Genomic DNA, 57,671 nt, shown 5'->3' on the forward strand with positions numbered 1-57,671 from the left:
AGCTAAATTTTAGGAACTCACCCGATTTCCAATCGGTCTCAAACAGCCTAAAATTTTTAACGCTTACTGCACTGCCAATTTTACGCGCTATTTTCGATAGGCCGGGTTTAAAATGGTAAGTCTAATTTTTCATTTTTAATTAAAAACCCGAATAGTTTCAGAAATAGCGAGTGACAAGCGGAAGTGCGTTTCGCGATAGCGAAAAAGAGCATGCAGCGATCATGCTTTAAGCTGAACACTTTCAGCTTAAAGCAATTTCCTCAACTATTCTTGATTTTTTGGCTCGTTTTTGATCAAGCAAAAATGAACAGAAAGAATTTGTAGTATTTGGTTTGAAGTTGGATTTTGATTTTGATTGGGAGTGAAGGGTGTAGTTTCATTCACTTCTCGATACAACCCAGCGAGTCCAACTACGGCATTAAAAATGCCTGTTGGCTAGGCTGGCCCACTCGAAGTGATCCCGAATACTCGGGACTCCCTAAAGGTCGCAGTATGTTCGTAGTAGTTTAAAACCTACCTAGTCATGTGGAGTTTCGGGTTTTTGGGCGATAGAACAAAAATGCGAAGTATCGAGACACAGTCGAAAAGTAACGAATTTATTTTTTGGTTCGTTTTTGATCAAGCAAAAATGAACAGAAAGAATTTGTAGTATTTGGATTGAAGTTGGATTATCGAATAGACTTTGGATGTAGAGGGAGAGGTTATACGCTATTAATGATTTGATAATGATGTGTGATTTTGATGTTGCAAAAAGACTGATTTATTAAAAAACAATGAATATATAAAAATTAACCTTGCACTTAATCGACAAATTATGTCGATTCAACAAATATTTGAAAGATTCATTTTGGGTAACATGCTTATCGTCTAGTTTTGCCGGCTGAAACAGCTAAACACCTTTAAAACCAATTTTGTAATGCGTAAAACTAAACTACAAATTACCTTCTTATTTTTATTCTTCGCTAGCTCGTTAACCTATGCCCAAATGCCTGGTTTTGAAGGCGATGTAGATGATGAAACGCCCGCGGCGCCCATCGATTCGCTTTTGGCTTTTGGTTTATTGGCGGGTACGGCTTACGGCATCCGTAAAATTAAAAAATAAGGTTTAATCTAGCTTATTCATTCCACTTACTTATTAAATTATTACTTATGAAAAGAAGTTTACTTTTTCTCGTACTTTTTTCCTGTGCCCTAATGTCAAATACATTACAGGCACAAAATTGTGTTCCTACAGGGGCTAATCACCCTAGCGAAGGTACTTATACACAAGATGTATGGACGGCCTATGTGTATGATAGATTGTCTGGTGCTAAAAATTATGAAGGCTATTATCAACATACGGCTACCACAGGAACTTTAGGTTTAGATTTTAACACCGAGGATTATTGGGATAAAGCTAAAAATCCTACTTATCAAAATAAAGCTTATGTAGGATGCTCGATGAATAATAGTTATTTTAATGTTGATTACCGCAGAAAAGGATTCCCTAGAGGTTATTATGAAATTACCATTACCCACGATGATTGGAACGCAAGTGTAAGTTTAAATGGTACAGAGATTTATAGTTCATTTGGTTCAGCCAATCAAAGATTGATAGCCAATACCCATTATTTAGATCAGGATACTGAACTTCAAGTTGAATGGGCTGAATCATTTGGTAACTCTAATGTTTCCATCCAATTTAACAGAATAAGTCTTGGTTTTGGTCAAGACGAGTGGTTAACGGCTGTTTTTTCTGATGATTCATTTACCAATTACGCAGGGCAATTCAGCCAAAGCGGTCTAGATTTTACGAGTCCGTGGTCTTCCACTCAGACGCCGTCAGATGCTCCTGGTTATACCGGTACCAGCATATCAAACAATACTTCTTATATTTACCGTCGTCGCGGATTTGATTGCGGATTCTATAGCATAGATGTTACCGAATATGACGATGATACCGAGATTATTATCGATGGACAAAGCGTTTGGTCAAAAACCGGTTATAACCTAAATGGTGAAACAGGGGTGTGGACCGGCGTTTTGGGTGCCGATACCGAGATGGAGGTAAAAGTACGTAACAATGGTAGCGGGCCAACCAGTATTGGATTGCAATTCAATCGACTGGATCAGGCTCCAGCTGGAACCGTGGTTTGGACAGGGAAGCAGAACAATCGCGCCAATAATGCCGCCAACTGGTGTCCGGCTTTACCTGGACCTAACGACCAGGTGTATATCCCGAAACAAAGCCTTACCCCCAACAACCTAAAATTAAATGTAGATGCCGAAATCGGCTCGCTTTATATTGCCGAATCTGCAGTGGTAGATTTGCAAGATCACAAACTAACGCTAAACGGAGATTTTGAATTGCAAGGAGCTTTGGTCAATAACCAAATCGGATTTTTAGGCTTTGCGGGCAATCAAGCCAGCATCAAAGGAAAAGCTTTTGAAGTAGATCAACTGCAAATTTCGGGGCAAAACGTCAATATTGCTACCTACCAAAATATAAGCGTAAGGCAGTGGGTTCGCTTAACTGCGGGTAGTTTAAATACCAATGATAAGCTGACGCTAACTTGTGCTTTTGTAAACGGAGGAACCGAACTGGGGCAAATCGATGAGATCCCTGCCGGTAGTACGATTAATGGTGAGGTCTTAGTAGAACAATGCATGCCTGCACGTCGTGGTTTTAGGTTGGTGACTTCGCAAGTGACCACCAGTACCTCTATTCACGATAACTGGCAAGAAGGAGCTTTGCAGTGGAATCACGATCCGCATCCGAGCAACGGCAACCGACCTGGATATGGAACCCATATCACGGGTACCACGAGCGATCAAACCAATGGTTTTGATTTAACCCCAAGCGGAAACCCGTCTATGTTTCAATTCAATAACGCGAGTCAGACCTGGAGTCCGATTGCCAATACCGATGCTACAAACTTAACAGCAGGGCAGCCTTGGCGATTGATGGTTCGTGGCGATCGATCTACCGATATTACTTCAAATGCAGCTGCGCCTAGCAACACCATTTTACGCGCTCAAGGAGACTTAGTTCAGGGTGATATCGATATGGCAGCCAACTTTAATGCTACGAAAGGAGCTTTTAACCTAGTAGGAAACCCTTATGCTGCCGCTGTAGATTTAAGGAAATTAATGCTTAATAGTAAGCATATCAGCAAACTACAGGTATATATGTGGGATGTGACTAAAGGAGGAAAACCAATTGTGGGTCAGCCTGGCGGTCGAGGAGCTTTTGTAACGATTGATTTAGAAAACCCTATAGGAAGTATTGTAGGTTCTTTGTTAAGAAAACAATACATACAACCCGGGCAGGCGGTATTTATGGTTGCCCGAGGTTCAGGTACTCCCGAACTTATTTTTAAAGAGTCCTATAAAGAGGTAGAAGCGCCAATTGCTGATGTTTTTCGTGCCCCAACAGCTGCCTTTATGGATATACAATTATTTGATCAGAACAGTTTGTTGAATGGCGGATCGACTTTAGATGCCTTACGATTGAAATGGAAGGATACCTATTCCAGTTTGGCAGGAGAAGAAGATGCGGCTAAAATGGGTAACTTGGATGAGAACTTAGCCGTAGTGAATAATCAAAACTATTTGAGTATTGACCGTAGGGCTTTCCCGCAGCAAGAAGAAATACTGCCCTTGTTCATTAACCAATACCGGCATAACGACTATGTGTTGCGTTTTAATAATAAAAATAGTTTTGAACACGAGGTATATTTAATCGATTATTACTTGAATACCGAAACCCCTATTCAAGGAGATGCATTTACGCATGTCTTTCAAGTAGACCCTGATGTAGAGGCCAGTACCGACCCTATGCGCTTTGCTTTAAAATTTAAACCACAAGGTAAATTGAATAGCGATACCCTGCAAGACGAAACATGGAGTATGTATCCGAATCCGTTGCGCGGTAATCAACTGCAAATTCAATTACCTCAACAAGCTACGGGTACCCAAGTACAAATACAAATTAGCGATATGTTAGGAAAAGTAGTATGGAGCGAAACTCAAACGCTCCAGCAAAAAAGTTTATCGCTTGAATCCCTTGCTTTAAAAGCTGGCATGTATATGGTAAGCCTGCAAACCACTGAAGGGCAATATCATACTCAGAAGTTGATGGTAGAATAAAGCCATTTTCATTTCATCTAAAACCCGGCAAGTTTTGTCGGGTTTTTTGTTTTATAAATGTTAACAAATTTTAACTTAGAATTTATATTAAGATTAAAGTTTGTTTTGTAAGGATTAAAATTATTAATTTTATCATCTGAATTGAAATTATCTTTTAGAAATTTGCAATCTTTTTTTGATGAAGAAGAACGGCTATAAATGACTTTTAAAAGTGCATTCTGTTAAGCCAATGAGGATAGAAGATTACAAAAATGCGTCGCCCCCTATGCATGAATTTAAAGTTAATCAAGAAATACTAGATGATTTACCCGATTTAATCTGGGTGGTCGATACCGAAATGCGCTTGGTTTATGCCAACCATGCTTATCATCGGGCAATCCGCCAAGCTATTGGTAGGTCTTTTGACTACGGCGAGTCTGTTCTGGCACATGAATATGATGAAGAATCACTTCAAGTTTGGCGAGCTCATTATAAAAAAGCTTTAGAGGGGGCTGCTTTTGAAGTAGAGGATGAGTTTTTTGACCCTAAGCAACATCAAATTGTTTACAATCATATTACACTTAAATCTATTCAACAGGAAGGGCAAACTTTTGTGTTTTGTTCTGGCAAAGATATAACCCAACTAACCAATCAATGCTTTCGCGTTAACGGTTTATTGAATGCCTCTTTAGATGTTTTCTGTACTATAGATCGTGATGGTATAATTCAATTCATCAGTTCGGCGGCCAGTCTTCAGTGGGGGTATTCGCCAAAAAGTCTACGTAGTAGCGAACTGTTGAGTTTAGTGCGTTCTGCCGATCGTGAGGCTTCGCATCAGATGGCAAAGAGTATCATCCGTAAAGGAACCGAGGTACGGCATTTTCTGAATTATATTTTACACAAAGATGGCCGAGAGATACCTTTCTACTGGTCGGCTCGTTGGGATGAAACCCAAGAATTAATGTATTGCGTGGCACGGGATGCTAGCGATTATTTGCTTCAGGAACGTAAATTGCAACAACGCGAACAGCATTTTAAAGCACTTGTACAAGAAGGGGTAGATTTGATGTTGGTGTTGACTGCTGATGCTCGTTTTTCCTATATAAATCAGAACAATTGGTTTCCCGAGTCACATGTGCAAGATACGCTTCAGGGTAAGAATGCTTTAGCATTAACTCATCCGCAAGATCGTGAGGTTTTAGCAAAAGCAATGAGCTCGTTAAAACCGGGGGAACGAAAACAATTACAACCTTTTAGGATTCGCTATAATAAGGAGGAATGGCGTTGGTTGTCTGGCGTACTTACCAATATGCTAGAGAATCCGGCTGTTCAAGGGTTAGTGCTCAATGCTCAAGATATAACCCAACGCATTGAAGAAAAAGAGCATTTAGAGCTGTTATATACGGCGATTAATAGTATTAGCGATGCGGTATTTATCACAAGAGCTGCGCCTCTTGATGCACCTGGACCAGAAATTATTTATGTTAATCAGGCTTTTACCAACCTAATGGGGTATCAACCTGAAGAGATTATAGGAAAGCAGCCTTGTATCCTTCAAGGTAGTAACACCGATACTGCCAGTTTACAGTTGATTAGACAGCATCTCGAACGCCAGGAACCCATTACTGTAGAATTGCTTAATTATACCCAGGAGGGCAAAGAAATTTGGGTGGATTTGCAATTTAGCCCTATACGTAATAACCGACAAGAGGTCACTCATTTCATCGCTATTCAACGGGATATTACCCACGAGAAAAAAGCCCGTTTAGAAAAAGAACTACTAGCCGATATTAAGCAAGGCTTTAGTGCAGCCGAGAATTTATTGGCGGGCTGCCAATCGCTATGTGAAAATATATATGACTACGGTTATTTTGAATTTGTAGAGCTATGGATGCCTACACAAAGCAAGGACCATATTCAGTTATTTGCTTATCATGCTCAGATGACAGAATTATACGAGCGTTATGGCCGATTGACTACTTTTGAGATAGATGAAGGTTTGCCAGGGAAAATATGGCGTGATCAGACGACCTTAATTTGGGACGAGGTTGAAATTCAAAACCATTTCATAAGGAGAGAAGCCTTATCAGCCGAACAAATAAAATATGTAATGGCTGTCCCAATATTCTATCAAGCTGAGTTTTTAGGTTGTTTGGTGTTGGCTAGCAAGCGTAATCGTAATTATATAGAACGCTACCGGGAAGTTGCCGAGCGCTTGCAACAGCCAGTGGCTGCCGAATTGCAACGTAAAATACTAGAAGATACCTATAAGAATCTATATAATACCATACCAGAGTTTGTCTGTATGCTCGATACGAGTGGTAGCGTTTTGAATGTTAACCCAGCCGGTTTGGAGTTGATGGGTTATACTGCCTCCGAAATACAAGGCAAAGATTTTTCCCAATTTATTTATCCACCTGATTTGGAAAAAACGGCAGCTTTGATTCAATCGGTTTTTGAGGGGCAAATCGCCCATGATTTTCAAAATCGCTATTACAAAAAGAACGGTGAATTGATCTGGTTCAGCTGGAGTTGTCGAAGAGCTTTAAGCGGCGAAGTGATTTTTGCGGCTGGAAAAGACATAACTCAAGAAAAGCTGTTACAAGAAAGCAATCAGCGTGCCTGTGAAATGGCTCAATTGGCTTTTTGGGAGTTAGATTGTGAAGAAAAGCAAATGCATTGGTCTAAGGATGCCATACGACTTTTAGACTCCCCCACAACAAATCAATATGAATCTATAGCCGAGGTACTGGGGCATTTTGAGCGTGATTTTGGCCGTCAAATCACAGAAAAAATTATGTTGGCTTGCAAAAAGCAAGCAACATTTGAACTGGAGGTACAGCTTAGCCAATTGGGAGGCGAAGAGCGCTGGATGCGCTTGCAAGGAGGTCCGAAACCCTATTCCACAACCTCCAAGAAAATCAGCGGAAGCATACAAGATATAAGTGAATCAAAGCGTTTGCAATTGCAAATCGAAGAAGTATTAGGCAGTATTTCTGATGCGTTTTACGCCTTCAATAGCCAATGGGAATTCACCTATTTTAACCGTATGGCCGAAGAGTTGTTAGACCGGAAAACCGAAGAAGTGCTGGGTAAATCCCTTTTTGAGGTTTTTCCTTTAATTGAAGACAGTTGGCTCTTTGAACAATTTCTAAATGCAGCGCAAAATCAGGAAAGCGCTAGTTTTGAGTACCATTATCCCGAAGACCAGCGCTGGTACGAAATCAATGTATATCCTTCGGCATCTGGACTTTCGGTTTACTTTAAAAATATAGATGAACGTATTCAGGCCGCTCGCGCATTAGAGCAGGCTTTTGCCGAAAAGAGTCAGATACTCGAGAGTATCGGCGATGCCTTTTTTACTTTAGATGCCGATTGGAATATTACTTACTGGAACCAGCAAGCCTCTGTCGTAACCAGTGTGGCAAAAGAAATAGTCTTAGGTAATTCGATTTGGGAAGTATTTCCAGAAGCCTATCAAAGTATCTTTCATAAAAAATATAAACAAGCTTTGGCGACTCAAAAGGTTTTGCGTTTTGAAGCCTATTATGAACCTGTAGAGGCCTGGTTTCAGGTAGCTGCATACCCCGCCAATCAGGGTCTTTCGGTTTATTTTAGCGATATTACCGAGAAAAAACAAGCCGAAGAAGCTCTTAAACAAGCTAATGAACGCTTTGAAAAAATAGCCCAAGCCACCCAAGATGCTATTTGGGATTGGAACTTAGCAACCAATGAGATTTATTTGGGTGAAGGCTTTAATAAATTGTTTGGGCATGATACCAGTTATGTGCATCCTGATCTTTCGGCTTGGACGGAACGTATACATCCCGATGATCTGGAGGAGGTGAACGCAAGTCTCGAAGAAGTCATTGCCAGCGATGAGGATCTATGGGTAAAAGAATACCGCTATAGATTGGCTGATGGGAATTATGCCGAAATTATAGATCGCGGATTGCTGATGCGTACTGGTCAAGGTAAAGCCTATCGTATGGTAGGGGTGATGGAAGATATAACAAAACAAAAGCAATACCAACAGCATCTCAAGCAATTGAATGCCGATCTTAATAAGCGAGCAGAAGAGTTGCAGCGTTCAAATGAAGAATTAGAGCAATTTGCTTTTATCATCTCGCACGATTTGCAAGAACCACTTCGTATGGTGAATGCTTTTATGAATCAATTGCAAAGACGTTATGGCGAACAATTAGATGAACGCGCCAATCAATATATTCATTTTGCAGCCGATGGTGCCCAACGCATGAAACAAATTATTTTAGACTTGTTGACTTATTCTAGAGTAGGGCGCCCTACCGAGAAGCTTGAGCTAGTAGATTTAAATGAGGTGATGGCCGATTTTAAACACCTTAGGCGAAAATTGATACAAGAAAATAAGGCGCAATTGCAGTTTCCTGATTTACCTAGCATACCTACCTATAAAGCGGTAATCACTCAAATTTTTCATGGTTTATTAGATAATGCGCTTAAATACAAGCAACCCGGGAAGCCAGCCAAAATAAAATTGACTTGCGAAGAGGAGGCTCAACAATTTGTATTTGGCGTACACGATCAAGGGATAGGTATAGAACCCCAATTTTTTGATAAAATTTTTGTAATTTTCCAACGTCTGCACAACCGAGAAGAATATCCAGGAACAGGGATTGGCTTAGCCATGGTGAAAAAAGGGGTGCAGTTTTTAGGCGGAAACATTTGGTTAGCGTCCACTCCAGGTCAAGGCACTAGTTTTTATTTTACCTTAAAAAAGAATATTCAAGCATGAGAAAAGTAAATGTATTGTTGGTAGAAGACAACGAAGGCGATATTCTATTAACACAAGAGGCTTTTGAAGAAAGCAAGGTGCAGGCCGATTTAAGTGTAGTGCGCAACGGCCAAGAGGCTTTAGATTTCTTGTTCAAAAGAAAAGACTATGAGGACGCACAAAGACCCGATATTATCTTGCTGGATATCAATATACCGATTTATAACGGACACGAAGTCTTGCAACAGATTAAAACCGACGAGCAGTTAAAAACCATTCCGGTTATCATGCTTACCACTTCCAACAACCAAGAAGATGTGAAGAAGTGTTATGAACAACACTGCAATACCTATATTGTGAAACCGCTGGATATGGAAGAATTTTTAGAAGTGATTTTAAAAATAGACCAATTCTGGTTGCAACTCTCAGTAATTCCCGACTAAGCCTATGCTTTCAAACAGAGCCAAACCCTTGAATGTATTGGTTATAGAAGATAACTTGGGCGATTATATACTCCTTGAAGATTACTTGTTGGAAAAAAATAAAGGGATTCAAATCGAGCATGCCCAGAATTTGAGTCAAGCTCAAGATATTCTAAACTTTAAACTTGAGATCAATTTAATTTTTTTGGACTTGATTTTGCCTGACGCTAGTGGGATAGAATTGGTGCAGGCCTGTTTGAAAATGGCCGATAAAACACCTATAATTATTTTAACCGGATACAGCGATTTGCATTGGGCAAAACGCAGTTTGCAATTAGGGGTTTATGATTTTTTGGTGAAAGATGAACTCAACCCCAATTTATTGGGAAAGAGTATGGCTTTTACACTCAACCGTCACTTTTTTATTCAACAGGTGGAGAGGGAGCGACAAAACTTTGCCCGGCTATTTAATTTAAGTCCGCAACCCATGTGGTTACTCGAACCTCAAAAATTAGCGATTACCCATGCTAATCAAGCGGCTTGTGAATTATATCCTGATAAAAGCAAAGTATTCAATAACTTAAGCTTTTTAGAGCTATTTGGTGAAGAAGATCGTATTTCGATTCAGGAGTTGATCCAGATGAAAAACACTAGCCGCGGCCAGCATTACTTTGAGCAGCCCAATACGCTAGAGGGAAATATACAAGTGGAGTTGCATTTTACCCGTGTACCCGATATGGACGCTGGAGAAGCAATACTCATACAAGCTAATAATGTAACCCGCACTTTAGATTACATACAAACTATTGAACGTCAGAATGCAAAACTTCGAAAAATAGCCTGGGACCAGTCGCACCGATTGCGGGCACCCTTAGCGCGAATTATGAGTATTGTAAATTTAATACAAGCGCACCCTGAAAGTGTAGAAGATTTAGTATCTTGGTTAAATGAACTCAAATATTCGTCGGAAGAGATGGATGCGGTTTTGAAACAATTAGTAAATGAAACAAAGGAAGGCTGAAAAGCATGGAGAGCAGCAAAAAGCACATTGTGATTATTGATGATGATCCTATTTACCAACGAATTATTAAATTCTTGGCGCAACGCATGGTGCCCGACTATGAACAGCATGCACTTTTAAACGCAGCAGGCGCTTCCCAAATATTAAAAAAACTATTAAAGCGTGGAGAGCAGGTTTATGTGCTCCTCGACCTGAATATGCCTGAATACGATGGCTGGCGCTTTTTAGATCTAACAGAAAAAGCAAGTTGGGCAGCTTGTTCACAATTAAAACTGTTTGTGGTTTCCTCAACTACAGATACCCGCGAAATTGAAAGGGCAAAAGAATATGCCCTGGTGAAGGATGTCATTACAAAACCTTTCACGAAAGAAAACTTAAACTACATTCTTGGATACGCTTCTTAAAAAGAGGGGCAGCAAATTAGGTTTCCTCGTGTTTAATCGATAATTCTCTCTACCCGCTAATACTAAATACTTATACCTATCAATTTGCTTAAAAAATAAGAGCTGTTCTTTAGGTTATTAAAGACTAAAAATGAGCTACTTAAAAAAATATTAAAAATTCTCCTAATTTTTAGTTAAATTTAGATTAAAAGTATAAATTTGTCTTTAAAAGGTGTTTAAAGCCTTTAAAACGAATGACTTGTCGGTTATTTTTTTCTATTGAACGAAAATTTTGTTAGACGTATTGGTATTTTTCAATGAAGGGCTAAAGCTTTTCTAGTCTACGCCTCTAGCTGTTATTCCGACAAATTTATTGGTATGTACAATAATAACTTAAATCCAATTTATATGAGAAAACTTTTCTTTTTGATTTTATGTCTGTTTGTAACGGCTTTAACAGCCGATTCCTGGGCGCAGTGTACCAATCTGCCTAGTTCGCCTACTGTGCTTAGCGCAGTAGAAGGGGAGTGGCGCGCTTATGCTTATGATGGAGCCAATACCAGCCCCAACAGTAATGCCTATTACGGTTATTATACCGATGCGCATGCGTATGGACCGGGAAAATTAAGTTTCGATTCCAGTTTATCCTATGCCGTAACAGGAAATCCCAGTGATGCGCCAGGATTTGATGGTTGTACTACGCTAGGCAATAACAATCACTCTTTGGTGTATACGACTATTATTCCTAAAACTGGGAACTATAAAATGAGAATACGACACAATAATACGGCTCAAGTATTTCAAAATACTACTCGAATTTATAACGGTACCAGCACGCGGGCGAGTTTTCAGAACATTCCAGTTCGCCAGTTTACCGCAGGCCAAAAAATTGAAGTGCGATTGCAAGAAACCACAGGCGATTCTTTTGTGCAATTTGAAATGATACCAGAATTCGATTTCGCAGGAGTAGGAGATGGTTTTTGGGAGTGTTCGGTGTATTCACTAGGGAACTTCACTGATTATCAGGGAGGCTTTGTCACCACAGAGACCGGTTTAGGATTTGATTCAAATGACTATAATTTTGGTGATAGTGCAAGTAATCCAGCATCTACGGCTGATGGTTATGTAGGAGACGGAGTTTCGGCGAATCATTCCTATAAATTTATGCGTCAAAATTTTGATTGCGGTTATTACCAATTTGATATCATCCGTCACGATGATGATGCCGACTTAATTATTGATGGTAGTACAATTTTATCAAGACCAGGTTGGACTAATACACGCGAGAATAATGTAGCTCGTGTATATTTAGGGCCAAACTCGGTAGTGGAATTTAGGGTGACAAATTCGGGTGGTGGACCAACTTCAGCAGGATTAGCCTTAACCCGCTTAGACGCTGGCTCAAATGAAACCATCTGGACCGGTGAAGTAAGTACGAATACGAATAATCCGGCCAACTGGTGCCCAGGGTTACCTGATGCTACGACCAACGTATATATTCCAGATCCTGCTTTTACCACTAATAGTCCGGTGATGAATGCAGATTTAAGTGTTGCTAACTTGCGTTTTCACGCAAATGCTAGCTTAGATGCTCAATCGGCCTTTAGATTAAGTGTAAACGGTACCCTAACCACCACTGCCTCTCAACTGGTTGGAGGTAAAGTAAACGAATTGTATTTAGGCTCAACAAATGCACGCCTTGAAGGTGAAGGTTTTGAGGTTACTACTTTAATTGTGGATGGCACTGCTACTTTAGCCTTAAATGCCAATCAAGAAATCGGTATAACCGATTTGGTACAAGTAAACAGTGGTAGCTTGGACACCAATGGGCAACTGCGTTTAAAATGCCAATTCGCAGATTTAACTCAGCGTGTAGCCCAGATCGATGATTTGACCAATGGCAGCATCACGGGAGATGTTATTACCGAGCAGTGCATACCCGGCCGTCGTGGCTTCCGCTTGGTAACGCCACCGGTTACCACCAGCACTACGATTCACAATAATTGGCAGCAAGGAGCCACTGCCGTAGGTGATAACCCTAAGTCTGGTTATGGTACGCATATTACCGGCTCTAAAATAGATCAAACCAATGGTTTTGATGCAACCCCTAGTGGTAATCCCTCATTATTCCTTTTTGATAATAGCAACCAACAATGGTCGTCTATTGCTAATACCAATGTCAACACCTTAACGGCAGGTCAAGGCTATCGCTTAATGGTACGTGGAGATCGCAGTCTTGATATTAGATATAATACTGCTTTATCTAATAATACCATTTTAGAAGCTACTGGTAGTGTTCGTCAAGGAAATGTTGACCTGGCTAACGAACTTAATTTTAGCAGTATGGCAGATGATTTTAACTTTTTTGGTAATCCGTATCCAGCCGCTATTGATATGCAGGCGGTATTGCAAAACGCCACTAATTTGGCTAGCGATTACTACATCTGGGACCCCAATTTAGGTGGAACAAACGATAACAATCAGAATTCATCTAATTTAGGAGGACGAGGAGCTTTTGTCACGGTAGATACCGAACAAAACACAAACACCGTTGCAACAGGAACTTCAGGTTTTACCACTTCGGCTGCCAATCGCTATTTACAACCGGGGCAGGCTGCCTTTGTAAAAAGTACAGGAGGAGTACCCGATATGAGTATTCAAGAAAGTTACAAACGCGTGAGTGAGCCCCAAACCGATGTTTTTAGACCAGGGGCACAAACGAGAACTTATGTAGATTTGATCCTTTATGAAGCGAATCAGTTGCAAAATGGCGAAACTTATCGCGATGCTTTGCGCCTGAAATGGAACAGTAGTTATACTACATTGGCTGGAGTGGAAGATGCTTCTAAAATGGGAAATTTAGATGAAAACATCGCTGTGGTTAACAATGGTAAGTATTTGGCGATAGATCGTCGTAATTATCCAAGTCAAGAAGAAATAATTCCTCTTTTCGTCAATCAATACCGTCATCAGATTTACACTGTGGTGGTAAAACGCACCGAATGGGAGAATATGGACTTGTATTGGGTAGATAACTATCTGAATACCGAAACTTTAATCGATAATGATATACAGTTTATTCACTTTAGTGTAGACGCTAACTTGCCTGCAAGTATTGCTGCTCAACGCTTTGCATTGAAAGTTAAACCTAGTAGTTTAGGTATTAGCGATATGCCAGCTGAAGGATTTAGTATGTACCCAAATCCGCTTAATCAAGACTATTTAAGTTTTGCTTTGCCGGCTAATTTAGATGGTTTGTGGACAGTTAAGGTTTTTGATATGCTAGGTAAGAAAGTTATGGAAGAGGATGCAACAGCAGATAATCAACAATTTGAACTACAAGCAAATCAGCTAAAGACTGGGGTATATTTGGTTCAGCTTCAGCATACTTCTAGTCAAAAGCAATTCACCCAAAAATTAGTAGTACACTAGCGTAATAATGTTAGTATAAACATAAAAAGAATCCACCAAGCGGTGGATTCTTTTTTTTATAGGTGTTTATTATTTGATAAACTATAGGTTAAGGCGGTTTTTTTTATGCCGTTGGTGTTTGTTCCCGCATAAAGGCTACAATGCGATTGGCCGCTTTACCATCCCCGTAAGGGTTATGCAGCTTACTCATGTTAGCATAGCTTTCGGGATCGGTTAATAGTTTTTTTGCTTCGCTTACAATTTTGTCTTCCTCCGTGCCCACTAAAATAACGGTGCCAGCTTCTACGGCTTCTGGACGCTCGGTGGTATCACGCATTACCAATACTGGTTTGCCCAAACTAGGCGCCTCTTCTTGAACGCCACCGCTATCGGTAATAATTAAATGAGACCGATTCATCAACCAAACAAAGGCCGGGTAGTCTAGCGGCTCAATCAATAGTATATTAGGTATTTGTCCTAAAAGTCGGTGTACGGGTTCCTTTACCTTAGGGTTGAGGTGTACCGGATAAACCAATTGGACGCTATCTGAAAATTCTTCTGCTAAAGATTTTAAGGCTTTACAGATGTTCTCAAAGCCTTGGCCGTGATTTTCTCGGCGATGGCCGGTGATTAAAATACACTTTTTATTTGGGTCTAGCCAAGCGGCAAGTTGTTGAATATGCGCATCACTATAGCTTTTCACCTGCTCGGTACTCATCAGTAGTGCATCGATTACCGTATTACCTGTCACACAAATTTGACTTTCGGCAATATTCTCTTGCAATAAATTAGCTTTAGAAGTTGGGGTAGGGGCAAAGTGAAAATCGGTTAAGCGGCCAGTCAATTGTCGGTTCATTTCCTCAGGGAAAGGCGACCATTTGTTATGTGTGCGCAGCCCAGCTTCGATATGGCAAACCTCAATGCCCGCATAGAAAGCAGCAAGTGCAGCGGCCATGCTGGTAGTGGTGTCACCATGCACGTATACATAATCGGGTTTAAAATCTTCAAATACAGCTTGCATTTGGGTGATGATATCGGCGGTTAAACCGGAAAGGTTCTGATTGGGTTTCATGATATCCAAATCGTAATCGGCTTGAATCTCAAAGAACTGCAATACTTGATCGAGCATTTCTCGATGTTGTGCGGTTACACATACCTTGGTGATGAATTGCTTTTCTCCTTGTAGGGCTTTTACTACAGGGGCCATTTTAATGGCTTCGGGGCGGGTACCAAATACCACCAAATGTTTGGGTGAAGCAGAAGGCATAGTTTTTAATTTAAATTATAATAAAGTAGCGAATATAAAAAAACAGCTCCTAAATTGGAGCTGTTTTTTTATTTATAAACTAAAGCGCTTAGGCTTAGTGTAATTTAAAGGTAACGCGACGTACCAATTGTCTTGCTTCTGAAGAAGACTTATCAACTGAATCGTCAATTCCCTCACCGTCGTGGCTTAAGCGATCTTCGCTTATTCCAGAAGCTACTAAAATATCATAAACTTTCTTGGCTCTTCGCTTAGATAAATCTAAGTTGTATTGTGGATTACCAATTTCATCAGCATATCCTGTTAAGCTTGCTTTTGCAGAAGGATTCTGGCGCATATAGGTAATCAAATAGTTGATAGCCTCATACGAGTATACTTCTGGGTTGGTGCTGTTGAATTCGAAATATACGTTTACATAACCATCGTTGATCAAAGACTTGATAGTTCCTGAACCAGCGTTCATCGCCTCAGCTTTCTCCTTGGTCATGTAACGCTTTTCTAAAGAAGCTTCTAATTCATCTGGAATACCATTGTTGTTGGTGTCTACCGCTCTACCGTTAGAATCTACGGCTACACCATTAGTAGTGTTAGGCTCACGATCTAAGTAGTTAGGTACACCATCCATATCTGAATCTAGCATATCGTCTTCGATTTTACTTAAACGATTCTGGATGCTGTCTAATTCTTGAGTTAATTCTTTTTGGTTGATGATGTCTACCCAATCAGCATGTTTACTGTGTTTTCCTAGGTACACCTGAATACCAATAGCCGCGGTTAAAGCTTCCGATTCAAAAGAACGAATAGTGTTCATTTGTTGGTTACCTTCCCAAGTATAAGATTGTCCTAGGTGCCCAGCATAAGTTACATCGGCATAAAGCGCTACACGATCGCTTAAACGAATCTGAGGCGTAATTCCCGCCATAAATACAGGAGAAGAGTCGTTTTCATCGGCGTAGATGGCATCGTCACCAAATTGGTAAAAAGCAACCCCACCCCCAGCGTGGAAAAGTAAGTTGAAACCGTTTGTCCACTCTCTAAAGCCTAAAACAGAACCTAAATTGGCAACAGCCTCTAAGGTGGCACGTGAGTAAGTGGTTTCAAAAGCCAAAGACTCATCGTCTTCACTAATCTTACTGTAGTGACCTCCTAATTTAAGACCAAACTTATCGTTGATCATATAACGTACTGCTAGTTCACCGCCTAAAGAGTTGGTGAAAGAGGAGTTATAGTCTGCCCCAGCGTTGTCATTTTCAAAACCTCTACCAGGTTCGGTCATTCCGAAACCTGCTTCAATCGACCAATGGTTATAATCTTGGTCCTTTGTTTCTTGTGCTTGTGCTTGTGTGCCCAATAAGGCCAAAGCGAATAATAAAGTAATTTTCTTCATAGTGTTTAGGTTACTTGTAAGATAAAGCAAAGATAATATAGTTTTTATAGTGTTAAAACAATTTGCCCTTTTATTAAAGGAAACTTACATCTTATCGAACAAATCTAGATAAATCTGTTTTATTTAATTTAAAATTTTCGTTAAATATCTTATTTTAATTTTTTATAAACTGCTCACGGTATAGGTTTTGGCCATTATTGTCAATCAATACCAGTACATAATTTCCTGTCTGTAGTTTGCTTAAATCTAGGCTATACGTGGACTGGTTTTTATCAATATTCTGTTGAATTAATTTTTGTCCTAGCATATTATACACCTGTACTTGACGGGCTTGGCTTTTACCTAGATCTAGCTGCAAGTTCAATAGGTTATGTGCCGGTACTGGGTATATTTTATATACGCTTGCAGTTTCTTCATCAATACTTAGCTGGCTGCCCCATTTAAAATAGAACCTATCTTGAGCAATGCTGCCGGGTAAACTACTGTCTACACTAAAATTATAAACCTGGTCGTTTTTGCTCACCAGAATCTCCTTGTTTTTATACTGGTCTACTAAATACAGGTTTAACCCTGGTAAACTTTCGAAAGTAAATTGAAGACTGTACTGGTTTTCTCGGTATTGATTCACAAATAGTGGAATGGTCTCTCCCGTTTGTGGCATGCTTCTACGATCGATACTCGTGTATGCCTGTCCATTTACAACCGCTATATTTTCATCTAAATTACCAAACTTAGGTAAGTCTTCTCCTGCATACGCGTTGCTGTATTGCGAATCCCATTTGATGCGTATGGCATCACGGGGTTTTTCTTGATTCAAGAATTGATTTTGTGTATAGAGTTGTAGTGTTAAACTCGGTATATCATTTCCTGTGCTAAACACGGCAGTTTGTGCCTGATTTATATTTTTATAAGCCTCTTTAAACATCATTGTAGGAGTAACTCCTGTTGTTTGAGTGACCACAAAAGCTGCTTGACCTGGCTGTAAGAATTGATTGGCAGCAGAACCGGTAGCCCCATCAATTGCTGAACCATCATCCATATCTATAGATACAAATGCTCCGCGTACCCCCATCTGTGCATCCCAAACAATATAATCTTGCTTTAGGTTAGTGGTTGCAGCATCATTCAAAACCATTCCCATATCTACGGCTGCGGGGTATGGGTTACCAAAGAAATTAAAGGCATCGGCATTTTGGTTAAATTGAGTGTTGTATAATACATCTCCGCTTAGTATGCTTCCAGTTGCTCGTAAGATGGTATTGCTAGGTGCAGCAGCATTGTTCGTTATGTCAGTAGAACGGTCACCACGCACCATTAAACGTAAGGGTTCTCCTGCACTAAGTGTATTGATGTCGGTATTGTCTATAGCCGACCATTGCTGACTGCTATTGTTGAACAAGAACAAGGAAGGATTCCCACTTGGTGTAAGGTCAAAACCATTGGTCTGATCTGAATTGGTTCCTGTGATATGCGTTCCGTAACCGGGATTAGGGTCATTGTTCCAAGCATTGGCTCCTTCCTGCCAGTTATCATGAATGCTCGTGGTAGTGCTTACTGGAGAACTTACTAATCTAAAGGCACGACGTGCAGGAATACATTGTTCGGTAATCACATTACCAGTGACACTGCTACCGCTTACCAATTCTCCTATTTGAGCTACACGATTGGCGGCATCATTAAAGCGACAAGCCAAGACTAAATTATCATTAGTAGTTAGGTTCGCCGTATTGGTGAAAGTTAAATTATTTAACAAACGAATAGGAGTAGAAGTGCTAAGATTAAGATCTCCCGCTAAGTTAATTGAGCCTATTTCAAAACCTGCACCATTTATATTTTGAGCAGCAGCATTCCCTGCATCGTCAAAATTTAATTGTCCACTTTCAGAATTGATGATACCTCCTTCATTATTCAGGTTCCCCGATAGGGTCAAGGTATTAGTAATGCTCATGTTTGCCTCAGAATAGATATTAACATCTTTAGCATTAAAACTCACATTGAAATTAGGAAAATTGGGCACATTGGCTGGTATATGTAATTCTGGTTCGGTTACCAATGAAGGATCATCTACACACCAGTTTCCAGCTTTTGAGACATCGCTATCGATGGCACCTGTCCAAATTACCATATTATTACCGCTACTTGGCACCGCTATGGGCACAAAGCTTAATGCACCTCGTGAAGCTCCTGCATCCTCAACAATAGAAAAGGAAATTTTAGAACTAGCACCGAGGTAACCTTGCCAAACGTTGGGAACACCATTGCGGTTATCCCAGCTATTGCTGCTATACACCAACTCGCCGTCTACTATTAAACGCACATCATCATCGTGACGTGTAATGTCAATTTGATATATGCCGCAAGGGAAACCCTCACGCGCATAGGTATAGGAGTGGTTGTCATTGCTTACGGGATCACCTGAATAGGCCGCACCACTGGTAGCATTTGCATTAGATGGGGTATCATTATCTGACCAACGGTCGGCGGTGTCAAAGCTTAGATTGGTCTCTGTGTAATAACCTTCTAATACACTAAAAGCTTTGTCGCTATAAACGCTTACATGCCATTCGTCAGTGCCATAAGTTAAGCTAGGATTGCTTACTGGTTCAACCTGTAAAGCACCATACGAATTTCCTGGGCGTTCTATCCAAACGTATTCTACTTCAGAATTTGCATCTAAATTACCAGACCATACATTGGCATGGGTATCACAGCATCCATCGTGTTGAAAAACAACACTGCCATCTATTATTATCCATACATTATCATCATGGGCTTGTCCAGAAGGTTGACCTGGGGCACTTGTGATAGATAAGGTATAGGTGTCATTTGGAAAGCCTTTACGTTTGTAACTTACCATATGATTGTTTGACGTAACGTTACAACCTGTATAACCTGTTACATTACTGGGACTTTGATTAGCGGCAAAGGACTGGCGCGAGTCAAAGCTCAAATTACCCGTGCCATAACCGGCGTCTATATAATAGCCGCGGTAATCGCTATAATCTCTTTGGTTAAAAGCCGGCTCGCTACTGCCTACTGAAACAAGGTTGTAAGCATAGACAGTCCATTGATTGTTGATAAAATCTCCCGGTGTGGGGTCGGTCGTGTCGTCTGCACATTGTGCGTGCAGACCTATCGACCAAGTTGTTGTAAGTAAAAAACTGAGGAGTAAACCAAGTTTTCTCATATAGATTTATTATTCTTTAATTAATTTTTGTACCCATTGTGATTGACTAGCTTGATGTATCACGCGAACTAAGTAGATACCCGCAGGTAAGTTTTGAACCGAAACTTGTGCTTGATTTTCTTGAGTGTCCAAGTTGCGCACTAATACTGTTTTACCAAGTATATCGGTTACTTCAACTTCTAAGTTGCCAGATAAATTGTTAGGTAAAAGCAGGTTTAGGTTTTCGCCGTTCACCGGATTAGGATACATACTTAAATCAGCTTGTGTTAAGCTTATATCGCCTAGTGTACGACCAAATTGCAACTCAAAACGATTGGCATCTATACTTGCTGGTAAATTGCTATCCACGCTAAAAGCATATATTTGTCCGTTTTGCTGAATGCTGATTTGTTTGTTCTTATAATGATCAATCAAGATTAACTCACGTTGTGGTAAATTCTCAAAGTCAAACTTCAATACGTAGCTAGATTGACGGTATTGATTGATAAACAATGGAATACTTTCACCTTGTTGGGGTAAATCTCTACGGTCAATTGCCGTGTAAAACTGCCCGTTGATTACGGCTAAATTCTCATCTAAGTTTCCAAACTTAGGTAAATCTTCAGTACCATAACCACTCGAGTAGTTAACATCCCATTTGATACGGATTCCATCACTTGCGGTGCTTTGGTTGAGGTAAGCATCTTGAGCAAAGAGGCTGATGTCTAAACTAGACGCAGCATTGGTAGAACTGAATACCGTAGTTTGGGCTACGTCTACATTTTTATAAGCCTCCTTGAACTGTAAACTAGGGGTTGTATTTTGATTACTGGTTACCACAAAAGCAGCTTGGCCCGGTTGTAAAAACTGGTTGGCTTGTGAGCCAGCTGGTACTGGGCTTCCGGTATCCGTATCGATGGTTACAAAGGCTCCACGTCCATTGGTACCATTCAATTGCGGATCCCAAATATAATACCCATTTTTAAGGTTGGTTGTATTTATGTCATCGAATACAAGCATCATATTTACAGCGGCAGGATATGGATTACCAAAGAAATTGAAAGCATCTAATGTATTGTTGAAATCGCTTCCGTGCGTATAATCTCCAGCATTTATCGTTCCTTTTGCACGCAATATTGTATTTCTAGGTACGGCTGCATTTATGGTAATGTCTGTGCTTCGGTCACCGCGTACCATCAAGCGTAAAGGCGCACCCGCAGTAAGTGTATTGGTATTGGTGTTGCCTATTGCTGCCCATTGTTGACTTGCGTTATTGAACAGGAACAACGACGGATTTCCACTTGGTGTAACGTCAAAACCATTGTCTTGATCAACAAGAGTTCCTGTTATATGCGTACCATAGCCAGGGTTGGGGTTATTATTCCAAGCGTTAGCACCTTCTTGCCAGTTAGCATGAATGCTTGTAGTGGTAGTCACTGGTGAAGTAACCAACCTAAAAGCACGTTTTGCAGGAATACATTGCTCGGTCATTATTTCACCCGTTATATTACCGCCAGATAAATCGGCTATTTGAGCTACACGCTGAGAAAGATCTGTGAATTGGCAAGCTAGAACCAATTTTCCATTGGTTGCTAAGTTACCTTGATTGATGCGCAATACCTCTTGAATACGCACCTCTAGGTTGGGATCGTTGGCAATCTCAACTCCGGCGGTATTGTTGATGCTTAGCTCACCCGCGCTTAAGCTTTGATTACCGCTGATTATCTGTAGGTTTTCGCCATCGAAACTTAGACTGGCTTCATTAGCGTTTAAGCTCCCTTGATTGTCAATATTTCCTGTAAGTGATAAATTTATCCCATTAGCCACTGTTAGGTTTGCTCCGCTAACAATACGCATACAACCCACTTGTGCATCTTGGTTAAGGTTCGCTGTACTTCCAGCTTGCACCACAAATTTACGTCCAGCATCTTGTAGGCCTGGGGCCTGATTTAAACCTGATCCGTAAAGGTATTGTGAACCGTCCCATGTTATCGGCTCTAGACCGTTAATACGGAATGTGAAATAATCAGCATTACTAAAGTTTACACCGCTAAAACTGGCCTGCGAACAGGTTAGTGTGTTAGCGCTATTGCTTGTAGGGCTGGTAAAAGCAGCATCGCTACTGATTAACAATTCAATTGTAGTGAAGCCATTAGCCGGTAAGGCTAAGTTGCTTAGATCTAAATTTAAATCTACCGTACCTACATCACCTAGTTCGCTTACGCGCCATAAGGTGTTTAGTCTTTGGTTGTCGGCAGTATTCGAGTTACAAGCTAAATCGGATGTATTTAATTCGCTATAATCATTACTATTGGCAGCGATTAATAAAAATTCATTTGCGCTTAAAGCGGATGGGTTGTTGATTTGTACAATACCCGTACCGAATTGACTATCGGTTTTCGTTTGATTTACGTTGTATAAACCTACTAAGTCATGATCAAAATCACCGTTAGCAGGTGTATCAAATGCATAGCCATCGTTGGCGCTTAGGTTAATATCGTATTTTGCCGCTAAATAATTATGTAAGAGTAAAATAGGACTTTGGGGTAAATCGCTGGCATGGATAGCAAATTCGGCAATTTTTCCAGAGAAATAGTTGCCAGAGCCATTTGTTCCATTCATTTTAACGGTATCAGTGTGACCACCTATGCTTATATTGCCTGAATGTGCGTAGATTAATCCTACTCCATTAACACTATTGATTAATGCACCGTTCAAATACATTCTAAAAATTCCGTTGGCAGTGCCACTACCGTTATGGCCCCCGGCATAAACAAAACTCACTACATAACGTGTATTGGCAGTAATAGCAGTGCTAATTTGCTTGTCTACCCAGTTGTCCCCTGGTCCGTCGCTGTTACTATTATTAAATCCGCCTACAATTAAGTTTCCAGCATCGATAAGCATATGTAGGTTTCGGGTATTTCCCCCTTCTTCATATAAAACTTGACGACTGCTAACATCGCTTCCGGTTTCAAAAGCCATAGTAAAAGTACGCTCGTTAAAAGGACCCCCTAAATTGATGTCGTTATTGTTAGGGATGTTTAAATAAGTATTGGTATTTCCAAAATCAACGGCAGGGTAAGCGTTCATTTGGTTGGTTCTGTATTGTGGTCGGTTGCCAGCATTGGTTTGCTCGGCATCTTCATTATTGCTTCCCTCGTTGGTCCAAGAAGCAACAGGTGTATTGTTCGCTTGATCAATACTGCTGGCTCTCCACCAAAATTTGGTAGTAGCCAGATTACTCACCCCACCCGGTAAAGCCGCTCCCATAGTTGCGGAGGGTAAGACAAATTTCACATACTCACCATCATTCAAACTGATGTTGTTAAAAGAAATAATATTAGCATTAGACCCACTGGCAGCATAAGTAGTTGAACTGCTAAAAGACGCATTGGTTGACACTTCAAGTTGAACATCGTTCACCGGATCGAATCCGTAAAGGAAATCAGTCACATCAATTTTAACCGTGGTGTTATTGAAACTACCATTCTTACTAACGCGCCAAGTGGCTTGTGTTCTATATAAATCTCTGCTTTGAAGGCTGCATCCCTGGCTGCTGTTCTCTAAAGCTAAATTATCGATTTGATCGCTACTTAAGATCAAGTAATCGCCATCAGTCAAAGTATTATTTTCTAACAAAACAATTCCTGTTCCTCGGTTCGAGCTTAAAGAAGTCGCTGTAGCGTTGATGCGTGCAATACCTACCGAATGAAAGTCGAAATTTCCATTAGCAGCTAAATCGTTGTCGTTGTAGTTGTTGGCGCTTAGGTTAATGCTGTATTTCGAAGCCAAGTAATTTTCAACCAAGCGACGCTCGGCTTGGTTAAGTGCCTGATTGTAAATGATGAACTCCGCCATTAAACCGGTAAAGAAATGGGTGCTATTGGCGCTGTCTGAACCATCATGATAGTAACTATCATTAGCCTGAGCCCCCAATACAGCAGGGTTATGGTTGTATAATCTACCGATATTATTCAAAGTACCCACTAAACTTCCATTAACATAGGCCTCAAGCGTTCCTGTTTTTGAGGTATTACCTGCAAAGCGAAAACTGATTACATAATTGGTGTTGGCTGTAATGCTTGTTTTGGTAGAAACGAAACCCCAAGGTGCATCGGTACCATCATTGTTTACATTCCATCCGCCAAAATATAATTCACCGTTATCTATATAAATGTTTAAACCGCGTACCGTTCCCCCTTCTTCATAAATCACTTGACGGGCGGTTACATCACTTCCTGTGCGTACAACCAATGAAAAAGTACGACTGCTAAAGGGACCATTTTGGTTAAGCGAATTGTTATCGGCTATATCTAAATAATCATTAGTAGCAAAAGAAAGTGCAGGCAAACCGTTGATCTGGTTGATCAAATAGCTAGGACGTCTATTTGCGGTAGATTGAGCGGCCACCTCGGGATCGCCACCTAAATTCGACCAACTGGCTACAGGGTCACTATTGTTTAATCCTTCAATTGCATCGGCAGCAAACCAAAACGGGTTGCTTAAGGCATCGCCTACCCCACCAGGGCCTTCTTGAGCCTGTGCGGTCAAGCCGATAAACAAAAGCGTATGGACGAGTATAAATAAATTTTTGGGTAAATATTTCTTCATAATAATCGGTTTTAAAGGTTAGGTGATAAATTACTTGCGTAATTTTTTAAAGCCCAAATAGCCACCGGCTATAAAACCAAGAGCTACAAGACCGTCTATGGGAGCTGCAGGTGTTTCGTCGTCTACATCATCATTATTTCCGAAGCCGGGAGGAAACTGAGCTGCTGCCTTGAATGAAGTAAGTGATAAAATGGCAAAGGCCAATATTGCGGTGGTTTTTCTTAAGGTGTTTTTCATAGGTCAAATGGTGTTAGGTGTATTTTGTAAACCTAAACGATTAGCATCTCAACAGTGATAAGTTAGAATTAAAATGCTAATGGTTCTCTATTATTTGTCTTAACAAAATTAAGGGCAACTCCTTGTAAATGAAACTTAAACGCCGATAATTCGTTAAATCGGCTTTTTTACTCGTTGAAGGGTATTTGGCTTGTCGTTAAAAGGAATTACTTGCATTTTATCGTTTAAGAAAAACAAAAAAAACCGCTTACCACAAAGGGGTAAGCGGTTTTTTAAAAGCCAAATAAGTTCTTCTGAACTAGTTTTTAAGCAGTTTGATTTGCTGCTTGCTTTGCGTTTCTACATCTAGAATTTCTATCAAGTATAAACCAGAGGTAAGCTTTAAATCGGTTAGGCTTACTTTACCAGTATGTTGGTTAAGCTGTTGCTGATATATACGCTGACCAAGTAAATTATAAATAGCAATACTCACGGGGGTAGTGCTAGGTTGGTCAAAATCTATCTGCAGCATATTTCCGCTTAAAGGATTTGGATAAACACTTGCTGTTTGCCACGCATTAAGTTTTGTACCTAAGCGTTTATCGGTAACCAAAGCAAAACGTAAAGGGTCTGTACTAGCTGCAACCTGATCGTCTACTTGAAAAGCAATAGTATTCTCGCCTTTCTGCAAGATTTGTTGGGTGCCTAAATAATTGTCTTCTAAATACACGCTCTGGTCAAGCTCTCCCACATGAATTTGCAATACATAGTGTTTTGCACGGTAATTGGTAAGTGCTAATGTCAGGTTTTCTTGAGCTGTTGGTAAGGCTCTACTTTCTATAGCAATATATTGGCCTTGTTCAAAACGTGAAATGCTTTCATCTAGATTAAATAACTTTGGTGCATCATAAGCATCGATAGGGTTGTTGAAGTTGGCGCCAAATTTTATTTTCAATCCGTCTAGCGGAGTTTCTCCATTTAAGAAAGCTTGTTGACGGTATAAATTTATTTGTATGCTGCTGTGAGAAGCCGCTGGTCTAAATACGGCTGTAGCGGGCTCGTCAACTGCTTTAAAACTCTCTTGAAAATTTAATTTGGGAGCTGTGCCTTGGTTTGCAGTTACAAAAAAGGCAGCTTGCATAGGTTGTAAAAACAGATTCGCATCTGTATTTTGATTTCCTTGTACATTAGGGTCAACCGAAGCTGAGAAGTCATCGGCATCTAATGTTACAAATCCGCCACGTCCTCCTAAGGTAGAACTGTCTGGGTTGGCATCGGCATTTCCTCCTAAGTTCGGATCGTAAATATAAATAAAACGACCCGCGTTTTTAGTTTTCGGACTGTTCAGTACCTTGCGCATATCTACTGCAGCGGGGTATGGATTCCCAAAAAAGTTAAAACTGCCTGCTGTGCTATTGAATCCTGTAAGTGTAGTTTCTCCAGAAAACAACTCCCCTCGAGTACGTAATTTAGTATCGTTTGGGATTGCGGTGTTTTTGGTAACGTCTAGTCCTCTACTTCCGCGGATTAAAATCCGATAAGCGTCACCTGCGTTAAGGCTGGTGTTATTCGTGTTGGCGATAGGACTCCAAGTCTGACTGATATTGTTGAATTCAAACATCGAAGGATTTCCGCTAGGGGTGTAGTCAAAACCATTGGTTTGATCTGCCGTGGTACCGGTAATATGCGTACCATAACCAGGATTAGGGTTATTGTTATAAGCAGAAGCATTTTCTTGCCAGAAATAGTGAATACTGTTGTTGCTAGACAAAACACTGGTGCTTAATGGTGCGCTTATCAGTCTAAATGCGCGTCTGCCAGGAAAACATTGTTCAGCGATCAAATTACCGCTTATACTTCCAGAAGTGCCAATCGGTGCTACTTGAGCCATCCCTGTGCTTACTCCTGGACTGGTAAATTGGCAAGCCAGCGTTAGCTTGTCGTTGGTGGTTAAGCTTCCGCTGATTACTTTTAGTGTTTCTAAAAGGCGTAGGTCTTGATTTATCGTTAAACCAGCTGGGTTTTCTAAATGCAAGTTAGCTAATTCGCCATTTTGCAATAAATTGTCGGGTAAAGTTTGAGGGTTTTCTCCAGAAAAATGAAGAACAGAACCAGGTTGGCTACCTGCGATGCTAGCATTGTTGTCCAGATTGATTACTTCTTCAATATTAAATAGGAAACCGTTTAAATCTATGCTTGCTCCATCACCAAGTGTGAGGTTTTTCGCACCCGTGTTTTTACTTAAACTAGGGTAGTTGGTTAAACCAGTTGGGATAATAACATTATAATTAGCGTTTGGAATAATCGCCTGACTCCAATTCCCAGTATTTTCCCAATTGTTGTTTACGGCACCTGTCCACGTTAAATCGCTACATCCGGTAGCTTCTTCTATAGTAGCCGAGATCGCTGCATCTAAACTGGTATATTCAAAAATAATCTGGTGGTCGCCGCCTACCTCAAAAGCTAGATCGTTAAAAGTCGCAATACCGCTAGCGTTTGTGTTTTGAGTAAGTGTACCTAATAAATTACCACTTCCTGAGTACATACTGGCCTTTATTGCGTAACCTGCTTGTTGTACAGTAGCACCGTTAAAGTCGGCAATACGTACTTGTACTGAAGAGTCTAGGCTACCGTCGCATTTAGAACTTGTAGGTTGGCTGTCTATTACCAATTGACTGGCCACCCCAATAGCTTGTTCGTTATAAGCTAAGAAGGCGGGGTCTGAGTTACCGCTAGGAATATATTCAACCTGAGTAACTTGCTGGTAGTTACTGTTGGTGATACCAAATTGGCTTAATTCAGCAGCAAAAAAACGTATTCCTCGTTCTGTTTTATGAAAACCCGATGAGTTTTGTGTACTGTTAAATTCATAAAAATCAGCCACCCAATCGGCTACTACAGGGAAATTACTATTGCTATTTAAATTGATTTGAACAGCATTTCCTACTATATTTCCTGATGCATCTTTAAACCGAATTTGATCGGATCCACCGCCAGGAGTAGCGATAGTAGCGATTAAAATGTCGGGTGTATTGTCATTGATTTTGTTAGGATCTATGCCGTTGCTACTTAACTTGAAAAAAGTAGAAGCTCCGCTCGGGATATTGGCAATTCCTGTACCCAGGTCTAAACCTTGGATTCCATCAGTCAAGAAATACGCAGCTTGGGTTCCGTTAGTGATGGCTTCAAAAGGTTGAGTGTTACTGTTGTTGACACCATTATCTATACCATCATGCAACTGACCTAAACCTACAAACTGGCTACTACCGTTAATGCTGTTTAAAGTTGCTACGGGTAAAGCTCGATAATTTTCTGGTGTAAAGTTTACTCCTTGGATGGTTAATAAGGCATCATTCACTCCAGTAGAATAAGTTATTCCATTATGGGTGAAGCCAATCAAATTATGCGAATTGGCAGGCTTATTAGGGTTTTTATTGTTTGATGAAGAATGCCAGTAGCCTTGGTAATCGGTGTAAACGCCGGTTACTTGGGCATGAATACTTAGTAAAGTACTGCATAAAAAGCCTAGTACAAAAAGGTAATTTTTTGCCATATTAGGTGTTTTTTTTAGTTTTAGAAAGTTGCGAAATTAAGGCAATGCCAACGTTCAAGCTACACTATTATAAACTATTCGTTGAAAAGGTGCTTTTGCCGATAAGCGGTAGTTTTGTGGATAGTTATAAGGAAATTATTAACAAAAAAAACCTGTAGTTTGGCTACAGGTTTTTCTTATATGGTATAGATTTGATTAATCTCTTAACAGTCCTCTTGAAATTACAATTTTCTGGATTTCAGAAGTTCCTTCGTATATCTGGGTAATTTTAGCGTCACGCATTAAACGCTCAACGTGGTACTCTTTAACATAACCGTTTCCTCCGTGAATTTGAACCGCTTCTACCGTAGTATCCATAGCTACTTTTGAAGCATAAAGCTTAGCCATTGCTCCGCTCATATCATAGTTATTCCCCATATCTTTATCCCAAGCCGCTTGCATAACAAGGTGTCTAGCAGCAGCAATCTCCGTATACATATCGGCCAACTTAAAAGCGATAGCTTGGTGGTTGCAAATTTCGGTGCCAAATGCCTTACGGATTTTAGAGTACTCACGGGCCAATTCATAAGCTCCGCTGGCAATACCTAAAGCTTGTGCGGCAATACCAATGCGTCCTCCCGATAGGGTTTTCATCGCAAAGGTAAATCCAAAACCATCTTCTCCAATTCTATTCTCTTTAGGAACCTTTACATCGTTAAAGTTTAGGGTGTGCGTATCGCTTCCGCGGATTCCTAATTTTTGTTCTTTAGGTCCCACTTCAAAACCTTCCCAACCTTTTTCAACGATAAAGGCATTGATTCCTTTGTGCTTTTTCTCGCGATCGGTTTGTGCTATTACCAAGTAGTAATCGGCACTGTTCCCATTGGTAATCCAGTTCTTGGTCCCGTTTAATACGTAATGGTCTCCTTTATCTATAGCTGTGGTGCGTTGTGAAGTGGCATCGCTACCTGCTTCGGGTTCGCTTAAACAAAAAGCTCCAATCGATTCGCCAGTGGCTAATTTGGTTAGGTATTTCTGCTTTTGCTCTTCGGTACCGAAAGTTTCTAGTCCCCAGCAAACCAATGAGTTGTTAACCGAAACGATAACAGATGCTGAGGCGTCTATTTTTGAAAGCTCTTCCATAGCTAAAACGTAAGAAACGGTATCCATACCGCCCCCTCCGTACTCTGGAGAAACCATCATACCTAAAAAGCCTAGTTCTCCCATCTTCTTAACTTGTTCGGTTGGGAAAAGTTGTTTTTCATCGCGCTCAATTACGCCGGGTAATAATTCATTTTTAGCGAAATCCCTTGCGGCATCGCGTATCATCAGGTGCTCTTCTGTAAGCTTAAAATCCATAGCAATTTTTTTTATTGTGAAAAAAACGTTGCAAATATACTCGATATAAGTCAATTATTCAATGATTCGTTTTATTTTTACGAATATGAAAACGAAATCCCCGCTTTACTTAGGATTAATGTCTGGCACCTCATTAGATGGTGTAGATGTTGTTGCTGTGCGTTTTAATGAGCAAGGAAACGCTTATCAATACGAGTTGTTGCATGCCAAAACCTATGCTTATTCGCCTGAATGGCAAGCAAGCTTGGCAAATGCTATACAGCTCGATTCTGCGGCCTTAGAGCAGTTAAACCAGAATTACACCCAATATTTAGCCGAAATAGTTCGTCAATTTATGCGAGAATATCAAATTCCTATCAAAGAGGTAGCGGCAGTTTGTTCGCACGGGCATACGGTATTTCATCAACCCGAAAAAGCTTATACGCTGCAAATTGGTAATTTGCCTCAGCTTGCACAACTATTAGGTGTTTGTGTGGTTTGTGATTTTAGAGTACAAGATGTGCAACTGGGCGGTCAGGGTGCACCTTTAGTTCCCGTTGGAGATGCTTTGCTTTTTGGAGAATATGATGCCTGCATCAATTTAGGAGGATTTGCAAATATTTCTTACGACCACGAAAAGCGTCGTATTGCCTACGATATTTGTCCGTTAAATATCTTGTTAAACCGGTACGCAGGTCAATTAGGCTATGCTTATGATGAAGAAGGTCGGTTAGCCGCTAAAGGAACATTTGATGAAACTTTATTTGATGCACTACAAAACATAGCTTATTACCAAAGTTTACCACCCAAATCATTGGGGCTCGAATGGGTGAATGCGGTTTGCCTTCCCATACTGTCGAGCTTCGATTTACCGGCTACTAGCATACTGCGTACTCTAACCGAGCATATGACGCATCAATTGGCAGCCGTGGTTCAACCCCAGCAGCGTATTTTGCTTACCGGTGGAGGTGCGCTTAACCAATTTTTGATTGCTCGATTTAGCAATCTAACCGCTGCTCAACTTATCTTGCCAAAGGATGAACTTATCCATTTTAAGGAAGCCTTGGTGTTTGCCTTCTTGGGCATGTTACGCTTAGTCGGATTGAATAACGTATACGCTAGTGTAACGGGTGCCTCAATCGATCATTCTTCGGGAGTGGTGTTTTATCCGTAAAGAAAAATAGAACGATTTCGCTTAAAACAACGGACTTGTTTAATGCTGTTTTAAGGTAATTGATGAGAATGAAATAATAACTCGCTTTTGGTTGTTTATTTCTGCTAAAAAAAACTAGCAAAATTAAAAGCTTATTATTTATTTAACATTTATGTTTACTTATATTTGTGCGAAAATTTTATAGAACCTACTTAGAATTATGATGAAAAAACTACTACAAGAATACGAAAATAAGCAACCTGAGATTGTTTTTCATTGGAAAGACCGAGAGACGGAGGCAGAAGGATGGACGGTTATAAACTCGCTACGTGGCGGTGCTGCTGGTGGGGGTACGCGTATGCGTAAAGGATTAGATAAAAATGAAGTACTCTCATTGGCAAAGACCATGGAGATAAAATTTTCGGTATGTGGTCCACCTATTGGCGGAGCAAAATCGGGTATAAATTTTGATCCAGCCGATCCGCGTAAGCAGGGAGTTTTAAAAAGATGGTTCCAAGCGGTGAGTCCGTTGCTAAAGAATTATTACGGTACGGGCGGCGATATGAATGTAGATCAGCGCACAGAGGTCATTCCCATTACACAGACTTATGGTGTCACGCATCCGCAAGAAGGAGTTTTTCAGGGGCATTTCAATACCGATGAGCACGAAAAAAACATCCGCATCAACCAACTCAAACAAGGGGTTTCTAAGCAAGTAGATACCTCTATTTTTTTGCCTAATGCCGAACAAAGTTATACGGTTGGCGATTTAATCACAGGCTACGGCGTAGCCGAGGCTGTAAAACATTATTACGGAATTTATGGTGGTGAATTGGCTGGCAAAAAAGCCATTGTTCAAGGATTTGGCAATGTAGGCGGTGCAGCTGCTTTTTACTTGGCAGCTATGGGTGTTAAAATTGTTGGAATTATAGATAGAACTGGAGGTATTATCGAGCCAGAGGGTATCTCTTTTGAGCGTTTAAAAGAATTGTATGCGACGCGAGAAGGCAATGCGCTTAAAGCGGAAGATATGCTTAGCTTTGAAGCGGTAAACGAACAAATATGGAATGTAGGAGCACAAATTTTTGCTCCCTGCGCAGCTTCACGATTGGTTACCCAGAAGCAAGTAGAGCAGATGATTGCTGGTGGTCTAGAAGTAATTACAAGCGGTGCTAATGTTCCGTTTGCCGATGAAGCGATTTTCTTTGGACCCATTATGGAATATACCGATAAGCATGTAAGCATAATCCCAGATTTTATATCTAATTGCGGTATGGCTCGTGTGTTTGCTTATTTAATGCAGCCCGAGGCCAAAATTGAAGATGAGGCTATTTTTAATGATGTCTCACAAACTATTAAACAGGCCTTACAAGACGTGTATTCTAAGAACAATAATCCTATTCATCTATCGCAAACGGCTTTTGAGATTGCCTTAGAAAAATTAATCTAACTTTTAAAAATGACAAGCTTATTAATTTTTACGTTTGTAATGGGCTATTTAGCCATTACTTTAGAGCATCCGCTCAAATTAGATAAAGCGGTGCCGGCTTTGTTGATGGGAACGCTCATGTGGGCACTTTTAGCCGTTGGTTTTAATCAGGGCTGGTTTTCTATTGTCGATTACCATGGTCATATTTTTCAAATCGATCAGCCCGACACCGATGCGCAATTGTATGGTTTTAAAGCCAATTTAATGCATCATTTTAGCAGTATTGGCGAGATTCTCTTCTTTTTAATCGGAGCCATGACCATTGTCGAAATTATCGATTTGCACCGTGGTTTTGGGATTATAAAAAAAGTAATCAAACCTAAAAGTAAAGTAAAATTACTATGGATACTAGGAGCGCTGGCTTTTGTGCTTTCGGCTATTATCGATAACCTAACGGCCACTATTATTTTAATTACCTTATTGCGTAAGATTTTGGTACGCCATCAATACAGGGTGTGGTATGCCAGTATGATTATCATCGCTGCCAATGCGGGAGGAGCTTGGTCGCCAATTGGAGATGTTACTACTACCATGCTATGGATTGGCGGTAAGGTAACGGCTCTGGGCTTGTCTGAATACCTGATAGTTCCTTCATTGGTTTGTTTTGTGGTTCCTTTTTTCATTGCTACCAAACTAAAGCCATTTAAAGGAAAAGCCATGCGAAAAGAGATGATTATAGATGAAGAGGCAGAGCGCTTGTTAAGCAGTAAAACCATGCTTTATGTAGGTTTGGCGGGAATTGCCTTTGTGCCTATCTTTAAAGGTGTCACTGGTTTGCCGCCTTACTTAGGAATGATGTTTTCTCTGGGAGTAGTTTGGTTGGTTTCAGAGTATGTTCGACCCGTTAAAAATTTACCCAAAAAGCAAAAGCACTTATACTCGACGCATAAAGCTTTATCTAAAATAGAATTTTCAAGTATACTTTTTTTTCTGGGAATTTTATTATCGGTGGCCGCTTTAGAGAGTTTGGTTTACGGAAGCATAGGCGGAGAAGAAGTGGGTACCCTGCGCTATGTAGCCGAAAAGGTTTCTGCTGCTATACCAAATATGGATGTAGTAGTATTATTACTCGGAGCGCTTTCTGCATTAATAGATAATGTACCTATGGTGGCTGCAACAATGGGAATGTACACTTTTGAAACCGATAGTCCTATTTGGCATTTTATTGCCTTTTCGGCAGGTACAGGAGGCAGCTTATTAGTAATAGGTTCTGCCGCTGGGGTAGCTGCAATGGGTATGGAGAAAATTGATTTTATCTGGTATTTAAAGAAGATTGCTTGGTTGGCAGCTATCGGATTTATCTCTGGTGCGTTAACCTTTATTTTTATCGAGCAATTCTTTTATAGTTAAAAAATTACTACAGGCTCTTTGTGCTTGCAAAAATCATTGTAGCTTTGAGCCTGTAAAAGCGCTTAAAATAATTTTAAGTGTTGAGGTAATTTTACACGCTTTATATCGTTATTCTTATGAAACTAAACTTTTTAAACCTAATGACTTTACAAGATGTAGCCCAAGAGGTAGCTCAAGATGCAGAAGCCTTGCCTCAAGAAAAAACATTTTCTTTTCTTGAACTATTAACCAGCGGGGGAGTTGGCGGAATAATTGTAATTGCCATTTTAAGCGTGCTATTTATCGCCGCTTTATACATTTATTTTGAACGTCTTTTTGCTATAAAAGCCGCCTCAAAAACCGATGCTAACTTTATGTATCAAATAAAAGATCATGTTGCCAACGGTAATATAGAAGGTGCTAAGGTGCGATGCGCTCAAGAAAATTCTCCTGTGGCTCGTCTCACTGCAAAGGGTATCAGTCGTATTGGTAGTCCGTTAGAAGATATCAATACCGCCATAGAAAATGCGGGTAGATTAGAAGTGTATAAGTTAGAAAAAAATGTTAGTGTTTTAGCGACAATCGCGGGAGCTGCCCCAATGATTGGTTTCTTGGGAACTGTAATTGGTATGGTTTTAGCATTTCATGAATTGGCTAGCAGTAGCGGTCAAGCCGAAATGGGTTCTCTTGCAGAGGGTATTTATACGGCGATGACCACAACCGTTGCCGGATTAATTGTAGGTATTGTTGCTTATATCGGTTATAACCATTTGGTAGTTAAAACCGATAAAGTGGTGCATCAAATGGAAGCTACGGCGGTAGATTTTCTTGATTTGTTAAATGAACCCGTATAAGGTATGAATTTACGCGGAAGAAATAAAGTTAGCCCCGAATTCAGTATGTCGTCGATGACCGACATCGTGTTTTTGTTGTTGGTGTTTTTTATGCTGACCTCGCCGGTGATCACTCCGGAGGCCTTAGACCTTATTTTACCAAAAGCTAAAGGTAAAACCACCAATAAACACGAGCTTGCCGTGAGCATCAATAAAGACATGCAAATGTTTATAAATCAGGAGCAAATCCGTAAAGAGAATTTAGAGCTAGAGTTGCAAAAACGACTGCAAAGTGTAGAAACGCCAACTATTATCTTGCGTGCAGAAGAATCGGTGCCTATTCAAGAAGCGGTTTATGTGATGGATGTAGCCAAACGCAATCAATTTAAAGTAGTATTAGCCGTAAAACCATAATTTGTGCGATTACTAGAAACCAAATATGAACGAAAATCTGCGGCCATTACTAGTGTGATTACGGCCATAATTTTCCTATTGCTTTTTTTCTTTGGCTTTACATATTTAGATCCGCCACCAGAAAATGGAATTGCTATTAATTTTGGGACTTCAGAAATAGGTTCAGGTCAAGTACAACCCACCGAGCCAGTGGCCAGTTCTCCGCAGCAGCAAACCCCAGAACCTACACCGAGTCCGCAAGAAAATTCTAGTCCGGTAGCCGATGAAGTGCAAACTCAAGACACTGAGGAAGCACCAGTAATCGCCAAAGAAAAGGAGAATAAGCAGCCTGTAGAAAAAGAACAGAAAGATAAGAAAGAACAACCAAAGCAAGAGGTTCCCGAAAAAGAAAAGCCTCAAGAACCGGTTAAGGAAGAGCCTAAAAAACCATCTAAAGAAACTTCTGATGCCTTGAATAACCTGTTAAACGGTCCTGAAAATGATGGAGCCAATCAAGGTGGAGAAGGTAACGACTCTAGCGGGGGAGATAAAGGAGATCCTTCTGGCGATCCCAATGCTAAAAGTTATTATGGACAGGGTAAAGGATTAGATGGTGATGGCAATTATCGCTTAGGCGGAAGAAAAGCCCTGAATAAAGAAAAATTTGTACAAGAATGTAACGAATCTGGTGTGGTTGTAGTGAAAATAGAAGTCAATCAACAAGGTCAGGTGATTCGAGCTACCCCAGGAGCACGAGGGACTACCAATACTGCTCCCTGCTTGATGGAGCCCGCCAAACGCGCTGCCTTGGCTACACGATTTAATAGCGATGCTAACGCCCCTGCCAAACAAACCGGTTTTATCGAGTACGAATTTAAGTTATCTGAATAAATTTATGACTTACCAAGAAACCCTGGACTGGATGTTCGGGCAGCTACCTATGTATCAGCGTCAAGGTCAAGTAGCCTTTAAAAAAGATTTGACCAACATTTTGGCTTTTTCTGTGGTGTTAGGTGCTCCCCATAAAAAATTTAAAACGGTTCATGTAGGCGGTACCAACGGGAAAGGTTCTAGCAGTCATATGTTAGCTTCGGTTTTACAGGCAGCTGGTTACCGCGTGGGTTTATATACTTCGCCACATTTAAAGGATTATACAGAGCGTATCCGCATTGACGGACAATGTATTGAGCAAGATTTTGTAGTTGATTTTATTCAGCAGCATAAAGTTTTCTTAGAAGAACATAGGCTTTCTTTTTTCGAAATGAGTGTAGGACTTGCTTTTGCTTATTTTGCAAGCAAACAAGTAGATGTAGCCATAATCGAAGTAGGTTTAGGGGGACGATTAGACTCAACCAATATCATTACCCCAGAATTATCTCTGATAACGAATATCGGTAAAGATCATACTGCAATTTTAGGTGAAACCTTGGAGGCGATTGCATTAGAAAAGGCGGGGATCATCAAGCCTCAAGTTCCTGTGGTAATAGGTGAGTTTCATCCCGAAACTCATCAAGTGTTCGAAGAGAGGAGTTTAACACTAAAAGCACCTTTGTATTGGGCTAGAGATTTCGAACTGCCCGCCTATATTCAATTGGATTTAAAAGGAACTTATCAGCAAGGAAATGCCAGAGGCGTGATGGCTTGTGTAGAGGTGTTAAAGCACAGGGGTTGGTCCATTTCTAATGAAGCAATAAGTAAAGGCTTTTCTCAAGTAGTGCAGCGTACTGGTTTACGAGGACGCTGGGAAATTTTACAACAAGCCCCTTTAAGCATTGCCGATACTGCTCATAACAAAGAGGGTTTGGGAGTTGTATTAAAGCAATTGACTGCCTTGCCTCATGAAAAGTTGCATTTTGTTTTAGGAGTAGTACAAGACAAAGATTTATCTCAGGTTTTACCTTTATTTCCTAAAGATGCACACTATTACTTTTGTGCTCCGCAGGTTCCGCGAGCTTTGGAAGCGGAAGAACTAAAATCTAAAGCATTAGAATTTGGTTTAAAGGGCGAGGTTTTTACTTCGGTTGAAGAAGCCTTTGCCGCAGCCAGAAAGCAGAGTTCGTTTAGTGATATCATTTATGTGGGTGGCAGTACTTTTGTTGTAGCTGAAATAATTTAATTTTTTTTCATTAAAGACTTGCAGCAATTTATAAATAGTTTATATTTGCACTCGCAATTGATTAGTGTTTACAAATCGATTATGTTCTTTAAATAACAATTTTTTTGTGTTGGCAGTCCATCTTCATGGGCGCGTAGCTCAGTTGGTTCAGAGCACTTGGTTTACACCCAAGGGGTCAGGGGTTCGAATCCCTTCGCGCCCACAACAAAAAGCTTTCACAAAAAAATTGGGCGCGTAGCTCAGTTGGTTCAGAGCACTTGGTTTACACCCAAGGGGTCAGGGGTTCGAATCCCTTCGCGCCCACAAGAAGCACAATCCCGATGAAGACTTTCATCGGGATTTTTTGTTTACATCCACTACCAAGCCCCAGCTTGAAGTAGTGGATGTAAACAAAAAATCTCCAAGCCGCTAAGGCTTGGGAGGATTGTATTTCCTATTTTGGTTTCGCTTAGGGATCTTGAATCCCTTTTTCTTTTGAAGTAGTGGATGTAAACAAAAAATCTCCAAGCCGCTAAGGCTTGAGAGATTTTGTTTTCTTCAAAGTTTTAAAGTGTCTTATATTTTCTCCTTTATATAGAAAGAGGTTTTTTATTGTTCTTTAAGGTATGGCAGTAACTGTTCTAGCGCCATTCCTCGAGAACCTTTGATAAAGATGAGCTGCTCACTAAAGTCTTTTTTGCTTAGCACTGGGATTAATTCCTTCGTCTCGGCTACTGCGCAGAATTGTTCGGGTAGGTCGGTTTGCATAAATTGTTTTCCGCAGAGAAATACGTTTGTGTATGCTTGCTTTTTAAGCGTGTCGACTATGGTTTGATGTTCTTCCTTCCAAGTGGGGCCGACCTCAAACATATCGCCTAAAATTATAGTCTTTTGGTCTGCTTTCAATTGCGACACCTCTTCCAAGGCAGCGAGCATACTCGTGGGGTTGGCATTGTAAGCGTCCATAATAATTTTTATACTCCCGTGATTTGTAATTTGCGAGCGGTTGTTGCTGGGTTGGTAGCTGCTTAAAGCCTCTTTGATATGATGCAATGGAACTTCAAAATACTGTCCGATAGCTGCCGCAGCTGCTGCATTTTGAGCATTGTATAAACCCAATAATTGGGTTTGAATAACTTCATCACCTATTTTAATTTGAGCGAAATTATTGTTGGTTGTTTTATGAATGGCGTAATCGCTTGTGGGATCGCTACCAAAGCTTATGCGGTTGGGGTAGTCTTGGGTTAATTCAACTTGTTTGGGATCATCTTGATTGATAAAAATCTTTTTATCTTTTGAAATTAAATGTTGGTATAATTCGCTTTTGCCTTTGATTACGCCTTCAATGCCACCAAAACCTTCGAGATGGGCTTTCCCGAAATTGGTAATATAGCCGTAATCTGGATAAGCGATTTTGCATAATTGAGCAATTTCTCCTTGATGATTAGCTCCCATTTCAATCACCGCTATTTGTGTATCCGCTTTAAGCTGAAGCAGGCTCAGGGGTACCCCTATGTGATTATTGAGGTTTCCTTGGGTGGCAATTATTTTATATTTGTAGGATAACACTTTTGCTATAAGTTCTTTGGTGGTGGTTTTACCGTTACTACCGGTTAGGGAGATAATCGGCGTATTTAATTTTTTTCGGTGCTCGGTGGCTAAGGCTTGTAGGCTTTGTAGGCAATTTTCTACAAGGAATGTTTTTTCGTTAGCATATTGAGGGTCGTCGATTACAGCATAACTAGCGCCGGCTTCAAGGGCTTTTGCTGCAAACTGGTTGCCGTTGAAATTGGTTCCGCTTAAAGCGAAAAATAAATTTCCTTTTTGGATGCTGCGTGTATCGGTGGAAACGCCTGTACTTGCCTGAAATAATTGATATAGCCTAGTCATATAGTATAAAGTATAGAATCAAAAAATCCCTTTTCTGGTAAAGAAAAGGGATTTTTATTTAATTTAAAAAGAATGCAATCGAATTAACGTGCTGTTTTTCCTTTTTGGCTTTTAGAGCCTACACGAGACATCGCATTTCTAAAGCCGATATAATCGGTTGCCATATCTTGTGGGAAATATCTTCTCTGTGCTGGATCTAACCAGTAAGCACGGTCTCTCCAAGAACCTCCTTTGTACACACGTACTTCATTATCGATTAAAGTGGTACGGTTGTTATTGGTATCGTATTGTCTATCTAGAGAAACAGCTCCAGTGCTATCTTTTACTGCAGTCACACTGTGTTGAGGTGAATTGTACATTGGGTCGTTCTTATCTTCTCTAAAGTATCTTGAAGATTGCTTGTCACCATCTCTAAAGTCACGGTTGTCACTTTCTGTAAACTGCGTTCTCAAGTAAGTATCTTCTGTAGTTACGTTTTCTTTTACAATTTCGCCTGGTAGAGCACGTGCAACAACGCTACCATTACTTAGAGTATCAAATACTACGCTGTCTGCCGTCACCACCTTTACTGTTCCGTCTGGGTTAATGGCATTTTTGGTATAAACATTACCTCTATAGTAGTTAAAGTCGTTGTACTCATCGTCGATAATAGGACGGTAAACATCAGCAACCCACTCGGCTACGTTACCGGCCATATCATATAAACCAAAGTCATTTGGTTGGTAAGATTTGATTTCGGCAGTAATATCGGCACCATCATCAGACCATCCAGCAATTCCACCATAATCACCATCACCTTGCTTGAAGTTTGCCAATTGGTCCCCTCTAGTTTTACGGCTTCCGTTACGTGTATATTGCCCGTCCCATGGATATTTCTTTCTACCGCGGTACTTGTTGTATTCGCGAATACTAGAAAGACCTAAAGCGGCATACTCCCATTCAGCTTCGGTAGGAAGTCTATATTCTGGTAATAAAACCCCGTCTTTACGTTGTACATAAAGGTTTTTAGCTTCTCCTGATCCGTCTTTAGTTCGAGGTGTATTTTCTTTTTCTCTTCGGTCTGAGGCCTTTCCACCACGCGTAATATCGTCATTTCCGCCATAAACTAAGGTAGGAGCGTTAATGTAAGTTTCGGTGTTAAAGGTAGAAGAGGCATCGGCTTCAAAACGGGCTCCACGAGCGGTGTAACCTTTTTGTTCCAAAATCAATTCGTTTACACGCTCGGTTCTCCATTTACTAAACTCAGTTGCTTGAATCCAGTTAACTCCTACTACAGGGTAGTTTTGATAAGCCGGGTGACGCAAGTAGTTATTGGTCATGGTTTCATTATACCCTAAACGGTTTCTCCAAACCAAGGTATCGGGTAATGCCCCGGTATAAATGTTTTTGTATTTTTCTTCTGTTGGAGGAAAGGTGTATTTTAACCAATCTAGGTACTGAAGATACATTCTATTGGTAACTTCGGTTTCATCCATATAGAAAGACTGTACGTGTTGCTGAGTAGGGGTGTTGTTCCAATCATGCATTACGTCATCTTGAACCTTTCCCATGGTGAATGTTCCACCTTCAATAAATACCAATCCAGGACCAGTTTCTTGTCCTTTATAATCGGTTTGGTACTTAAGACCGCCTTCACGACCGTCTAAACTCCAGCCCGTTGCACGTGAGTTGTCTTTGTAATCGTCTTTGTTGCTACAACTGGCTAAAACAGCCGAAAATGCTACAACCAAGCAAGTTTTAAAAATGATTTTTACATTCATATCAAAGTAAATTTGTAAATGATTTTGGGATTGCAATATACTAATTAACGCTAAATTAACAAGTTTGTTTTATAAAATTACTACGAATTTCATTTTTTCGTTTAAATACTTAGGCTTTCAAACGCTTTATTTTGATTTATGGTATACTTCTCTTAGAAAAACTTTAATTTTACAGCCGTTTATACGGAATTTGAATCTATTGCGTTTACTATTATGATGAAAAATGCTATCTCTCTTATTTTTTTGTTTATAGGTTTTTGCGCCTTTCCGCAACAGCGTAGTGTCGAAGTACATTGGGAGTCAAATCTTAAGCAAACTAAGAACGTGCATTTAGCAAAGGGGAACTATCAGGTTTATGTGCAATGGGAAGCTCAAGGTACACCAGTAAGTCCTATTATTAGCAACGCCAAATGGGCAGCCGTGCCCGATAGTCTTATTGCGCCACTTGAAGAAAACCTTATACCGACAAATATTGAAGTGAGCATGAGTAAAGCTCAAGCGAGAAATAAGGTCTACCATTTGCTTGAAGTGAGTGCAATGCGCAAGGTCAATGGAAGACTGCAGCGCTTGATGAGTTTTGATTTGCGCTATCAAACCGAACAGCGCAGCCGCCAAAACCTACGTCAAAATATAAATGTTCAGAATTCTGTGTTGGCCACTGGCGATTGGTTTCGTTTTTACACCCCAAAAGCAGGCGTGTATAAATTGACTGCCAATTATCTGCGCCGATTGGGAGTAGACATAGGTTCACTAGACCCTAGAACCCTTAAAATTTATAGCTATGGAGGGGAAATGCTTCCGCTTAAAAATGCAGATAACCAAGATTACGATCTACCTCAAGTAGCCATTCAAGTAGTCGGGGAAGCTGATGGGAGTTTTGATGGAAACGACTATATTCTTTTTTATTCTAACGGAATACACGAATTGTGGAGCGAAGAGAATAAAACCACACAACATTTATATGCCGATAAAAGTTACTACTACCTAAGTTATGGTGGTGTACCCGGATTACGCGTAGGCGATATTACCCAACCCAACGGAAATGCTCAGCACAGTTTTACCAATTTTGATGAGGAACAGGTGTATGAAGAAGACGATTACAACCTTTCCCTTACCGGTAGACGTTGGTTTGGTGATCGTTTTGATGTACAAAGTAACCGTGAATACAGCTTTTCTTTTACTAATTTAGATACAGCTGAGCCGGTGCGTGTATTGGGTGCTGCAGCTGCCAGTAGTGAGTCACAAACCAGTATGCAGGTGGCTGTGAACACCCAAAATATTGCCAATCTCAGTTTTGGGGTTACTGGGAAGTATGTGTATGGAAGTCAGCGTTCTTTTGATGAAGAGCTTTCGGTTAACAGTGAAGAGATTAAGGTTTCTTTTACCTACAACAATGCAGGAAATCCTGCTAGTGTAGGTTATTTAGATTATATCAGGGTACAAGCCAAACGCAAATTGCAATTTGAAGGCAATCAAATGCCGTTTACACAAAAGCAAGCCGCGTTGCTAACAGGTATTGGTGAATATCAACTTACACAAGCCTCGAATATTGCTCAAATTTGGGATGTCACCAATCCTTCGGCAGTAATGGCCTATACGCACGATGGCGCTGCTCAATTGACCTTAAAAGCCAATATGGGCGAACAAAGAAAATACATCGCTTTTAGCAATCAGGGTTTTTTAACGCCGTTAAATGATAGAAATGCGCGTGTACCTAACCAAAATTTGAAAGCTAGCTTGTTTCAAGGTGCTGGAGGAGTGGCTCAAGATCTAGACTATCTAATTGTTACTTCGTCCGAATTCCAATCTGAAGCCAATCGATTGGCTGCTTATCGAGAAGAAAGAGATGGTTTAAACACCAAGGTGGTTTTGCTTGAAGAGATTTATCACGAATTTAGTTCGGGTAAACCCGATATTGTGGCTATTCGTAATTTGGTAAAATATGCTTATGAAAACGCCCCCAATCCGCAAAGAAAATTAAAATACCTGACCCTTTTTGGAGATGCCTCGGTAGACTATAAAAATAGATTGCCTAACAACAATAATATTGTGCCCACTTACCAAGATTTACCTTTGTTTTCGAGTATAGGTGAATTGGTCGCATCAGACGATTTTTATGGGATGATGGATGATGACGAGGGAGAAATGAGAATTGCCGATAAATTAGACCTTGCCGTGGGAAGATTACTGGTTGATGATTTGAGTTTGGCGCGCAGTACGGTCGATAAAATTATCGCTTATGAGAGTAAAGAATCTTTCGGAAGCTGGCGAAATAACTTTTTATTGATATCTGATGATGCCAATCAGGGCGATTTCGATTTACAAGTTACGCTTGACGAGGTAGGAGATGATATAGCAGCCAACAAGCCTTTTATAAATGTTAAAAAAATACACGCCGATGCCTATGAACAGCAATCTAGTTCTGGAGGATTTAGATATCCTGCCGTAAACAAGGCTATTGCCGAGGCAATTGATGTTGGGGTTACCGTGGTGAATTACCTGGGACACGGGGGAGAAAACGGATTGGCTGCCGAGCGGATTGTTACCAAAGACGATATATTAAGTTGGCAAAATGAAAATCGTTACAACGTGATGGTTACGGTTACCTGTATTTTTACCCGCTTTGATAACCCCTTGCGTGTCTCGCCAGGCGAGTTAAATTTACATCAATCCAAAAGTGGTTCGGTGGCGATGGTAGCCACCACTCGAGATATATCGGTAAGTACAGGGAAAAATTTTAATACGCAATTTGCACCCTATTTGTTCAATTATAACAATACCGATGATAGTGTAGCCGAAGCCGTGCGAAAAGCCAAAAATGATAACGGTAGTTTTGACCGGCGGGTAATATTTTACTTTGGAGATGCCGCTATGAAGTTGCAATTGCCTAAGCCTCAAGTGCGCCTAACCCATTTAAATGATGTGCCCATAGCCCAAAGTCAAGACACCTTAAAGGCATTGAGTAAAATTAAAATATCTGGTGAGGTGGTTAATGCCAGCGGTCAGCGGCTAAGCAATTATACCGGTGAATTGAGTTCAATTGTTTTTGATAAAAAGCAGCAGCGTAAAACGCTAGGGAATGATGGTACTATGATAGGCGGACAATTAGCGATAATGGAATTTGAAACCTTAGGAGAAATTATTTTTAGAGGCAACGCTTCGGTGCGTGAGGGCTTGTTTTCGTTTGAGTTTGTGGTACCTAAAGATATAGCCATACCGGTAGGGGAAGGCCGGGTGAGTTTTTATGCCGAAGAAAGCGAGGCGCTAGTCGATCAAAAAGGTTATAATAATTCGATTTTGGTAGGAGGTATCAATCAAAACGCCCCAGAAGATAATATAGGACCAGAAATACAGCTATTTATGAATGACGATAGTTTTATCTCCGGAGGCATCACTAATGACAGTCCATTTTTATTGGTGCATTTACAAGACGAGAACGGGATCAATACAGCTAGTGGAATCGGGCACGATTTAGTAGCAATTTTAGACGGCGATGAAGCCAACCCTCTAGTGGTAAATGATTTTTATGAAACCGAGGTAGACGATTACACCCGAGGAAAAGTTCGCTATAAATTGCGCGATCTAGAGGAGGGTTTACATACGCTTAAATTTATTGCTTGGGATGTTTATAACAATTCTTCTGAGGCAGAAATTCAATTTGTAGTTACCGGTAGCGATGAACTTAAAATCACTCGTGTGTTAAACTACCCCAATCCGTTCTCTAGTTATACCGAGTTTTGGTTTAACCATAACAGGCCTTACGAGCCGCTAGAAGTACAAGTACAAGTTTTTACCGTTACTGGTAAGATAGTGTGGTCTACACGCCAAGTGGTGAACACTACAGGCTTTTTGTCCCGTGAAATTATTTGGAATGGCAGAGATGATTTTGGCGATCGCATAGGTAAAGGGGTTTATGTGTATAAGCTAACGGTAAAATCTACCCTAACCAATAAACGCGCAGAGAAGTATGAAAAGTTAGTCATATTATAAAGTATAAATTTGCTTACGCGGATTTTTTTTCTGCTATTAGAAATAAATAAGCAAAACAACAATAGAAAGCCGAAACTATACGTTCATGAATAGCTAAGCCGAATAAAAAGGGTGCAATAGATAAATACTTTTTTATAAAAATAGATGCTATTTTAATGCTATAATTATTTTTCTAGACTTAAACGGGAGCTAAAATCTATAAAACCATATATTTGCCAAACAATTTTAAAAACATGAAAAAAACATCTTATATTTTACTTGCTCTTATAACCTTAGCAAGCTTTAACGCGCAAGCTCAAGAGGCACCTACTATAAAAGATCGTGTGGTAACCACGGCTGTTCCCTTCTTGCTTATATCGGGAGATGCACGTGCATCGGGTATGGGAGACCAAGGGGTAGCCACCTCTGTAGATGCCTATGCTCAGCAGTGGAATCCCGCAAAATTTGTATTCGCAGAAAAACAACAAGGAGTAGGCTTTTCTTATGTACCCTACTTAAGAGAGTTGGTAGCCGATATTAATTTAGGTGTTTTGTCTTATTATAACCGATTCAACGAGCGTAGTGCAGTAGCTGCAAGTTTACGCTATTTTGGTCAGGGTGAAATACAACTACGCGACACTCCAGATCAGCAGCCTCGTGTGGTTGAGCCAAATGAAGTAGCTTTAGATTTAACCTATGCGCTGCGTCTAGGTGAGCAAATCTCTATGGCAGTAACCGGTAGGTACATCCGTTCAGATTTAAAAATTGAAGGTTTAGACGGCGATGCCAATGCTGCCAATACCTTTGGGGTAGATATTTCGTCATTTTATCAAAGTGAAGAGATTCCTTACCGTGATTTTAACGGTAGATGGCGTGCAGGGGTAAATATTTCTAATATCGGTCCCAAGCTTAAATACGATGATGCGGGACAGGAGAATTTTATTCCTACCAATTTTAAGGCTGGAGCAGGATTTGATTTTATCTTCGATGCCGCTAACAAAATAGGTGTGTATGGTGAGGTAAATAAACTATTGGTACCTACTCCAAGCGATTCAAATGGCGATTTGCGAATAGATCGTGAAGACGATTGGTATAACGAGAGTTCTTTTGGAGCAATTTTCTCTTCTTGGGGAGATGCACCAGACGGATTCAGCGAGGAGTTAAAAGAATTCACTTGGTCTTTAGGTGCAGAGTATTGGTATGAAGATAGCTTTGCATTTCGCGTAGGATATTTCAACGAAAGTGAAGTGAAAGGATTTAGAAAATTTTTAAGTTTAGGAGCCGGCTTCAGGTATTCTGTTGCACAGATAGATGTTTCTTATCTTTTTTCTACGTCTAAAGCGGTAGCCAATCCTTTAGAAGGTACGTTGCGTTTTAGCTTATCCTTTAATTTAGGAAAAGAGTATTACGAGTATTAATAAAATAGAGTCGTTAAAAAAAGCCGAAAATGAATAGTTTTCGGCTTTTTTTGGCTTAAATTGTCGTTATGAGTATACAGAAAAAACAATTGGCCATTGCTTTAAAAATTTATGCTCAAGAGCATGAATTACCAGCAGAAGTAGCTGCTTTAATGCAAGAAGCAAAAAAAACTCGTGCCAATGCCTATGCGCCCTATTCTAAATTTAAGGTAGGAGCAGCAATACAGTTGAGTAACGGAGAAGTGGTAACCGGTAACAATCAAGAGAACGCTGCGTATCCATCGGGCATGTGTGCCGAGCGCACCGCTATTTATTCTGCAGGAGCTCGTTTTCCAGAAGCGCGAATAGAGGCTATTGCCATTTGCGTAAAAGCCCACAACCAAATAATCAGTCAGCCGGCCTCACCTTGTGGAGCATGCAGGCAGGCTATGGCCGAATATGAACAAAAGCAAAAAACCCCAATACCAGTATACTTTATGGGAGAAACAGGTCCGGTTTACAAGGTAGATGCCGTTCTAGATTTGCTACCTTTGGCCTTCGATTCCAGTTTTCTATAAAAAAAAACTATAAAAGGGTAATTCGTTTTTTCATGAGATATGAAAACCCTATTTTTGTTTGGCGTAAGAAGACGCAGGTATTTAAATTTTTATCAGATGAAAAAAATCACCAAAGAAACATACCTAAAGTGGTATGAAGACATGTTGTTTTGGCGCAAGTTTGAAGATAAACTTGCTCAGGTTTACATACAGCAAAAAGTAAGAGGTTTCTTACATTTATATAACGGTCAGGAAGCCATACTTGCTGGTGCTTTGCACGCGATGGATTTAAAGAAAGACCGTATGATTACGGCTTATAGGAATCACGTGCAACCTATTGGTATGGGCGAGGACCCTAAACGAGTGATGGCCGAACTTTATGGTAAAAAAACAGGAACATCCCAAGGTCTTGGCGGTTCTATGCATATTTTTTCTAAAGAACATCGTTTTTATGGTGGTCACGGAATTGTAGGAGGTCAAATACCTCTAGGGGCAGGTCTTGCCTTTGGCGATAAATATTTTAAGCGCGATAATGTAACCTTGTGTTTCTTTGGAGACGGTGCTTCTAGACAAGGTACTTTGCACGAAACTTTTAATATGGCTATGAACTGGAAATTACCCGTTGTATTTTGTGTAGAAAATAACGGATACGCTATGGGTACTTCGGTAAAAAGAACTGCCAATCATGAAGATATTTGGAAGCTTGGTTTAGGGTATGAAATGCCTTGTGGCCCTGTAGATGCTATGAATCCAGAAAAGGTAGCCGAGGCAATGGATGAGGCCATCGATCGTGCTAGAAGAGGAGACGGACCTACCTTTTTAGATCTTAAGACGTATAGATACCGCGGACACTCGATGAGTGATGCGCAGCATTATCGAACCAAAGATGAGGTAAAAGAATACCAAAAAATAGATCCGATTACCCAAGTACTTGATAAAATCAAGGAAAACGAATGGGCAAGCGAAGATGAAATTAAAACCATAGATAAGCGCGTTAAAGATTTGGTAAGCGAATGTGAAAAATTTGCCGAAGAGTCAGATTACCCGGAAACTAGCGTGATGTACGATTCGGTTTACGAACAAAAAGATTATCCATTTACTCCACATAAAACAGTATAGTAGATTATGGCCGAAGTTATTAAAATGCCACGTTTGAGCGATACCATGGAAGAAGGTACTGTAGCTCAATGGTTAAAACAAAAAGGAGATCAGGTAGAAGAGGGTGATATTTTAGCCGAAATAGAAACCGATAAAGCTACGATGGAGTTTGAATCGTTTTATTCGGGAACGCTTCTACACGTAGGTATCGAAGAAGGAGAAACAGCCCCTGTAGATGCCTTGCTTGCTATAATTGGTGAAGAGGGAGAAGATATCAGCGAATATCTACAAGATAATGATACTTCAGAGAGCGAGGATAAGAGTCAAGAAGAATCAAGCAAAGAACAAGATACCAAAGCTAAAGATGAAAAGGCTGAAGAAACTGATGATTCTGGAAGTTCAGATGAAATTCCAGAAGATGTTGAGGTAATCACTATGCCGCGTTTGAGCGATACGATGGAAGAGGGTACGGTGGCTCAGTGGCTTAAAGCCGAAGGAGATCAAGTAGAAGAGGGAGATATTTTAGCCGAAATAGAAACCGATAAGGCTACAATGGAGTTTGAGTCGTTTTACTCAGGTACCTTGTTGCATATCGGTATTCAAGAGGGTGAAACCGCACCGGTTGATGCGCTTTTAGCTATTATAGGCCCAGAAGGAACCGATGTAAGCAGTATTATTTCGGGTGGTTCTAAACAAAAATCAAAAACCGAAAAGTCTTCTAAATCAAATACAGAAGAGAAAGAAAATCAGCAGGAAAGCCAACAAGAAAGTCAGTCTAATGGAGATATCTCTTTAGAAGATTTTCAACACGAAGATGCCAGTGGTAAGCGTATTTTCGCTTCACCATTAGCTAAGAAAATGGCGGCAGATAAAGGTATTGATCTAGCTCAAGTTAAAGGCAGCGGAGAAAACGGTCGTATTGTTAAAAAAGATATAGAGGAATTTAAACCTAGCCAAAAACAAGCCGAGAAGAAAACAGAGCAAAGCGATGTACAGTCGCAAAAGGCAACTGCAGCGGTACAAGAATTTACACCAGCGGGAGAAGAATCTTTTGAGGAGGTGAAAAATTCAAGTATGCGAAAGACCATTGCTAAAAGATTGTCGGCTTCTAAATTTAATGCACCGCATTATTATTTAACCATTGAGGTAGATATGGAAAACGCAATGCAATCTAGAACGCAAATCAATGCTTTACCCGATGTAAAGGTATCTTACAACGATATGGTAATAAAAGCAACGGCTATGGCGCTTCGTAAACACCCACAAGTAAATTCACAGTGGGAAGAGAGCCATACAAAAATAGCTAAGCACATTCATATTGGCGTAGCGGTTGCGGTAGATGAAGGATTGGTAGTTCCGGTGTTGCCATTTGCAGATCAATTGCAAATGACGCAAATAGGCAGTAAAGTAAAAGATTTGGCAGGCAAAGCAAGAAATAAGAAATTGCAGCCACAAGAGATGGAAGGATCAACTTTCACCGTTAGTAACCTGGGAATGTTTGGTATTGTTGAATTTACCAGTATTATCAATCAGCCTAACTCAGCAATTTTATCGGTAGGTGCAATTGTAGAGAAGCCTGTGGTGAAAAACGGAGAGATAAAAGTAGGTCATACTATGAAATTGACACTAGCTTGTGATCACAGAACGGTTGATGGCGCTACTGGTGCTCAATTTTTACAAACCTTAAAAGCTTATATTGAGAATCCGGTAACTATGCTGGCTTAAATCAAAAGCGTAAATTTTTACACAACCCATCAATTTTATTGATGGGTTTTTTTATCTTTAAACCTATGAGAAAATTAGTATTATTTTTAATTCTGTGTCCATTTTTAAGTTGCAAGCAGACACAGATTACCACCGACACGCGTTTTAATTTTAACACCACTTCCATCCAGCAAAGGCTAGATAAAGATTTGAATCGGCTTACTCACGATGAGCTCGGCGGGAGATTGGTAGGAACCGTAGGTCAAGACAAAGCAGCTGATTACCTCGCTAATCAGTTTAAGCAAATGGGAGTTAAGCCTTTTTATACCACCTATCGCGATTCTTTTATGGTAAAGAATAAGCATGCTTATAATGTAGTGGCTTATATCCCAGGCAAAAATAAATCTTTAAGCAAAGCTCCTTTGCTTATTGGAGCCCACTATGACCATATCGGTATAGACAAAAGAACCGCAACAGCAACAGACTCAATAGCCAATGGAGCCAATGATAACGCTTCAGGGACTATAGCTGTTCTAGAGATAGCGCGCTATTTTAGTGAAAATCCGCCAGAGCGCGCCATGATTTTTGCGCTGTTTGATGCCGAAGAACAAGGATTGTTAGGCTCTGAGCATCTTGCTCAACGCATGAAAAATGAAAATCAAGAATTATATGGGGTGTTTAATTTAGAGATGATTGGCGTGCCGCTTAAAGCGCAAAATTACCAAGCTTACCTTACCGGATTTGATTCGAGTAATATGGCGCAACTATTCAATAATTACACCGGGTCAAATAGTCTAGGCTTTTTTGAAAAAGCACAAGAATTTCAGTTATTTAAACGCAGCGATAATTATCCTTTTTATAAACATTTGGGTGTGCCGGCGCAGACCGTTTGTACTTTTGATTTTGGTAATTACCCCTACTACCATCACGTGAAAGATGAAATGGCTCACTTAGATTTAGAGCATATGGCAAGGCTCATTCAGGTTTTTCAACAGGGTCTAACAGGTATGGTTAATGCCAAAGAAAATGAATTAAAATTTACCAATTAAAATGTCAACACAGAAAAATATTATAGTAACGGGTACCAGTAAAGGGATTGGTCTTGAAATTGTAAAAATACTATCGGGAATGGGGCACCGGGTTTTAGCGCTTTCGCGGAATGAAAAACCTTTACTCGATTTAAACTTAAATGCTGTAAACGCTTTAGCTTTTGATATAACCCGAGAAGAGAATTATCCAATATTAGAAGATTTTATTAAAAATGAATTTGATTCAAGGGTAGATATATTGATAAACAATGCCGGTAAATTACTACACGAAAAATTTACCGCCATAGCTTTAGCCGATTTTAAAGCGGTTTATGAGGCCAATGTTTATGGCCCCGTTTTGATGATGCAAAAATGTATACCACATATGCCCGATACCGGGCACGTGGTTAATATTAGCAGTATAGGTGGCGTACAGGGGAGTGTTAAATTTGCTGGCTTATCGGCGTATTCATCGAGTAAAGCGGCTCTGATTAATCTAACCGAATTATTGGCCGAAGAATATAAAGAAAAGGGTCCTTCTTTTAACGTGTTAGCCTTAGGAGCGGTACAAACCGAGATGCTTGAAGCCGCTTTTCCTGGTTTAAAAGCACCGGTTACAGCCGAGCAGATGGGCGCTTATATAGCCGATTTTGCCCTTAGGGGTCAGCAATTGTATAACGGGAAACTATTGCAGGTAGGTAAATCTACCCCTTAATCTATGCAGCAGGTGTTAGCCAAATATATACCTAAAGCGGCAGTCGAAGGTATTTGTATCTTAATTCAAGAATGGCGCGTTCAGCTTAAAATAGTCAACGAACGCAAAACACGGCATGGCGATTACAAAATGCGCGGCGGTTACCACATCATCACGGTAAATGCTAACCTTAATCCGTATAGGTTTTTAATTACATTAGTGCATGAATTGGCTCATCTAGTAGCTTTTGAAAAATATGGACATCACATAAAGCCTCACGGCAAAGAGTGGAAACATAGTTTTACTAGCTTGATGCTGCCCTTGCTGCACCCCAGCATTTTTCCATCTGATTTGTTACCGGTTTTAGCAAGACATTTTAAAAATCCTACCGCCAGTAGCGACACCGATACACTTTTGCATATCGCGCTTAAAAAGTATGATGAAGCCAGCAATAAAAGCTATATATTTGAGATACCCTACGGGAGCTATTTTAAATTTAGAGACCATAAAATCTTCCGTAAAGAAAAAAAGAGAATAAAGCGCTACGAGTGCATAGAAATTAAAACCGGTAGGGTTTACGTTTTTCAACCTCACGCGCAAGTTGAACTTGTAAAAGAAAATTAAATTGAAAAATTCAAATTATTACGCCGTGATTATGGCAGGTGGAGTGGGTTCTAGGTTTTGGCCAGTAAGTACACAAAACTTCCCAAAGCAATTTCACGATATGTTAGGTACTGGAGAAACGCTTATTCAAAAAACTTTTTCTCGACTCAGTAAGATCATTCCAACCGAAAATATTTTGGTATTGACCAATGCTAGTTATGCAGCTTTGGTTAAAGAGCAGTTACCACAAGTTAAAGATGCTCAAGTGGTTTTAGAACCTGCGATGCGCAACACGGCGCCTTGTATTTTGATGGCTGCCTTAAAAATCTATGAAAAGAACAAAGATGCGGTGATGATTGTAGCGCCTAGCGATCATTGGATTGAAGATGAAATGAGCTTTAGTCAAAATGTGAAAACGGCTTTTGAAGCTTGCCAGCAAAACAAAAGCTGGTTAATGACGCTTGGTATTCAACCTACTTTGCCGCATATTGGTTATGGTTATATCAAATTCCGTAAAGCAGCCCAACAACGCATTTATGAGGTAATGCAGTTTACCGAAAAACCCGATTATAAAACCGCTAAGTCGTTTTTATCTGATGGGAATTATTTGTGGAATGCCGGTATTTTTATTTGGAGTGTACAGGGTATTTTAGCGGCTTTTGAGCAACATTTACCCAATATGTATACCCTATTTAATTCGGCTGAATCTATTTGGAATACAGAGCGCGAAGCAGATTTTGTAAATGCACAATATGCCAAAGCCAAGAATATATCGATTGATTACGGGATTTTAGAAAAATCAAAAAATGTTAGGGTACTCCCCGCAGATTTTGATTGGAGCGATTTGGGTTCTTGGGGTGCTTTATACGATAAATTGCACCAAGAAAAAGATGAAAATGTAATCATAAATGCTCGTGTACTGGCGCAAAACTCGAAACGAAATATTATTCGCACAGGAGAAAAAAAATATGTTGTAATAAAAGATTTAAACGACTATATTGTAGTGGATAATCAAGAGGTTTTACTGATTTGTAGAAAGCAAGACGAACAAGAAATCAAAAAACTGCGTAACTTGGTAAAAGAAGATTTTGGAGATCACTTAATTTAACTTAACTGTTTGGAAAATAATATAGACAATAGCAATGAAAAGGAGCAACCGGAGAAGCAATCTTCTACCAGTACTGCGGGTGATGAGAATGCAGGCACCACCCAACAAAACGAGGAAAGCAAAATAGATCCGGCGAAATTAAAAGCAGATTTTCAAGGGACTTACAAGAATGCTAAGACCTTTTTAAAAGATCTACTCGATATACGCTCTGATACCGATAGAGATTCAACCATTGAGGCGGTAAAAAAAGACATCACTTTTAAAGGGCATAACGCTTGGATTTTGGTTTTTTCAATTTTTGTAGCCTCTATTGGGCTAAACGTGAGTAGTACTGCGGTTGTTATTGGGGCGATGCTTATTTCTCCTTTAATGGGACCGATTGTTGGTATGGGACTATCGGTGGCTATTAATGATGTAGATATGCTTAGGCGCTCCCTTATCAATTTAGGTGTAATGGTGGGGCTAAGTGTTATCACCGCTACTTTTTACTTTATGATTTCACCGCTTACGGGAAGTAATGCCGAGTTAGAAGCGCGAACCTATCCTACTATTTTAGATGTTTTAGTGGCCATATTTGGTGGTTTGGCTTTGATTGTAGCCAAAACCAAGAAAGGTACCATTGCTAGTGTTATTTTTGGAGTAGCGATTGCCACTGCTTTAATGCCGCCGCTATGTACTGTGGGCTACGGCTTGGCCAATCTCAATTTTGCTGATGCAGGTGGAGCCCTATATCTTTTCTCGATCAATGCTACTTTTATAGCGCTTTCAACCTTCGTAGTTTCAAAGTTACTAGGCTTTCCCTTGGTTAAATATGCCAATTCTAAACGCAGAAAGCGCATCGCGCAAATCGCTTCTTTTATAGCCATTATTGTTATGGTACCTAGTGTTTATTTGTTTTATGCTATGCTAAAAGAATCTTATTTTAAGCAAGACGCCGAACGCTTTGTTAAAAATGAGTTGGCTCTTTATACCGATTCTTTCTTGCAAAAAAACGCTACGGTAACCACCTATAACGGTGGAACAGACCCTAAAATTGAAGTTTCATTTTTAGGTAAAGAAATACCAAGCTCGGTGATTGGGGTGTGGCGCGAGAAAATGAAAACCTATCCTAATTTAAAAAATGCTTCACTGATTATATTACAGAACGAAAATACCGAGTCTTATGATCAGTTGCAGTTCATGAAAGAATTTAAATATAGAGATTCGCTATTGATGCTAAATAAAGACGAACGCATTGCTTTTTTAGAAAAAGAATTGGATAATTTGAGTCGTTACAAACGCAACAGTATTCCGTTTTCAAATGTAAGCAATGAAGCTAGAATCAATTATGAGAATCTGGTACAATTTGGTTATGCCCAAAAAGTTATTTCAAACTTTGATAAAATTGATACCATCCCCGAATTTTATGCGGTTTGGGATTCAGAAATAAGTGCGGAATTAAAGCAGCAAAACGAACAAAAACTAAAGCGATGGCTACAGTATAAACTAGCTTTAGATACGCTTATTCTTCAATCTTCGCTGCAACCTAAAGTGGCGACAGAATAATAATACAATAAATGATTTAAAGTAGGTGTACGCCCCATTACAAGCCTTGTAGTTGGGCTTTTCTTACTTTCTGGAAAAGCTCTGAAGAGTATACAAAATTGGTGAGCGCATCATTTTCAGATTGATAAATTTCATCTTTATTTCCTTGCCATTCTAGATGCCCGTCTTTTAAAAAGACAATATTTTCACCAATCTCCAACACCGAGTTCATATCGTGGGTATTAATGACGGTGGTAATATTGTATTCTCGTGTAATTTCTTGAATAAGATTATCAATAAGTATGGCTGTTTTAGGATCTAGACCAGAGTTGGGTTCATCGCAAAACAGGTATTTGGGTTTGTTTACTATGGCGCGTGCAATAGCCACACGTTTTTGCATTCCTCCACTGATTTCGGCTGGAGATTTATGGTCTACCCCAATTAAATCTACGCGCTCTAGTACTTCGTCTACGCGTTTTTTCATAGCAGCTTTAGACTGTTTGGTAAACATAATAAGAGGAAACATTACGTTTTCGGCCACATTCATAGAGTCGAATAGTGCACTACCTTGAAAAACCATTCCCATCTCTTTTCTTAAATCGCGCTTTTGCTTGTTGTTGAGCGAGGCATAGGCTACCTTGTTGTATTCAATACTTCCTGAGGTGGGTTCAAATAAGCCTAGAAGACATTTTAAAAAGACGGTTTTACCCGCACCAGATTGACCTATAATCAAATTGGTTTTGCCCGCGTGAAAAGATGTATTTAATCCTTTAAGGATTTCTTCACCGCTAAAACTTTTATGTAAATCTTTAACTTTAATCATCTAACTCAGAAGTAATTGGGTTAACACATAATTGGTAATAATTAAAATAACACTCGTCCATACAAAAGAGGTGGTGCTGGCTTGCCCTACTTCTAGCGCCCCTCCGCGCATATAATAACCGTGATAAGAAGGCACTGTAGCCAAAATAAAAGCAAAAAAGAAGGTTTTAATAAAAGCATAGGTAAGATGATAAGGTATAAAATCTACCTGCAGCCCTTGTATAAATAAATCGCTAGCAACATAACCACCTAAAACACCCGCAATATAGGCACCCACTATACCTAAAAACATAGAGATGCAAATCACAAAGGGGTAAAGTAACATGGCTACCATTTTAGGAAAGACCAGGTAATTAACAGAGTTAATACCCATTACCTCAAGCGCATCTATTTGCTCGGTAACGCGCATGGTTCCGATACTTGAAGTGATGTATGAACCTACTTTACCGGCCATAATTATGGAGATGAAAGTAGGAGAAAACTCTAAAATTATCGATTGGCGCGCGGTAAAAGCAATTAGGCTTTTGGGTATTAAAGGGTTTCCTAAGTTTAAAGCGGTTTGAATAGTGACTACCGCACCTAGGAAAAAAGAAATGAAGGCCACAATACCCATGGAGTTAATAATGAGGTCATCTATCTCTTTAAAGATTAATGTTCTTAAAACAGAGCCTTTGGTCATCCGTTTAAAAACATTTTTTAACATCATAAAGTATTCACCAATATCATGTAGGTAGCCCATTCAAATTCTTTTTGTAAAACTAAAGTAGAAATCGGAAAGATAAAACTATTTAACGTACAATTAATGCTTAATTGTAAGAACATGCCTAATTTTGCCAAAAATAAAATTACCTGAAAATGAAAAAATTTAGCCTTTTACTACTGGTTGGTTTTTTGCTCAATGCCTGTGCAAGTGTAGAAAATTTAGACAAATCGGCGGTTGTTGACAAAGAGCCAGAACAGTCATTATATGCCCAACCCAAATTAGTTGTTGGAGTGGTGGTAGACCAAATGCGGTATGATTATCTCACCCGCTTTTGGGATCTTTACACCGATAGGGGTTTTAAACGCTTAATCAACCAAGGTTTTAATTGTAAAAATAACCACTATAATTATGTGCCAACTTATACCGCACCAGGGCATGCTTCTATTTTTACAGGAACCTCCCCGCAGGTACACGGTATTATAGCCAATAACTGGTACGATAAGCAAGAAAAAAAGAAGGTTTACTGCGTTGACGATAATACGGTAAATGGATTAGGAACCACTTTAGCCGCTGGTCAAATGTCTCCTAAACGCCTTGAAACCACAAGTATTGCCGATCAAAACCGATTGCATACACAGTTTAGAGGAAAGTCAATAGGAATTGCCATTAAAGACCGGGGAGCTATTTTACCTGCTGGTCATAGTGCCAATGCGGCGTATTGGTTCTTAGGGGGAGAGGAAGGAAAATGGATAAGCAGTTCTTATTATATGAATGAATTGCCTAGTTGGGTGCAAAATTTCAATGCCAATGAACCGGCAAAAAAATATTTAAACACTTGGAATACTTTACTACCTATAGCGCAATATACCCAAAGTGGAAGCGATGCCAATGCTTATGAATTTGGATTTAAGGGAAAAGAGAATGCAGATTTCCCTTATAATTTGGCCAAGCTTGCTCCAGAAAACGGGGGTTATGATATTTTAAAAGCCACCCCTTTTGGCAACAGCTTAACACTAGATTTTGCCTTGGCTGCTATTGAGAACGAAGCCTTAGGAAAAGACCAGGATACCGATTTTTTAACCTTAAGCTTTTCAAGTCCAGATTATATAGGGCATAATTTTGGGGTGAATGCCAAAGAGATTCAAGATAATTACTTAAGATTAGATTTAGAAATAGCTCAACTTTTAGAATACCTAGATACACATATCGGTAAAGGGGAGTATACCCTATTTTTAACCGCTGATCACGGAGCTATTCATGTGCCTAATTATTTAAAAGATCAAAAGATCCCTGCCGGATATGTTTCTAGTAGCAATCTTAAAGAACGTTTAAAAAATTATTTGGGAGAGGCGCATGCCAATGTAAATCTGATAGAGAACATATCTAACAATCAGCTTTTCTTAAATCATGAATTAATTCAGGAAAAGAATATTGATGCTTTGGCTTTAGCCGAAGATATCAAAGCCTTTTTATTAGCACAGCCCGAAATTTCTCGCGTGTTTACACGTTCAGAAATCGAAATGAATGCAGCCACAGAAAAGACCAAGCTTTTGGTTCAAAACGGCTTTCATCAAAAACGAAGCGGTGATTTAGTATTTGGTTTTTTACCCAATTATATCTCTTATCCAGAAAAAGGAAGTACCCATGGTACAGGTTTCAATTATGATACCCACGCCCCCTTATTGTTTTACGGAAAAGGAATCCGTAAAGGAAGCAGCTTTAATAAGACTTATATCACCGATATAGCGCCTACAATTGCCGCACTATTGGGAATAGCTAATCCAAACGGTACTACTGGTGAGGTGATTGTTGAGGTGTTAGATTAAGTTTTAATTTTTTTAAAATACCTTGCCATCGGTATTTCCTTATCCATTTGCCCTCTTTTTCACTTACAAGAAGAGGGCTTTT

General features: G+C 40.0%; 37 protein-coding genes and 2 tRNA genes (1 of these 39 running past the window's edge). 27 read left to right on the forward strand and 12 right to left on the reverse strand.

The window, feature by feature from the left end; translation table 11 throughout:
* Positions 1-916 precede the first annotated feature (916 nt).
* The 7 genes from ACFSQ0_RS01150 (at position 917) to ACFSQ0_RS01180 (ending at position 14,118) form a co-directional block, all read left to right on the forward strand.
* The gene (locus ACFSQ0_RS01150; protein WP_379042970.1) at positions 917-1,102 is read left to right on the forward strand and encodes a PID-CTERM protein-sorting domain-containing protein; all 186 of its coding nucleotides are present in this window, start codon (positions 917-919) and stop codon (positions 1,100-1,102) included.
* A gap of 47 nt (positions 1,103-1,149) precedes the next feature.
* Positions 1,150-4,128 carry a T9SS type A sorting domain-containing protein gene (locus tag ACFSQ0_RS01155; RefSeq protein WP_379042973.1) on the forward strand — a complete coding sequence of 993 codons (2,979 nt, stop codon included), beginning with the start codon at positions 1,150-1,152 and terminating at the stop codon, positions 4,126-4,128.
* A 229-nt stretch (positions 4,129-4,357) separates the two neighbouring features.
* A complete protein-coding gene (locus ACFSQ0_RS01160; RefSeq protein ID WP_379042976.1) occupies positions 4,358-8,881 on the forward strand; it encodes a PAS domain S-box protein in 4,524 nt (1,507 codons plus the stop codon).
* Complete coding sequence (locus ACFSQ0_RS01165) at positions 8,878-9,303, forward strand: response regulator (protein WP_379042979.1); 426 nt, start codon at positions 8,878-8,880, stop codon at positions 9,301-9,303. Before ACFSQ0_RS01160 ends, ACFSQ0_RS01165 begins: the two co-directional genes overlap by 4 nt.
* Positions 9,304-9,307: 4 nt before the next feature.
* Entirely contained in the window at positions 9,308-10,303 is a 996-nt protein-coding gene (locus tag ACFSQ0_RS01170) for a response regulator (protein WP_379042982.1), read from the forward strand.
* Positions 10,304-10,308: 5 nt separating this feature from the next.
* A complete protein-coding gene (locus ACFSQ0_RS01175) occupies positions 10,309-10,707 on the forward strand; it encodes a response regulator (RefSeq protein ID WP_379042985.1) in 399 nt (132 codons plus the stop codon).
* A 387-nt stretch (positions 10,708-11,094) separates the two neighbouring features.
* Complete coding sequence (locus ACFSQ0_RS01180) at positions 11,095-14,118, forward strand: T9SS type A sorting domain-containing protein (protein ID WP_379042988.1); 3,024 nt, start codon at positions 11,095-11,097, stop codon at positions 14,116-14,118.
* A gap of 103 nt (positions 14,119-14,221) precedes the next feature.
* Here ACFSQ0_RS01180 and wecB read toward each other — a convergent pair whose 3' ends face one another.
* The 7 genes from wecB to ACFSQ0_RS01215 all read right to left on the reverse strand — a co-directional run bounded on the left by wecB (position 14,222) and on the right by ACFSQ0_RS01215 (position 29,635).
* Positions 14,222-15,364: a non-hydrolyzing UDP-N-acetylglucosamine 2-epimerase gene (gene wecB / locus ACFSQ0_RS01185; protein WP_379042991.1), complete on the reverse strand. Its 1,143-nt coding sequence runs from the start codon at positions 15,362-15,364 to the stop codon at positions 14,222-14,224.
* A gap of 94 nt (positions 15,365-15,458) precedes the next feature.
* On the reverse strand, positions 15,459-16,748 hold the full coding sequence (locus ACFSQ0_RS01190; RefSeq protein ID WP_379042994.1) for an OmpA family protein: 1,290 nt from the start codon (positions 16,746-16,748) through the stop codon (positions 15,459-15,461).
* 154 nt (positions 16,749-16,902) lie between these two features.
* On the reverse strand, positions 16,903-19,935 hold the full coding sequence (locus ACFSQ0_RS01195; protein WP_379042997.1) for a T9SS type A sorting domain-containing protein: 3,033 nt from the start codon (positions 19,933-19,935) through the stop codon (positions 16,903-16,905).
* Positions 19,936-19,944: 9 nt separating this feature from the next.
* Positions 19,945-24,528: a T9SS type A sorting domain-containing protein gene (locus ACFSQ0_RS01200; RefSeq protein WP_379043000.1), complete on the reverse strand. Its 4,584-nt coding sequence runs from the start codon at positions 24,526-24,528 to the stop codon at positions 19,945-19,947.
* Between the two features lie 30 nt (positions 24,529-24,558).
* The gene (locus ACFSQ0_RS01205; protein ID WP_379043003.1) at positions 24,559-24,765 is read right to left on the reverse strand and encodes a hypothetical protein; all 207 of its coding nucleotides are present in this window, start codon (positions 24,763-24,765) and stop codon (positions 24,559-24,561) included.
* 298 nt (positions 24,766-25,063) lie between these two features.
* Positions 25,064-28,297: a T9SS type A sorting domain-containing protein gene (locus tag ACFSQ0_RS01210; RefSeq protein WP_379043005.1), complete on the reverse strand. Its 3,234-nt coding sequence runs from the start codon at positions 28,295-28,297 to the stop codon at positions 25,064-25,066.
* Between the two features lie 195 nt (positions 28,298-28,492).
* Positions 28,493-29,635, reverse strand: coding sequence for an acyl-CoA dehydrogenase (locus ACFSQ0_RS01215; RefSeq protein ID WP_379043008.1), 1,143 nt, complete (start codon positions 29,633-29,635; stop codon positions 28,493-28,495).
* Positions 29,636-29,720: 85 nt separating this feature from the next.
* Here ACFSQ0_RS01215 and ACFSQ0_RS01220 point away from each other — a divergent pair, with 85 nt between their 5' ends.
* The 9 genes from ACFSQ0_RS01220 (at position 29,721) to ACFSQ0_RS01260 (ending at position 37,230) form a co-directional block, all read left to right on the forward strand.
* Complete coding sequence (locus ACFSQ0_RS01220) at positions 29,721-30,788, forward strand: anhydro-N-acetylmuramic acid kinase (protein WP_379043011.1); 1,068 nt, start codon at positions 29,721-29,723, stop codon at positions 30,786-30,788.
* Positions 30,789-30,990: 202 nt separating this feature from the next.
* Complete coding sequence (locus ACFSQ0_RS01225) at positions 30,991-32,217, forward strand: Glu/Leu/Phe/Val dehydrogenase dimerization domain-containing protein (protein ID WP_379043062.1); 1,227 nt, start codon at positions 30,991-30,993, stop codon at positions 32,215-32,217.
* 9 nt (positions 32,218-32,226) lie between these two features.
* Positions 32,227-33,606 carry a sodium:proton antiporter NhaD gene (gene nhaD / locus ACFSQ0_RS01230; RefSeq protein WP_379043014.1) on the forward strand — a complete coding sequence of 460 codons (1,380 nt, stop codon included), beginning with the start codon at positions 32,227-32,229 and terminating at the stop codon, positions 33,604-33,606.
* Between the two features lie 140 nt (positions 33,607-33,746).
* Positions 33,747-34,439 carry a MotA/TolQ/ExbB proton channel family protein gene (locus ACFSQ0_RS01235; protein ID WP_379043065.1) on the forward strand — a complete coding sequence of 231 codons (693 nt, stop codon included), beginning with the start codon at positions 33,747-33,749 and terminating at the stop codon, positions 34,437-34,439.
* Between the two features lie 3 nt (positions 34,440-34,442).
* A complete protein-coding gene (locus ACFSQ0_RS01240) occupies positions 34,443-34,832 on the forward strand; it encodes an ExbD/TolR family protein (RefSeq protein ID WP_379043017.1) in 390 nt (129 codons plus the stop codon).
* A gap of 3 nt (positions 34,833-34,835) precedes the next feature.
* Positions 34,836-35,702 carry an energy transducer TonB gene (locus ACFSQ0_RS01245; protein WP_147861076.1) on the forward strand — a complete coding sequence of 289 codons (867 nt, stop codon included), beginning with the start codon at positions 34,836-34,838 and terminating at the stop codon, positions 35,700-35,702.
* 4 nt (positions 35,703-35,706) lie between these two features.
* Positions 35,707-36,927, forward strand: coding sequence for a bifunctional folylpolyglutamate synthase/dihydrofolate synthase (locus ACFSQ0_RS01250; RefSeq protein ID WP_379043020.1), 1,221 nt, complete (start codon positions 35,707-35,709; stop codon positions 36,925-36,927).
* A gap of 127 nt (positions 36,928-37,054) precedes the next feature.
* A tRNA-Val gene (locus ACFSQ0_RS01255) sits at positions 37,055-37,129 on the forward strand.
* Positions 37,130-37,155: 26 nt separating this feature from the next.
* Positions 37,156-37,230, forward strand: a tRNA-Val gene (locus ACFSQ0_RS01260).
* 285 nt (positions 37,231-37,515) lie between these two features.
* Here the strand turns inward: ACFSQ0_RS01260 and ACFSQ0_RS01265 are convergent.
* Together ACFSQ0_RS01265 and gldJ are read right to left on the reverse strand one after the other, a co-directional pair.
* Positions 37,516-38,796, reverse strand: a complete 1,281-nt coding sequence (locus ACFSQ0_RS01265; protein WP_379043023.1) for a UDP-N-acetylmuramoyl-tripeptide--D-alanyl-D-alanine ligase — start codon at positions 38,794-38,796, stop codon at positions 37,516-37,518.
* Positions 38,797-38,879: 83 nt separating this feature from the next.
* Positions 38,880-40,556: a gliding motility lipoprotein GldJ gene (gldJ, locus tag ACFSQ0_RS01270; protein ID WP_379043026.1), complete on the reverse strand. Its 1,677-nt coding sequence runs from the start codon at positions 40,554-40,556 to the stop codon at positions 38,880-38,882.
* A gap of 213 nt (positions 40,557-40,769) precedes the next feature.
* Here gldJ and porU point away from each other — a divergent pair, with 213 nt between their 5' ends.
* The 10 genes from porU to ACFSQ0_RS01320 all read left to right on the forward strand — a co-directional run bounded on the left by porU (position 40,770) and on the right by ACFSQ0_RS01320 (position 54,259).
* Complete coding sequence (gene porU, locus ACFSQ0_RS01275; protein WP_379043029.1) at positions 40,770-44,546, forward strand: type IX secretion system sortase PorU; 3,777 nt, start codon at positions 40,770-40,772, stop codon at positions 44,544-44,546.
* Between the two features lie 233 nt (positions 44,547-44,779).
* Positions 44,780-45,943: a type IX secretion system outer membrane channel protein PorV gene (gene porV / locus ACFSQ0_RS01280; protein WP_379043032.1), complete on the forward strand. Its 1,164-nt coding sequence runs from the start codon at positions 44,780-44,782 to the stop codon at positions 45,941-45,943.
* A 74-nt stretch (positions 45,944-46,017) separates the two neighbouring features.
* Positions 46,018-46,500 (forward strand): cytidine deaminase, encoded by a 483-nt coding sequence (gene cdd, locus ACFSQ0_RS01285; protein ID WP_379043068.1) that lies wholly within the window; start codon positions 46,018-46,020, stop codon positions 46,498-46,500.
* 96 nt (positions 46,501-46,596) lie between these two features.
* Entirely contained in the window at positions 46,597-47,598 is a 1,002-nt protein-coding gene (gene pdhA / locus ACFSQ0_RS01290; protein ID WP_379043035.1) for a pyruvate dehydrogenase (acetyl-transferring) E1 component subunit alpha, read from the forward strand.
* Between the two features lie 6 nt (positions 47,599-47,604).
* Positions 47,605-49,302 carry a pyruvate dehydrogenase complex dihydrolipoamide acetyltransferase gene (locus ACFSQ0_RS01295; protein ID WP_379043038.1) on the forward strand — a complete coding sequence of 566 codons (1,698 nt, stop codon included), beginning with the start codon at positions 47,605-47,607 and terminating at the stop codon, positions 49,300-49,302.
* Between the two features lie 65 nt (positions 49,303-49,367).
* Positions 49,368-50,330, forward strand: coding sequence for a M28 family peptidase (locus ACFSQ0_RS01300; RefSeq protein ID WP_379043041.1), 963 nt, complete (start codon positions 49,368-49,370; stop codon positions 50,328-50,330).
* 1 nt (position 50,331) lies between these two features.
* Positions 50,332-51,024 (forward strand): SDR family NAD(P)-dependent oxidoreductase, encoded by a 693-nt coding sequence (locus ACFSQ0_RS01305; protein WP_379043044.1) that lies wholly within the window; start codon positions 50,332-50,334, stop codon positions 51,022-51,024.
* A 3-nt stretch (positions 51,025-51,027) separates the two neighbouring features.
* Positions 51,028-51,627, forward strand: coding sequence for a SprT-like domain-containing protein (locus tag ACFSQ0_RS01310; RefSeq protein WP_379043047.1), 600 nt, complete (start codon positions 51,028-51,030; stop codon positions 51,625-51,627).
* A gap of 31 nt (positions 51,628-51,658) precedes the next feature.
* On the forward strand, positions 51,659-52,714 hold the full coding sequence (locus tag ACFSQ0_RS01315; protein ID WP_379043071.1) for a mannose-1-phosphate guanylyltransferase: 1,056 nt from the start codon (positions 51,659-51,661) through the stop codon (positions 52,712-52,714).
* A gap of 123 nt (positions 52,715-52,837) precedes the next feature.
* On the forward strand, positions 52,838-54,259 hold the full coding sequence (locus ACFSQ0_RS01320; protein WP_379043074.1) for a DUF389 domain-containing protein: 1,422 nt from the start codon (positions 52,838-52,840) through the stop codon (positions 54,257-54,259).
* 37 nt (positions 54,260-54,296) lie between these two features.
* On the opposite strand, the gene ACFSQ0_RS01325 is transcribed toward ACFSQ0_RS01320, so the two are convergent.
* Positions 54,297-55,061 (reverse strand): ABC transporter ATP-binding protein, encoded by a 765-nt coding sequence (locus tag ACFSQ0_RS01325; RefSeq protein ID WP_379043050.1) that lies wholly within the window; start codon positions 55,059-55,061, stop codon positions 54,297-54,299.
* Complete coding sequence (locus ACFSQ0_RS01330; RefSeq protein ID WP_147861502.1) at positions 55,062-55,799, reverse strand: MlaE family ABC transporter permease; 738 nt, start codon at positions 55,797-55,799, stop codon at positions 55,062-55,064.
* A gap of 116 nt (positions 55,800-55,915) precedes the next feature.
* Here ACFSQ0_RS01330 and pafA point away from each other — a divergent pair, with 116 nt between their 5' ends.
* Complete coding sequence (gene pafA / locus ACFSQ0_RS01335) at positions 55,916-57,589, forward strand: alkaline phosphatase PafA (RefSeq protein ID WP_379043053.1); 1,674 nt, start codon at positions 55,916-55,918, stop codon at positions 57,587-57,589.
* Here pafA and ACFSQ0_RS01340 read toward each other — a convergent pair.
* Positions 57,555-57,671, reverse strand: partial view of a glycosyltransferase gene (locus ACFSQ0_RS01340; RefSeq protein ID WP_379043056.1) — the 3' end only. The gene runs 765 nt beyond the window's last position; the window shows 117 of its 882 coding nt (coding positions 766-882); its start codon lies beyond the right edge, outside the window; the stop codon is at positions 57,555-57,557. The two genes, pafA and ACFSQ0_RS01340, sit on opposite strands and share 35 nt — an antisense overlap.

The sequence above is a fragment of the Mesonia sediminis genome, assembly GCF_042684705.1.
GTDB classification, from domain to species: domain Bacteria; phylum Bacteroidota; class Bacteroidia; order Flavobacteriales; family Flavobacteriaceae; genus Mesonia; species Mesonia sediminis.

Excerpts from the sequence above, each read along its gene's own strand:
- ACFSQ0_RS01150 (WP_379042970.1), top strand. The coding sequence starts at position 917 with ATGCGTAAAACTAAACTACAAATTACCTTCTTATTTTTATTCTTCGCT.
- ACFSQ0_RS01155 (WP_379042973.1), top strand. The coding sequence starts at position 1,150 with ATGAAAAGAAGTTTACTTTTTCTCGTACTTTTTTCCTGTGCCCTAATG.
- ACFSQ0_RS01160 (WP_379042976.1), top strand. The coding sequence starts at position 4,358 with ATGAGGATAGAAGATTACAAAAATGCGTCGCCCCCTATGCATGAATTT.
- ACFSQ0_RS01165 (WP_379042979.1), top strand. The coding sequence starts at position 8,878 with ATGAGAAAAGTAAATGTATTGTTGGTAGAAGACAACGAAGGCGATATT.
- ACFSQ0_RS01170 (WP_379042982.1), top strand. The coding sequence starts at position 9,308 with ATGCTTTCAAACAGAGCCAAACCCTTGAATGTATTGGTTATAGAAGAT.
- ACFSQ0_RS01175 (WP_379042985.1), top strand. The coding sequence starts at position 10,309 with ATGGAGAGCAGCAAAAAGCACATTGTGATTATTGATGATGATCCTATT.
- ACFSQ0_RS01180 (WP_379042988.1), top strand. The coding sequence starts at position 11,095 with ATGAGAAAACTTTTCTTTTTGATTTTATGTCTGTTTGTAACGGCTTTA.
- wecB (WP_379042991.1), bottom strand. The coding sequence starts at position 15,364 with ATGCCTTCTGCTTCACCCAAACATTTGGTGGTATTTGGTACCCGCCCC.
- ACFSQ0_RS01190 (WP_379042994.1), bottom strand. The coding sequence starts at position 16,748 with ATGAAGAAAATTACTTTATTATTCGCTTTGGCCTTATTGGGCACACAA.
- ACFSQ0_RS01195 (WP_379042997.1), bottom strand. The coding sequence starts at position 19,935 with ATGAGAAAACTTGGTTTACTCCTCAGTTTTTTACTTACAACAACTTGG.
- ACFSQ0_RS01200 (WP_379043000.1), bottom strand. The coding sequence starts at position 24,528 with ATGAAGAAATATTTACCCAAAAATTTATTTATACTCGTCCATACGCTT.
- ACFSQ0_RS01205 (WP_379043003.1), bottom strand. The coding sequence starts at position 24,765 with ATGAAAAACACCTTAAGAAAAACCACCGCAATATTGGCCTTTGCCATT.
- ACFSQ0_RS01210 (WP_379043005.1), bottom strand. The coding sequence starts at position 28,297 with ATGGCAAAAAATTACCTTTTTGTACTAGGCTTTTTATGCAGTACTTTA.
- ACFSQ0_RS01215 (WP_379043008.1), bottom strand. The coding sequence starts at position 29,635 with ATGGATTTTAAGCTTACAGAAGAGCACCTGATGATACGCGATGCCGCA.
- ACFSQ0_RS01220 (WP_379043011.1), top strand. The coding sequence starts at position 29,721 with ATGAAAACGAAATCCCCGCTTTACTTAGGATTAATGTCTGGCACCTCA.
- ACFSQ0_RS01225 (WP_379043062.1), top strand. The coding sequence starts at position 30,991 with ATGAAAAAACTACTACAAGAATACGAAAATAAGCAACCTGAGATTGTT.
- nhaD (WP_379043014.1), top strand. The coding sequence starts at position 32,227 with ATGACAAGCTTATTAATTTTTACGTTTGTAATGGGCTATTTAGCCATT.
- ACFSQ0_RS01235 (WP_379043065.1), top strand. The coding sequence starts at position 33,747 with ATGACTTTACAAGATGTAGCCCAAGAGGTAGCTCAAGATGCAGAAGCC.
- ACFSQ0_RS01240 (WP_379043017.1), top strand. The coding sequence starts at position 34,443 with ATGAATTTACGCGGAAGAAATAAAGTTAGCCCCGAATTCAGTATGTCG.
- ACFSQ0_RS01250 (WP_379043020.1), top strand. The coding sequence starts at position 35,707 with ATGACTTACCAAGAAACCCTGGACTGGATGTTCGGGCAGCTACCTATG.
- ACFSQ0_RS01265 (WP_379043023.1), bottom strand. The coding sequence starts at position 38,796 with ATGACTAGGCTATATCAATTATTTCAGGCAAGTACAGGCGTTTCCACC.
- gldJ (WP_379043026.1), bottom strand. The coding sequence starts at position 40,556 with ATGAATGTAAAAATCATTTTTAAAACTTGCTTGGTTGTAGCATTTTCG.
- porU (WP_379043029.1), top strand. The coding sequence starts at position 40,770 with ATGATGAAAAATGCTATCTCTCTTATTTTTTTGTTTATAGGTTTTTGC.
- porV (WP_379043032.1), top strand. The coding sequence starts at position 44,780 with ATGAAAAAAACATCTTATATTTTACTTGCTCTTATAACCTTAGCAAGC.
- pdhA (WP_379043035.1), top strand. The coding sequence starts at position 46,597 with ATGAAAAAAATCACCAAAGAAACATACCTAAAGTGGTATGAAGACATG.
- ACFSQ0_RS01295 (WP_379043038.1), top strand. The coding sequence starts at position 47,605 with ATGGCCGAAGTTATTAAAATGCCACGTTTGAGCGATACCATGGAAGAA.
- ACFSQ0_RS01300 (WP_379043041.1), top strand. The coding sequence starts at position 49,368 with ATGAGAAAATTAGTATTATTTTTAATTCTGTGTCCATTTTTAAGTTGC.
- ACFSQ0_RS01305 (WP_379043044.1), top strand. The coding sequence starts at position 50,332 with ATGTCAACACAGAAAAATATTATAGTAACGGGTACCAGTAAAGGGATT.
- ACFSQ0_RS01310 (WP_379043047.1), top strand. The coding sequence starts at position 51,028 with ATGCAGCAGGTGTTAGCCAAATATATACCTAAAGCGGCAGTCGAAGGT.
- ACFSQ0_RS01315 (WP_379043071.1), top strand. The coding sequence starts at position 51,659 with ATGGCAGGTGGAGTGGGTTCTAGGTTTTGGCCAGTAAGTACACAAAAC.
- ACFSQ0_RS01325 (WP_379043050.1), bottom strand. The coding sequence starts at position 55,061 with ATGATTAAAGTTAAAGATTTACATAAAAGTTTTAGCGGTGAAGAAATC.
- ACFSQ0_RS01330 (WP_147861502.1), bottom strand. The coding sequence starts at position 55,799 with ATGGGCTACCTACATGATATTGGTGAATACTTTATGATGTTAAAAAAT.
- pafA (WP_379043053.1), top strand. The coding sequence starts at position 55,916 with ATGAAAAAATTTAGCCTTTTACTACTGGTTGGTTTTTTGCTCAATGCC.